At 62.4% G+C, this 57,671-nt stretch carries 38 protein-coding genes (1 of these 38 running past the window's edge); 13 read left to right on the forward strand and 25 right to left on the reverse strand.

All coding sequences use genetic code 11. The features are described 5' to 3' along the window. Both ACFMO7_RS12985 and ACFMO7_RS12990 read left to right on the forward strand, forming a co-directional pair. On the forward strand, window positions 1–2,255 hold a 2,255-nt coding region (locus tag ACFMO7_RS12985), incomplete at its 5' end, for an ATP-dependent Clp protease ATP-binding subunit (protein WP_376795909.1). Between the two features lie 905 nt (window positions 2,256–3,160). Beyond that, window positions 3,161–3,331 (forward strand): hypothetical protein, encoded by a 171-nt coding sequence (locus ACFMO7_RS12990; RefSeq protein WP_297165242.1) that lies wholly within the window; start codon window positions 3,161–3,163, stop codon window positions 3,329–3,331. A 349-nt stretch (window positions 3,332–3,680) separates the two neighbouring features. On the opposite strand, the gene ACFMO7_RS12995 is transcribed toward ACFMO7_RS12990, so the two are convergent. From ACFMO7_RS12995 to ACFMO7_RS13020, 6 genes are all read right to left on the reverse strand, one after another. Continuing rightward, window positions 3,681–6,749, reverse strand: a complete 3,069-nt coding sequence (locus ACFMO7_RS12995) for an ATP-binding protein (RefSeq protein WP_376795910.1) — start codon at window positions 6,747–6,749, stop codon at window positions 3,681–3,683. 478 nt (window positions 6,750–7,227) lie between these two features. Next, window positions 7,228–7,656 carry an HIT family protein gene (locus ACFMO7_RS13000; protein WP_376795911.1) on the reverse strand — a complete coding sequence of 143 codons (429 nt, stop codon included), beginning with the start codon at window positions 7,654–7,656 and terminating at the stop codon, window positions 7,228–7,230. A gap of 274 nt (window positions 7,657–7,930) precedes the next feature. Continuing rightward, on the reverse strand, window positions 7,931–10,240 hold the full coding sequence (locus ACFMO7_RS13005) for an LUD domain-containing protein (protein ID WP_376795912.1): 2,310 nt from the start codon (window positions 10,238–10,240) through the stop codon (window positions 7,931–7,933). Next, window positions 10,221–10,850 carry a lactate utilization protein C gene (locus ACFMO7_RS13010; protein ID WP_376795913.1) on the reverse strand — a complete coding sequence of 210 codons (630 nt, stop codon included), beginning with the start codon at window positions 10,848–10,850 and terminating at the stop codon, window positions 10,221–10,223. The genes ACFMO7_RS13005 and ACFMO7_RS13010 overlap by 20 nt, the downstream gene beginning before the upstream one ends. 195 nt (window positions 10,851–11,045) lie before the next feature. Continuing rightward, window positions 11,046–13,076 (reverse strand): nitrilase-related carbon-nitrogen hydrolase, encoded by a 2,031-nt coding sequence (locus ACFMO7_RS13015; RefSeq protein WP_376795914.1) that lies wholly within the window; start codon window positions 13,074–13,076, stop codon window positions 11,046–11,048. Window positions 13,077–13,263: 187 nt separating this feature from the next. Further along, the gene (locus tag ACFMO7_RS13020) at window positions 13,264–14,010 is read right to left on the reverse strand and encodes a GntR family transcriptional regulator (protein ID WP_376795915.1); all 747 of its coding nucleotides are present in this window, start codon (window positions 14,008–14,010) and stop codon (window positions 13,264–13,266) included. 756 nt (window positions 14,011–14,766) lie between these two features. On the opposite strand from ACFMO7_RS13020, the gene ACFMO7_RS13025 reads away from it, so the two are divergent. Further along, window positions 14,767–17,241, forward strand: a complete 2,475-nt coding sequence (locus ACFMO7_RS13025; RefSeq protein ID WP_376795916.1) for an ATP-binding protein — start codon at window positions 14,767–14,769, stop codon at window positions 17,239–17,241. A 912-nt stretch (window positions 17,242–18,153) separates the two neighbouring features. On the opposite strand, the gene ACFMO7_RS13030 is transcribed toward ACFMO7_RS13025, so the two are convergent. From ACFMO7_RS13030 to ACFMO7_RS13040, 3 genes are all read right to left on the reverse strand, one after another. After that, complete coding sequence (locus ACFMO7_RS13030; RefSeq protein WP_376795917.1) at window positions 18,154–18,780, reverse strand: hypothetical protein; 627 nt, start codon at window positions 18,778–18,780, stop codon at window positions 18,154–18,156. Window positions 18,781–18,916: 136 nt separating this feature from the next. Beyond that, window positions 18,917–19,906, reverse strand: a complete 990-nt coding sequence (locus ACFMO7_RS13035; protein WP_376795918.1) for a hypothetical protein — start codon at window positions 19,904–19,906, stop codon at window positions 18,917–18,919. A 492-nt stretch (window positions 19,907–20,398) separates the two neighbouring features. Next, entirely contained in the window at window positions 20,399–22,057 is a 1,659-nt protein-coding gene (locus ACFMO7_RS13040; RefSeq protein WP_376795919.1) for an L-lactate permease, read from the reverse strand. Between the two features lie 799 nt (window positions 22,058–22,856). Between ACFMO7_RS13040 and secA the strand changes: the two genes are divergently transcribed. The 3 genes from secA to aceB all read left to right on the forward strand — a co-directional run bounded on the left by secA (window position 22,857) and on the right by aceB (window position 29,669). Then, window positions 22,857–26,294, forward strand: coding sequence for a preprotein translocase subunit SecA (gene secA, locus ACFMO7_RS13045; protein WP_376795920.1), 3,438 nt, complete (start codon window positions 22,857–22,859; stop codon window positions 26,292–26,294). Window positions 26,295–26,563: 269 nt separating this feature from the next. Continuing rightward, on the forward strand, window positions 26,564–27,877 hold the full coding sequence (gene aceA, locus ACFMO7_RS13050) for an isocitrate lyase (protein WP_376795972.1): 1,314 nt from the start codon (window positions 26,564–26,566) through the stop codon (window positions 27,875–27,877). 193 nt (window positions 27,878–28,070) lie between these two features. Then, window positions 28,071–29,669: a malate synthase A gene (aceB, locus tag ACFMO7_RS13055; RefSeq protein WP_376795921.1), complete on the forward strand. Its 1,599-nt coding sequence runs from the start codon at window positions 28,071–28,073 to the stop codon at window positions 29,667–29,669. 115 nt (window positions 29,670–29,784) lie between these two features. Here aceB and ACFMO7_RS13060 read toward each other — a convergent pair whose 3' ends face one another. The 3 genes from ACFMO7_RS13060 to thrS form a co-directional block, all read right to left on the reverse strand. Continuing rightward, window positions 29,785–30,312 (reverse strand): GrpB family protein, encoded by a 528-nt coding sequence (locus ACFMO7_RS13060; RefSeq protein ID WP_376795922.1) that lies wholly within the window; start codon window positions 30,310–30,312, stop codon window positions 29,785–29,787. Further along, a complete protein-coding gene (locus ACFMO7_RS13065; RefSeq protein WP_376795923.1) occupies window positions 30,309–30,986 on the reverse strand; it encodes a thymidylate kinase in 678 nt (225 codons plus the stop codon). Before ACFMO7_RS13065 ends, ACFMO7_RS13060 begins: the two co-directional genes overlap by 4 nt. 185 nt (window positions 30,987–31,171) lie before the next feature. Continuing rightward, complete coding sequence (gene thrS, locus ACFMO7_RS13070; RefSeq protein WP_376795924.1) at window positions 31,172–32,971, reverse strand: threonine--tRNA ligase; 1,800 nt, start codon at window positions 32,969–32,971, stop codon at window positions 31,172–31,174. Window positions 32,972–33,734: 763 nt separating this feature from the next. Here thrS and ACFMO7_RS13075 point away from each other — a divergent pair. Beyond that, window positions 33,735–33,896 carry a hypothetical protein gene (locus ACFMO7_RS13075; RefSeq protein ID WP_376795925.1) on the forward strand — a complete coding sequence of 54 codons (162 nt, stop codon included), beginning with the start codon at window positions 33,735–33,737 and terminating at the stop codon, window positions 33,894–33,896. Between the two features lie 271 nt (window positions 33,897–34,167). Further along, window positions 34,168–34,410, forward strand: a complete 243-nt coding sequence (locus ACFMO7_RS13080) for a hypothetical protein (protein ID WP_376795926.1) — start codon at window positions 34,168–34,170, stop codon at window positions 34,408–34,410. A 54-nt stretch (window positions 34,411–34,464) separates the two neighbouring features. Here ACFMO7_RS13080 and ACFMO7_RS13085 read toward each other — a convergent pair whose 3' ends face one another. The 5 genes from ACFMO7_RS13085 to ACFMO7_RS13105 all read right to left on the reverse strand — a co-directional run bounded on the left by ACFMO7_RS13085 (window position 34,465) and on the right by ACFMO7_RS13105 (window position 39,071). After that, window positions 34,465–35,340: a DMT family transporter gene (locus ACFMO7_RS13085; RefSeq protein WP_376795927.1), complete on the reverse strand. Its 876-nt coding sequence runs from the start codon at window positions 35,338–35,340 to the stop codon at window positions 34,465–34,467. Between the two features lie 430 nt (window positions 35,341–35,770). Then, window positions 35,771–37,036: a TIGR00300 family protein gene (locus ACFMO7_RS13090; protein ID WP_376795928.1), complete on the reverse strand. Its 1,266-nt coding sequence runs from the start codon at window positions 37,034–37,036 to the stop codon at window positions 35,771–35,773. Window positions 37,037–37,274: 238 nt separating this feature from the next. Continuing rightward, the gene (gene cas4 / locus ACFMO7_RS13095) at window positions 37,275–37,838 is read right to left on the reverse strand and encodes a CRISPR-associated protein Cas4 (RefSeq protein WP_376795929.1); all 564 of its coding nucleotides are present in this window, start codon (window positions 37,836–37,838) and stop codon (window positions 37,275–37,277) included. A gap of 113 nt (window positions 37,839–37,951) precedes the next feature. Continuing rightward, on the reverse strand, window positions 37,952–38,368 hold the full coding sequence (locus tag ACFMO7_RS13100; protein ID WP_376795930.1) for a hypothetical protein: 417 nt from the start codon (window positions 38,366–38,368) through the stop codon (window positions 37,952–37,954). 61 nt (window positions 38,369–38,429) lie between these two features. Further along, a complete protein-coding gene (locus ACFMO7_RS13105; RefSeq protein WP_376795931.1) occupies window positions 38,430–39,071 on the reverse strand; it encodes an HD domain-containing protein in 642 nt (213 codons plus the stop codon). 1,173 nt (window positions 39,072–40,244) lie between these two features. Between ACFMO7_RS13105 and rpsU the strand changes: the two genes are divergently transcribed. Then, window positions 40,245–40,433, forward strand: a complete 189-nt coding sequence (gene rpsU, locus ACFMO7_RS13110; protein ID WP_052890055.1) for a 30S ribosomal protein S21 — start codon at window positions 40,245–40,247, stop codon at window positions 40,431–40,433. Between the two features lie 318 nt (window positions 40,434–40,751). On the opposite strand, the gene ACFMO7_RS13115 is transcribed toward rpsU, so the two are convergent. Beyond that, on the reverse strand, window positions 40,752–41,765 hold the full coding sequence (locus ACFMO7_RS13115; RefSeq protein ID WP_376795932.1) for a dipeptide epimerase: 1,014 nt from the start codon (window positions 41,763–41,765) through the stop codon (window positions 40,752–40,754). Window positions 41,766–42,206: 441 nt separating this feature from the next. On the opposite strand from ACFMO7_RS13115, the gene ACFMO7_RS13120 reads away from it, so the two are divergent. The 4 genes from ACFMO7_RS13120 (at window position 42,207) to ACFMO7_RS13135 (ending at window position 47,653) form a co-directional block, all read left to right on the forward strand. After that, window positions 42,207–42,722: an NUDIX domain-containing protein gene (locus ACFMO7_RS13120; RefSeq protein WP_376795933.1), complete on the forward strand. Its 516-nt coding sequence runs from the start codon at window positions 42,207–42,209 to the stop codon at window positions 42,720–42,722. Between the two features lie 687 nt (window positions 42,723–43,409). Beyond that, on the forward strand, window positions 43,410–45,113 hold the full coding sequence (locus tag ACFMO7_RS13125; protein WP_376795934.1) for an ABC transporter substrate-binding protein: 1,704 nt from the start codon (window positions 43,410–43,412) through the stop codon (window positions 45,111–45,113). A gap of 95 nt (window positions 45,114–45,208) precedes the next feature. Continuing rightward, entirely contained in the window at window positions 45,209–46,498 is a 1,290-nt protein-coding gene (locus tag ACFMO7_RS13130; protein WP_376795935.1) for an ABC transporter permease, read from the forward strand. A 24-nt stretch (window positions 46,499–46,522) separates the two neighbouring features. Further along, the gene (locus ACFMO7_RS13135; protein WP_376795936.1) at window positions 46,523–47,653 is read left to right on the forward strand and encodes an ABC transporter permease; all 1,131 of its coding nucleotides are present in this window, start codon (window positions 46,523–46,525) and stop codon (window positions 47,651–47,653) included. Between the two features lie 132 nt (window positions 47,654–47,785). Here ACFMO7_RS13135 and ACFMO7_RS13140 read toward each other — a convergent pair whose 3' ends face one another. The 7 genes from ACFMO7_RS13140 to ACFMO7_RS13170 form a co-directional block, all read right to left on the reverse strand. Beyond that, a complete protein-coding gene (locus ACFMO7_RS13140) occupies window positions 47,786–49,372 on the reverse strand; it encodes an APC family permease (RefSeq protein ID WP_376795937.1) in 1,587 nt (528 codons plus the stop codon). A gap of 217 nt (window positions 49,373–49,589) precedes the next feature. Next, complete coding sequence (locus ACFMO7_RS13145) at window positions 49,590–50,729, reverse strand: hypothetical protein (protein WP_376795938.1); 1,140 nt, start codon at window positions 50,727–50,729, stop codon at window positions 49,590–49,592. Continuing rightward, window positions 50,722–52,266, reverse strand: coding sequence for a hypothetical protein (locus ACFMO7_RS13150; RefSeq protein WP_376795939.1), 1,545 nt, complete (start codon window positions 52,264–52,266; stop codon window positions 50,722–50,724). Before ACFMO7_RS13150 ends, ACFMO7_RS13145 begins: the two co-directional genes overlap by 8 nt. Before the next feature lie 93 nt (window positions 52,267–52,359). After that, on the reverse strand, window positions 52,360–53,661 hold the full coding sequence (locus tag ACFMO7_RS13155; RefSeq protein ID WP_376795940.1) for a gamma-glutamyl-gamma-aminobutyrate hydrolase family protein: 1,302 nt from the start codon (window positions 53,659–53,661) through the stop codon (window positions 52,360–52,362). Between the two features lie 102 nt (window positions 53,662–53,763). Beyond that, window positions 53,764–55,146, reverse strand: coding sequence for a hypothetical protein (locus ACFMO7_RS13160; protein WP_376795941.1), 1,383 nt, complete (start codon window positions 55,144–55,146; stop codon window positions 53,764–53,766). A 411-nt stretch (window positions 55,147–55,557) separates the two neighbouring features. Then, the gene (gene lpdA, locus ACFMO7_RS13165) at window positions 55,558–56,994 is read right to left on the reverse strand and encodes a dihydrolipoyl dehydrogenase (protein WP_376795942.1); all 1,437 of its coding nucleotides are present in this window, start codon (window positions 56,992–56,994) and stop codon (window positions 55,558–55,560) included. A gap of 237 nt (window positions 56,995–57,231) precedes the next feature. Then, a protein-coding gene (locus ACFMO7_RS13170) for a serine/threonine protein kinase (protein ID WP_376795943.1) crosses the window boundary here: on the reverse strand, window positions 57,232–57,671 show its final stretch. Its footprint extends 685 nt past the window's final position; 440 of the gene's 1,125 nt are visible here — the last part of the coding sequence; its start codon lies beyond the right edge, outside the window — the gene reads right to left on this strand; its stop codon occupies window positions 57,232–57,234.

Here is a 57,671-nt window from a genome sequence, read left to right on the forward strand (position 1 = left end):
TGCGCGATGTCATTCGCAGCGCTCTGGGCAGCGGCAAGGCCACCAGCGACACGCCGATCCTGCCGACCAGGCGCTGCAAGGAGATTCTCTTGACCGCCGAGCGCAATGCCCTCAGCGCCGGGGCCACCATGATCGACGAGCGGGCCATCGCACGGGCCGTGCTCAGCGAGGGCGACGGCGTGACCCACAACCTTCTAACGCAGATCGGCATCAATCCCGAACAGCTCATCGAGCTGATCATGGCCAGCGAGGCCCACGCCCTGCTCGAGCTGGCCCCCTCGGCGGAGCCGCACCAGCCCCCGGCGGTGGAGATGCCTGCGGGCTTCAGCCTTGCCGAGCCAATGCCACGGGCCAGCAACTCGCTTCTGGAACGCCTCGGGCGCGACCTGACGCGCCAGGCCAGCCTGAAGCAGTTGCCCCCTCTCATTGGGCGTGAGAAGGAGCTGCGCCTGCTGATGCAGACCATGATGCTCAAGGATCGCAACAATCCGATCCTGATCGGCGACTCCGGCGTTGGCAAGACAACCATCGTCGGTGGCCTGGCCCAGCGCATCGTCGAGGGCCGCGTGCCGCCGGAGCTGCGCGGCAAGCGGCTGATCGAGCTGTCGGCCAGCTCGCTGGTGGCCGGTACCAAGTACCGCGGCGAGTTTGAGGAGCGGCTGCTCAAGGTGCTGGAGGAGGCAGAGAACAGCGGCAATATCATTCTCTTTATCGATGAGATGCACCTGCTGATCGGCACCGGGCGCGCCGCCGATGGCAGCATCGACGCTGCCGGCATTCTCAAGCCGGCGCTGGCCGGCGGCCGGCTGCGCTGTATCGGGGCCACAACGCCGCAGGAGTACCGCATGATCGAGAAGGACGCCGCTATGGAGCGTCGCCTGCGCCCGATCATCATCGAAGAGCCTGCTCCCGAGGAAGCGCTGCAGGTCCTGCGTGGAATGCGCGAGCTATACGAACAGCATCACCACGTCAGCATCACAGAAGAGGCCCTTCAGGCCGCAGTGCACCTCTCGGTTCAGTATCTGCCCAACTTGCGCCTGCCAGACAAGGCCTGCAGCGTCCTCGACGAGGCGTGCTCGCAGGCGCGCGTCTTCTGGGTAGAGGACGAATCGGTCGAGCAGGATAACCGTGACGAGCTGGGCGAGGAGCCGGTCATCACGGCGGCCACGGTGGCCGAAGTGATCTCGGCGCGCACCGGCATCCCCGTCAATGCCCCCGGGCGCGAGGAGCGCGACCGTCTGCTCAACCTCGAGAGCCGTCTGAAGGCCCGCGTGATCGGCCAGGACGAGGCCATTCGGCGCGTCACCCAGGCTATTCAGGTGGCGCGGGCTGGCTTGAAGCCGCGCAATCGCCCAGCGGGGGTGTTCCTCTTCCTGGGACCGACGGGGGTGGGGAAAACCGAGCTGGCGCGGGCCCTGGCTGCCGAGGTCTTTGGCTCCGACGAATATCTTATCCGCGTGGATATGTCGGAGTACATGGAGAAGCACGCCGTCTCGCGCATGGTCGGCGCTCCGCCGGGCTATATCGGCTATGATCAGGAGGGCCAGCTTACCGGCAAGCTGCGCCGCCGTCCGCACTGCGTGGTCCTGCTCGACGAGGTCGAGAAGGCCCACCACGAGGTCTTCGATCTCTTCCTGCAGGTCTTCGATGCCGGGCGCCTGACGGATGCTCAGGGCCACACGGTGGACGCCCAGCACGCCATCTGGATTATGACCTCCAACGTGGGCACCGACATGCTGGGACGCTCGCTGCCCAGCGGCTTCCGCGCCGCCAGCAAGACCTCGCTGGAGGAGATGCAGCGCGAACAGCTGATGGAGCGCCTGCGCCAGACCTTCCGCCCCGAGTTTCTCAGTCGCATCGACGAGGTGGTGATCTTCCATCCGTTGACGCAGGAGCATGCGCGGGCGATTACGCGCCTGCAGATGAGCGAGCTGGCTTCACGTTTGCTGGAGCAAGGATTGACCTTGCAGGCCGATGAGAGCGCCATCGATCTGCTCTGCAAAGAGGGCTTCAGCCGCACGCAAGGGGCGCGCCCCCTGCGCCGGGCTATCGAGCGCTTGCTGACCGTTCCGCTCAGTTTGCGTATTCTGATGGGCAACATTCCGAAGCCCGGGGTTGTCCATGTGACGGCGGTCGATGGCCGCCTGGAGATTAGCGTCCACGAGCCGGGCGAGGCGCCGACCGCCGTCCCAACGCCCTCCACGTCCGCTTCAGCTTCAGAAGAGGTGGGGATAGAGGCCGATGCGGCCTCCTGATCAGGCGGCCCGTCCGTCCTGGCTGGGAGAAGTGGCCTGTGGAGGCCGCGCTGCTCGGTCTGGCGTGGTGGGCTGAGAGAGCGCTGGCTGCGCTTTGCACCTGGTCATGAGGGTGACGAGGCAGGAGGGTGAGCAAACAGGCAGGCAGGCAGAGACAGGCGCGACCAGGGCCTGGCCGTGGTGGTGTGTGGTGATCGTCGCACGGCTCGGAGCCAGTCGGCGTGGCTTGCAGGGCTGTGCCCGGCTCAACGGGCCGAGACCGGAACTCTGCGCTGCTACCTCGGCAGGGCCAGGCTCAACGGACTCCCTGCTGTGGCACGCAACAGAGCGCAACCGGAGCCTGTCCTGGGCTCCCCGGGCACCGCGGCGCGGCGCGGCTCAACGGCCTCCGGTTCGGAGCACACGGGCACGCTGTCCTGAAGGCGCCCGGCTCAACGAGCGCGCTGGCACCCAGACGATCACCACAGGTGACCCGACACCACTATCTTTAGTTTACTCCTGCCCACTTCATGCGCGCTTTCCTCTGGCTATCGGCCGGGCCTGCCCGGCAGATCGCTCTCCGATGGCCTTCTTCCACGTTTTGGAAGCCGCTGTTGCCCAAGCTGCTCGCTGTGCACCTCTATGCTTCTCGCTGCAGCGTCCTTCCGCAACCGGTTGAGCTAGAGAAGATGGGAAGGCTCTTACATAAGACAAGATTCGAGGCAGGCTGAGGGTCAGACAGGCTGGCTGGCCGGGCGTCCTGCCCCCGGGCGAAGGGTGCCCTGATGTGATATCATATAGGATGGCGAATCCTCTCTGAGATCGGTGCACGTCGGCCCTCCTCGCTCGCGCTGAGATGGGGCGGCGAGTGGCGCCTGTACTGTACCTGCCATGAGACCGCGGTAAGGAGGTTCTCTTTTTTTGTTATGAAAGCAGTCAAAACGCATGTGGGCCGCTGCGACACCTGCGGCGAGCCGGCTGCCTACGCTCAGCTGCTCTCTGGGGGGCGGACCTTCCGCTTCTGCGAGCAGCATGTGCCGCCTCTGGTGAAGAAGCAGGCGGAGGCGACGGCTGCCAAGGAAGAGCAGAAAAAGTAAATGGGCGCGTGAGGCTGGCGCGGGCGGGTGGGGCACAGAAGCGCAAAGAGCGCCGGCTCGACTAGTTGAGACAAGGCAGAAAGGAAGGGAATGTTCCAGGATCCTTCTGCGCTCGCTCGCTGGCCTGTCTGCTCTGCGCTGCCTGCCCAGGCCTCCCAAGGCCCACGACTCTGGCCCGCTTTGGCTGGCCGGGCTTCGGTGCGTCAGGCCCGAGCAGGCGAGGCGCCTCCCCTCTGATCTCGCCCTTGCCAGACAAGCGAACAAACGGATCAGCAGGATGAGAGACGGGGCGGGGGGCAGGAGAAGACAGGGGCAGGCTGTCAGGAGAGCCTGCATGCTCCTGAGCTGGCTAGTTCAGTCCATTGCTTGTCAGTGGCAGCTCAATCGTGAAGGTCGCTCCCTCGCCCGGCACGCCGCTACTTTCCACCCAGATTTTCCCCTTCATCGCCTCTACCAGACGGCGCGAGATGTAGAGGCCCAGGCCCGAGCCGCGTACCGGGCTATTAACGTCGCTCTCCAGGCGCACAAAGCGCTGAAATAGCTTCGGCTGATCTTCTGGGCGGATCCCCTTGCCACGATCGCTGACGCTGATCAAGACGCAGGGCCGCAGCGAACTGCTATCCAGCGAGGCGCGGGCGCGAAAAGTAATCGGTGTCGCGGGCGGCGAATACTTGAGCGCGTTCATGGCCAGGTTGCGCAAGATCTGGCGCAGGCGCACCGGATCGGCCTGCACGGCCAGATCGGGAGGGATATCCAGGTAGACGAGGCGCTCCTCCTGGGTCAGCTGCGGCTCCATCATATCGACCACGCTTTGCACGATGTCTTCAACAGCCACCGTCTCAATATGGGCCGGACGAATGCCTGCATCAACCTCCAGACGGCTGGCATCCATCACGTTGTTGAGCAGAAGGACCAGCTCATCGCAGGCCAGGCGCGTCTTATGCAGAAACTCGTGACGCTGCTCAGGCGAGAGAGCCTCATCGTACTGGGCCAGCAGCTCCAGGTAGCCCTGGACAGCCGTCAAAGGAGTGCGCAACTCGTGGGAAGCGGTGATCATGAACTGGTCCTTGAGCTGATCCAGCTCTTGCAGCTGCTGGTGCGCGGTGCGTAGCTGCTGGTACAGGGTGGCGTTGGTATAAGCCACTGCGGCCTGCTCGGCAAAGCCCTGGGCCCGTGCCAGGTCGGGCAGGCCCAGAGGCTGACGCTCCTGGGTGCCTGGACGCAGGGAGCGGGCGAGTACCAGGAGACCAACGGCGACATTGCGCGAGAAGAGGGGAGCCAGAATGGCTGTTGGTACGTAGCGTCTGGCCAGCATCTCGCGCAGCGACAGGGCACGGTGCATGCGTTGGCGCCTCAGCGGATGCGTTGCCAGCGACATTGCGCCCACAGCGCCAACGCCGACCGGCAGGGCCGCTGGCACGGGCGCCAGCGGCGGATCAAGCTGGTAGCAATGGTTCAGCGGGATCAGCGTGGGCTGTGGCGAGGTCAGGGCCTGCGCCTCGTACTCATGTTCGTAGATCACCGGCCACTCGCTCAGCTCGCTGGAAGGCTCGCTGGCGCTGACCGCAAGGGCCTGGGGGAGCAGGCTGCCATGCTGATCGGGGGTGTAGAGAAGCACATAATCGGCATCGAGGGCGTTAGCCCCCTCGCGACAAATGATCTGGTGAATCTCGGTAGGCTCGACGATGGCCGAATTGAGGCGGGTGGCGATATTGGCCAGAGCCTGTGCGAAAGCCTCCTGCTCGCGAGCTTCCTGATAGAGAAAGGCGTGTTCGAGGGCCGTGGCGGCCTGCTCAGCGAAAGCGCGCGCCGTGGCCTTCTGGGCGGGCGAGAAAGAGCGTTCCGTCCGACTGCAGAAGAGCAGATTAGCCAGGTGCTTTTCCTGGTACATGAGAGGGATCACCAGGCTGGTTTGCACCTGCTCCTGAGCGTACCAGGCTGCCATCTCCGCGGGCAGGTACTCGGGAGTCAGGGCTGACCAGCGTACCTCTAGTTCGCGTGGCTGCAGAATCGCGCAGCAGTCGAAGCGCTGTCCCTCGAAGCGCCAGAGCATCACCTGCTCGCCAGAGGGCGAGGCCACATAGATCTTCAGGCTGGCCGGCATATCGGGAAAAGGAGCCTGCTCCTGGATCAGCAGCATAGCCGCCTCACAGCCCAGGGCCGTGGGGGCCAGGCTCACAATGCGCTCCAGCAAAGGATTCAGCTCCAGAATCTCGCTGAGCTGGGCCGTCAGCACGCGCAGGCGCTCCGCCTCCTGACGACGCTCCTCGCGCTCGCGCAGCAGCTCGCTGTTCTGGCGATCGGTCAACAGATAGCGCAGGAAGAGACAGATAGCCACTGCTGCCGTCAGCGTATCGAGAAAGGCGGCTCGGATGCTGTCGTGGATCAAGCTGGAATAGAGCGTCAGCACGATCTCGATAGTGAACGGCAGATAGATCAGCAGGCTCTGGAAGAAGAGCACCTGGTCGGAGGGGTAGTCGCTCACCAGAGACCCCTCGTCGCCCAGGCCCTGGCTGGTCTCCTCCAGAACATGGCCGATCTCAGGAACCTGGCGATGCTGGCGATCGGCTTGCTGGGCCAGGGCCCTGTATTGCCAGGAGGCGGTCAAGCCCAGCGAAGCAAAAAAGAGCAGCCAGCCGGTATCGACATAAGGCGTCCCCGAGACGTAGGCGTGGTGCAGCACCAGATAGCAGTACCAGCTATCGGCCCACAGTAAAGAGCAGGCGCCGATGATGAGCAGCAGAAGTGAGGAGCGCAAAGGCCGCTCTACGCGGGCCAGCGTTAGCAGCATGGCGCTGGCGAGAACAATCAGCAGATCGAGGATGGGGTAGCTCAAGCTGACTCCCAGAGTGGCCAGATCGAAGCCGCTCTGGCGCAAGGCTGTGTAAGACGGGCCGACCAGAAAGAACCAGACGGCCCCCAACAGACAGAGCGTCGTGATCAGCGAGTCCAACAGAATCAGCAGCACCGTGCGGTTCAGCTTGAAACCGCTCAGGATCAGAAGCTGGCTGCTGATGACCAGCAGATAGTTGAGCAAGAAGGCCAGATCGGCCAGGGAAGGAACGACGTTTGCCTGTCCCTGCCAGTCGCGATAGAAGTAGAGCAAGCCGCCGAGGGCGTCGAGCAGCATGGCAATGCTGACGAGCGACCAGGCGAACTGGTAGCGGACAGAGAGACGCAAGGGGCCATAACGGCTACGCCAGACGGTGAGAGCGGCCTGGGCGGCGGCACCCAGGGCGCAGAGGCTGTACATGGCATCGGAGAAAAGGGCGGTGACCTGGCTGCCTCCCAGTCGCAGGGCCATCCAGAGAAGGCTCAGAAAGACAGTCAGTGCGGCAGCTCCCGTTGCCAGGCTGCTTTCGCGAAAGAGCTGCTGAAGGTAGCTGGGCGTTAGACGCCTGGTGATGACCGTTCTCATCGCTTATCCCCGCCATCCTGGCTTACTAGGTCCTTTTTCTCCGGTCTTGCCCTCCGGCGCGCTCGCTGACTACCTGCCTGCCTGGCCGTCGGCTGGCCAGCCGATCTGCTGAGCGTGGCAGGCTTGAGCTTGCTCGTGGCAGGCCGGGGTAAAGAGTAGGGATGAACATAGTATATCATAGATAAATTTATGTGGAGCATTTCTCCGAAGGGAACGAGGGAGCATTGCGCCAGCAAAGGAGCAGCTGATAGAGTTCTTTGCGGCTTCGCCAGTTGACATCTAAAAAACACCCAATTATGGGAAGAAGATAATGGGAAGAAGAAAGGAGGAGGGCATGCACTTCACGGCCACGGAAGTCCTTGTAGAGCTATACAAGAAGGAGGGAGACGTGGTTGAGCCTGACCAGCTCCAGATCGACAGATAGCCGGGCTGGTGGGGGCTTGCTCCGCTTGCTCAGCCGCGGTTGCCAGGGGGGACGCTACTGAGGAGAGAGCTGGGCGTGGAGGTCTGCCGCCAGGCGCTCTAGCTCATCGCGCTCAGCCGGACAGCCCTCCCAGCGGAGAAAGACACGTCCCAGGGCGCTATCGTGAGGGAAGCGAGGCAGCAGGTGAAGGTGGAAATGGCGTACAAGCTGCTGAGCGGCATGGCCGTTGGCCTGAACCAGGCTCAGCCCGGGGCAGTTGCTGGCCCGGCGAATCGCGCGGGCTACGTGCACGGTAGCCTGAAAGATGCGAGCGGCAAGCTCGTCGTCTAGATCATAGATGGTCTCGATATGCTTGCGCGGCGCGACCACCACCTTGTAGGGATTCGGCTGCTCCTCGCTCAGAAAGGCCACCACCTCATCGCTCTGATAAACAAAGTTGGCCTCCACTTTCCCGCTGATCATCTCGCAGTAGATACAGCTCACGGCTGACCGCCTTTCCCACAACGCCAGTCTGGCCAGACGTTGCGCTCCAATTTCGCTGAAAAATAGTTGGGACGCCAGCGAGAGAAGAGCCGGCTTCCTGGCGGGAACAGCGCTCTCGTCCTGGCGCATTAACAGTATACTCTGCGGTTCGTTATAATGCAATTGTAGGCGGAGCGTCAGGCCAGGCCCACCGGCAGGAGGCGGATCCGTCTCTCCTGGGAAGGCTCTGGCCTGGCCTGGCTTAGCCTGGGTGACTTCCCTCTTGCCGGGGGGATCAGGGGAGGTACTCCGCTACCAGTTGGGCCAGATGCAGGACGCGCAGCGATTTGCCATGAGCGTCGACCCCGCCGCGCAGGTGCATCAGGCAGCCGGGATTATCGGAGACCAGCAGCCTTGCCCCGGTCTCCTCGGCGTGGCTCAGTTTGCGCGCCAGCAGGCGCTCCGCTACCTCCGGGTGCTCGATCGAGGTTGAGCCACCGAAGCCGCAGCAGACGTCGGAGTCCCTCATCTCGCGCAGCTCCAGGCCGAGCACGTCGCGAATAATCTGGCGGGCCTCCGTGCGCAGACCCAGGCAGTTGCACGACTGACAGGAATCATGGTAGGTCACGACGGGAACCGCGTCGGGCGCGGGACGGTGCAGTCTGGGCAAGCGCTCTTGGGCCACCAGCACCCGCAGCAGGAAGCTCGTAAAATCCATGATCCGCCCGGCCAAAGCCCTGGTGCGGTTGAGCCAGCTCTGGAGCTGCAGATCCTCAAAGAGGCGCTGATAGTCCTGGATGAGGGTGACGACGCAGCTTGTCGAGGCGCAGACAATATAGTCCGCCCCGCTCTCGTCGAGAGCGCGCTCCAGGGCACGCACGGTCTGCTTGGCCATGGCCAGGCCGTGAAGACGGTCGCCCGAATTGAGGGCTGGCAGGCCGCAGCAGTGCTGCGCGCGTGGAAAGACGACCCGCAGGCCGCTGCTCTCCAGAATGCGAATCACGGCCTGCCCCATCTCGGGGTAGAGGCGATCGGTCATGCAGCCTGCGAAGTAGCAGACGGTAATTTGGTCTGGACGACGCTGGTGGCGGGCAGCGGCCAGATCGGCGCGCTGGCCGACGCGATCGCGCAGAGGACGGAGCGCAAAGGCTGGCAGGCTACGCCAGCGCGTCAGCCTGGCCAGCGCACTCAGACCAGGCAGGCTGGAGAAGGGGCGCAGGTGGCGATAGCGCACGTAGGGAGTACCCAGCGTAGCCGGCCACTGACCGAGGGCGGCCAGGCGCGTCAGCAGATCGAAGAGGCGAGGGCGGGCCAATACCCCGAAGATCAGGCGCTTGAGCCAGGGCAGGCCCTCGCTGGCGACCACCCGGCTGCGTACGTCCAGGATGAGGGAAGGCAGAGGAATTTCCACGGGACAGACGGTCTCGCAGGCGTTGCAGCTCACACAGAGGCTCTGCGGACCAGCGGCGGCCTCCAGGCCATGATGGAAGGGCGTCACAACCAGACCAATGGCGCCGCTGTAGATGTAGCCAAAGGCATGGCCGCCCACCTGCTGATAGGGAGGGCAGATATTGGCGCAAGCGGCGCAACGGATGCAGCGCAGGGCCTCCTTAAAGCGGGGGTCGGCCCGCATGACGCTGCGCCCATTGTCCAGCAGAACAATGTGGACCTCCTTACCGGGCCGGTCCGGTCCCGTGATAAAGGTCGTGTAGCTGGTCATAGGCTGGCCCGTAGCGCTGCGGGCCAGCAGGCGGATCTGGGTGATTGCATCGGCAAAGGTGGGCAGCAACTTATCGTAGCCGGCCAGCACCACATGCACCGGCGGGAGCGAGGTGACCATGCGCCCATTGCCTTCGTTGGTATTGAGCATCACCGTGCCGCTCTCGGCGATCAGCGCATTGGCCCCGCTGATGCCCATACCGGCAGTCAAGAAGGCCTGACGGTGCTCGCGGCGGATCACGGCCACCTGTTCGGCCACATTCTCGCGCGAAATCTCGCGCCCGGTCGCCCGGCTGAGCACCTCGCCGACCTGTTGGCGAGTCTTGTGAATGATTGGCATCACCATATGCGAGGGTCGCTCATGAGCGAGCTGTGCCACCCATTCGCCCAGGTCGGTCTCGACCGCCTTAATGCCGCGCTCCTCCAAATAGTGGTTCAGCTCGATCTCCTCGCTGACCATCGTCTTCGATTTGACTACCAGCCTGATGCCCTTGCGCTGGCAAAGCTCGTACACATAGCGGCTGGCATCTTCGGCGGTGCGGGCCTCATAGACCACAGCGCCGGCGGCTGTAGCCCGCTCCTTGAAGAGGGCCACCAGCTCCTCCTGGCGAGCAATCGCCTCGTCCTTGGCGGCCCGCAGGCGTTGACGCAGATGGGCAAAGCTGTAGTCGGAGCCGTATTCCTCTGCCGCGACCTCGAAGAGCGCCTGACGCGACTGGCGCCAGCTCGGCGTGAAGCGCTCCAGTGCGCGGTGCATGTTCTCATCCTCCAGGCCCCGCTGAAGGCGTTCCGCGAAAGGAGGCATGTCGTGGACCACGGGGACAGCTCCTGCTCCGCTCGTCTGAGGGTCGAAGGTCTGCGCCTGTCTATGCTCCTGATGGCTCATCGTACTCGTCCTTTGCTTGCTGATGGGTAGAAGGAGAAAGCTCACTTGTGGGCGAAGCGACGACGATCACGCAGAGGTCTCGCGGCCCCTGAACGCCGATCGTCAGGGTACGTTCGATATCGGCGGTGCGGCTTGGACCGGTGACCAGAGAAATATAGTGCTCCTGCTGAGGACCGGCACGGGTCAATCGCTGGAGCAGAGCAGCTGCCTCGTCGAGCCGCGGAACCAACTGTCCGGCGGAGACGAGGACGAAATGGGTCAGCGTCAGCATACCCACAATGCGCGCCGCCAGGGCATTGTCGGCCAGCAAGACCGAGCCGGTCTCGGCGATCGCCAACGCGGCGCTGGAGAGGCCGGCGGGGGCATCGGCGACCTCCTCGGGCCTGCCGGCCTCTTCCAGATGGATGCCGCGCTCCCGCAAGAGCGACAGGATGGTTCCCCAGGGCTGGCGGGCTGCGAAGGCGGGCGGAATAATCAGGCGCTGTTCAGAGAGCGCGGGATGGGTTGCGATGAACTCAGCGGCCTGGGCCAGATCCTCGGCCCACTGGGCCACGCCGCCAGCGGCGCTCAGACGGCGCTGAAACTGAGCGAACAAAGCTAGATTATTCATCACGTGTAACCGGAGAATCAAGCAGATACAGGTAGCAGCGATTACTCAGATCGATGCCTGCAAGCGAAACGGCACGCCAGCAGTGAGGCGCGGCTGGCTAGTATCCGACCGAACTGCTGGACGCGCCGCAGAGCGAACAAAAAGGCAGAATCGCCCAGGGACCGAAGATGCCCGGCCTCACTGGCTCGCGTGGTCTCAGCGCGCGGCTGGCGTGGCGGGCGAGTGAGCCGGGGCAGAAGAGACCACGCCAGAAGAGGGCCGGACCAGGTCCAGGTACCACAGAGGCTGGCGCTTGCGCAACAATGGTTTGGCCCGGACCACGTTGCCCGGGATCGTCTCGCGGATATCGTAGGCTAGCTCGCCGGTCAGGGAGCCGGCTACATCGCCGGGCGCGTAGGTCGGCGAGAGCGTTGTCGAGCGCCGGCCAGTGCGTTGCTCGCGGGTGTCGATCGTCATCAGCATCAGGGTCGACTCGCCTTCCTCGGCGATCACCTCGCGCCAGGGATAGCTGGCGCAAGAAGGCGAGAAGATGCCGCTGAAGCCATTGGCGCGCACCCCGTTGGCCTCGCCGCTCCAGTTAGCAATTGTCAGGTAGACATGATGCTCAGCGGCTCGGATGCGCCAGGGCAGGTAGTGCAAGGGATCGTAGCCCTCGGGCGCCACGTGGGGGCCAAAGGGGACCGCCGTCGGACCTAAGCCGATGGGGTGGGGGAAATTGAGCAGCGTCGGAGCGCAGACCAGGTCGCAGCCCTTGCCGGCCAGCACGCGCAGCGTCTCCGGGAAGAGCACATCATAGCCCGTCGCCAGACCAATGCGCCCCACCGGGCTATCGAAGGTCGGCAGGCCGAGATCGCCCGGCGTGGCCCAACGCCGGTCGGCGCGCGTCAGGTGCAGCTTGCGATAGACCCCGTGAACTCCCTCGGGATCGAGCAGCAGCACCGTATTGTAATATGCCGGCTCGGCCTTTCCATCAATATATGTGCATTCAGCGACCCCCAGGACAATGCTAAGCTGGAACTCGGTAGCCAGGGCCACCAGAGCCTCGGTCTCGGGACCGGGCACGCGGATGGCGCCGGCCCGCATGCGGGCGGCAAAATCGGGATGAGTGGGATCGGATGGCCCCGGCAATGTCAGCTCCGGCAGAACCAGCACATCGGGATAAGCAGGCTCGTGGACGCGCAGGAGCGAGCGCACCACCGACCTCAGACGCTCCAGGCGCGCCTCGCTTGCGCTTGAGGGGGCGGTAGTTCCTGGCTGCTCGTCGGGCGGAGAGAGCAGCTCGCGCAGTTCAAACTGCACAAAAGCGGCGCAGGAGAGCTGACCGGGGGGCAGCTCATGGGTGTGATAGAGGCCGTGGAAGCGCAGCGGCTCCCAGAGGTAGGTATTATGCACCAGCGAGACGTACTCGCGCGGGCGGCGGTCCGCCAGCCGATCGCCCAACGGCTCTTCGCCGGCGGGCCCCCAGCTCTTCGTGCGGCAGCGCTCCAGATCGACCTCGCCGTAGACGATCCCCTCGCCATCGTCGCGGTAAGCCTGGATCGAGCCATCGGGGTTCAAGATGCAGCTCCCGCCACTGAACTGCACCCCGCGCTCACGCCCGTAGCGGTTAGCGGCGATCAGATAGAGGCCGTTTTCGAAAGCGCGCAGCATCCACCAACTGCTGGGGCACTTTTCATCCAGCCAGCCGCAGGGGAAGAGAAGGACCTCGGCCCCGCGCAGCGCGGCCAGACGCGCGGCCTCGAAATACATCGCATCCATGCATACCAGGATCGCCAGGCGTCCAAAGGGGGTCTCCCAGACCGGCAGGCCCAGATCGCCATCGCGGGCCCAACGAGGCTCGGCGATGTACGAATGCAGCTTGCGGTACTTGCCGAGCAGGCCCTGGGGTCCAAGGAGAGCCGTCGTATTATAGTAGACATCGGTTTCGGGATCGACTTCGGCCAGGCTGAGGGCGATGTAGCAGCCATAGGCGGCGGCCAGCTCGGCGAAGCGCGTGCAGGTGGGACCGGGGACAGGCTCGACGTAGGGGGCGATTTCCTCGCGCGACTCCCAGCAGTAGCCGGTCGTGGCCAGCTCGGGCAACACGATCAGGCGCGCGTCGTGACGGGCGGCCTCCTCGACGAGACGCAACAGGTCGCCGATATTCTGCTCCTTCTGGCCCGGCTGTGGTGCATACTGGATAGCGGCGACCCGGTACCTGGTAAAGGAGGACGCGGATGTACTCATGCTTGCAAGCTCCAGGCGTGATCGAGCAAGCGGCGCTGCTCGCGCCGCGCTCACAACCCCTATTATATACCATTGTGGCGAGGGAACGAGTCGGTGGGAACATGGGGTCACCCTCGTCAGCCTGGGATCCCTCGCGGCCCCTCCCCCGTTCGGCGCCCGGGCCAGGACTTAGGCCGGGCCATTTTGATCAGCGCTCGCCTGGTCCTCGGCGGTAGACGATAAACTCCAGGGCATCGGCGACGTGGTAGGCTTGCGAGAAGAGCACGGGCCGCTGTTCCAGCGTGTAGTCGACTTGCTCCAGATAGAGCAGAGGGGTACCCGAGGAGAGATCGAGCTTCTGCGCCAACCAGCTTTCGGCCAACAAGGGCCGAAGCTGGGCGATACCGTGGTGGACGGTCAGGCCGAGCCGCTGGGCGAGAAAGGCGTGGAGCGAGTCGCCATAGAGATCGGTCAATTCATAGTTGGCCTCTGCCAGGAGGATCGCCGGTAGACAATCCACCGAGAAGGCCACAGGCCGCTGATCGGCCAGGAAGACGCGCTCGATCACCAGCACCTCGTCCTCGGGCAGCAGGGAGAGCCGTGTCGCCACATAGGACTGGGCTGGCCTTGTCTGAATGACGATATCGCGCGTGGTGGACCTATGTCCCCCCGCGCGGATCAGGTCGCCGATGCTGAAGTTGCGATCAAAGCTGGTTGTCAGTTGCTGCGGATACTGGTTGACAAAGGTTCCATGACCATGCCGGCGCAGAATTAGCCCTTCTTCGGCCAGTCCCTGCAACGCCTCGCGCAACGTTGTGCGGCTGACGCCCAGGGCCTCGGCCAGCTCTCCTTCGTTCGGGAGGCGGGAGCCAGGGGGATAGATGCCCGTGCTGATCAGGATGCGCAGCCGCTGACGCACCTGGCTGGCCAGCGCTCTCCTTGCTTTGAGCGCCATGTAACCCCCTCCCTGCTCATGCTTGATTGTTGAGAGCAGAGCAGGTAGACTAGAGATATGGCACAGAGGCAGTCACGAGTGTTTGAGGTTGAGTTTACACACTCGATGCAGAGATGTCAAGTGGTTTATATGATTGGCGGTTCCTGCTGTAAAAAAGGTGATTGCTTTGAGAATCGGTGCGACCGCTGCAGGCCGGAGGCCTCCGGCCTGGAGGGCTAAAACGTCGGCTCCCGACGAAAACCGGCGCACTCGCCCCCCGCTTGAGCGACCGTTGCCCGGAGCTGGCCCTATCCTTCTCCCTCTGTGCCTCGCTTTCCGTGACCGGTAACCGGTTGAACGTTAGTTAGTTTATCGCCTGCTTGATCGGTCGATCTGTTCCCTGCTGGGCGGTCGACGGATCGCTAAAAAAGCTGACGAGATTACTTGCTGGTTGGGCCTTTCTCTCGAGAGGGTGGCCAGCAAGCTGATGGATAGAAGTGAGGCCGAGAGGAACCTGTTGCAAAGCAGACGCCACCCTGCAAGCCTCACTCCGTCTGATTGCCAGGGCTGAGGCCGAGGCTGAGCGGATGGCGTGCGGGGAGGCTGGCGAGGTTGCGATGCTTTCCACATTTGTTCCTCGACTTGTATCCCTCTACTATAGTGAGAAAGAACGGGAAGGCCGGCGGCCTGGCCTTCTCGCTGTCAGATCTGCGCCATCCGCTACGTTGGTGATCCATGCAGAGCAGCGAATCGTTTAGCAGTGCAAGCACGGACTCATTGAAGTTGCTCCCTCCCTATCTGGCCGCTGCCCAGGCTGACCCGGTGCAGTTCCAGCAGCTCAGGCAGCAAGAGCAGGCTATGAGCGCCACCAGTCTTTTGCCCGCGCCCTTTCGCGCCCGGCTCTTTACGCTTCTGACCTACCAGCGGCCTGTGCCCCACTGTCTGCACTATCTTCTGGCCTGGCTCCTTCATCAGGGGCAGAGGGTCACGACCATCGCTGCGCTCTTGCGAGAGCCTGTCAGCGATGAGGAGCGCGCGGCCCAGCTTGCGCTGCTGGCTGCTCAGCCCGAGCCATTGCAGCACTGGCCCGAGCCGGCCACTGCCCTGGAGCAGGCCCTGCTCTGGGCCGCCGCGGCTTTGCTCTTGCCGGGCGAGCAGAGCGAGCAGGCCCGGCAGGAACTGCGGCGTCTGCTGGTACCCGGCGCCTATGCCTCACTGCAGGCTTTTCTGGCCTTTGTGGAGACCTGTCATCTCTGGATCGCGGCCTATCCAGAGCAGGCCCGCGCTGCTGATGAGCAGGCGCGGCAGCATCTCCTGCGCCACCTGCCGGACTATGAGCCGGAGGAGCGGGAGCATCTACGTTCGCTGCTTGCTCGGCTCGACTCGTGCACGGACGAAGCCGTCTTGCGGCATGAGCTTGAGCTTTATCGTCGTCGGCTGCGGGCTGTCTTAGAGGCCAGTGGCGACAGTGTACTGCTCTACGATCATCGCGGGCGTCTGGTCTATCTCAACGCTGTGGCCCGTCGGCTGCTGCCCCTCTTGCAGCCTGATCATGCCCGACTGGCGGCTCTGAGCGCGGCCGGCGAGGAAGGCCAGCCTCGGGTAGGGGAGACAGTTGAGGCGGTCGAGGAGCTGCTACTCAGCGAGGCCCCCACCTCTGCGCCGCTCAAGCGCATTCTCCAGGAGGGGCAGGCCATCGCTGGGGAGCAGGCGGTTGATATCAAGATCAAGCTTGCTGGAGGTGAAGAAGCCATCTTCAGCTTCAGCGGCGCACCCGTGCGCGGCAGTCGCGGCCAGATCATTGGGGCGGTCATCATCGGACGTGAGGTTACTGCGCGGCGGCGGCTGGAGCAGCGCGCTCACAGGGCTCTGGAAGCTTTGCTGGCCATGGCTGAGGCCCTCGTCCAGCCCGGCGAAGAGCCGCTGCCCCTCCAGGCCCAGGGGGAACAGCAGAGCGGTGAAGGCCAGACACGTCTGGTCATGCTGCGTCTGGGGGAGCTAACGCGCCAGGTGCTTGGCTGTCGGCGGGTGGCCATGCTCGGACTGGAGCGTGGAACCGAGCGCATCCAGCACGTCGCCGTCACAGGGGTCACTCCCCAGCAAGAGCGACTCTGGCAAGAGATCGTGCTTGGGGTGCCGCTGGGCGCCTTTCTGAGCGCCCCCCTGCTGGAACGGCTGCGTGCCGGGGAAAGCCTGCTCATCGACCTCGCAGCCCCTGAATTTGAGCACCTGCGCCGCCAGGTCCGCAGCTACCCTCTGCGGGCCTTACTCGTCATCCCCATGTGCCTGCGAGAGCGGCTCATAGGTCTCCTGAGCGTCGACTACGGGCCTGAAGAGCACAGCTACAGCCCTGACGAGCTGGCCCTGGCGGCAGCCGTGGCCCGGATGGCCACCCTCGTCCTCGAACGCGAGCATTTGCTAGAAGAGCGAGCCGAGGCGCGAGCCAGTGTGCTGGCCCTGCGCGAGGCCAACCGCCGCATGGATGAATTCATCAGCTTCGCCAGCCATGAGCTGCGGGCCCCGCTGACCGTCCTTAAGGCCAATGCCCAACTGATCAAGCGGCTCCTGCAAAAAGCCAGCGTCCTTGGTCGCGATCTGGGCGGCGCGGCTGGCAGCGGCCCGACCAGGCAGTCCCCGCTCCAGGTGCAGCCTGTGCTCCAGCGCCTGGCCAGCATTCCCGAGCTGCTTGACCGCTCGATCGCCCAGGTCGATCTGCTGGATCGTCTCGTTGGGGACCTCCTGGATTTCTCGCGCATCCAGTCAGAGACCTTACAGTTGGTCCGTCGGCGCTGTGATCTGGCGGCGATCGTACGTGAGGTGGTACAGAGTCAGCAACAGGTGCACCCTGGACGCGACCTCCGCCTCAGTATCGAGAGCGCCGGGGAGGTCGTGGTCGAGGTCGATGCCGTCCGCATCGGTCAGGTGCTGACTAATTATCTGCTCAACGCCATTCGCTATGCGCCTCCTGAGCGCCCCATTGAGGTGCGCCTCCTCGTGGAAGGCCAGCAGGCTCGGGTGTTGGTACGTGACGAGGGGCCGGGCGTGCCGCCTGAGCTGCAGCAGCGCATCTGGGAGCGCTTCTATCGCGCGCCCGGTATCCCCGTTCAGGAAGGCTCGCCCGTTGGGCTAGGGCTGGGCCTGCACATCTGTCGGACCATCATCCAGCTTCACGGCGGGCAGGTGGGGTTGGAGAGCAAACCTGGCCAGGGAGCGACCTTCTGGTTCGCTTTGCCCCTGGCTTACTCCGACTAGGTGGGCAGCGCAAAGCTGGCCAGGCCCGATTGGACCGCCCTGGCGGCTTTCGGCTCTCGCTGGCCTTCACCCGGGCCAGATCTGCCTTGCTGCTGAGTGAAGGACATACCAGCGGCCACCTGGAATTGTAGGCTGAGCCGCTCAGACCAGCTTTTCCCTGCCCAGTCAGGGAGGAGTCTGCGATCCATTGCCTGGCGATCTTGCCTGCGCCAGCTACGCCTGCTCTCTGGCAAGCGGAACGCCCCACGGAGTGGAGAGAGGCCCTCTCAGCAGCATGCTTCTCATGTGCTCCAAAGACGTGATCCTGCATCCCAAGCCTGCTTATGACAGCCTCTTCCGCTGTGTGCAGGGCGGTGAACGGCCGGGCTATCCCGGCCTTCAGGGAGGGGAAAACCGTCCCTGCGCCACAGCAGCGAAGGTACGGTTAAAACCCTGACTATGAACAAAGCAGGGCGGAAACAAGTCGGTTCCCGATGCCGAAAAGGGTACGTTCACAGCGATGGTCGGCCTCAAGGCCGCATGGCCGGGCGCCCCTTCGTCTTCGTAGATCCGAAAGGCGCATCACAGACCTGTTCCAATGGCGGGACTGGGCGCGAGAGGATCTGAGAAGGACGAAGGCATTCTCGCGGATGCGGGGGGAACTGGATTGGAATATGGCATCGGCAAAGGTCAGCAGAGGTCTGGGAGGCAAGCAGCTTTCGGTCGGGACGCGGCCAGGGTCGGCAACGACGTCGAAGCCTCCGGCTGGCTAGTAGCCGGAGCTACGTTCACGAACCCGGTCAGGACTCTGTAGCGAGCGCCAGCCACAAAGGCTAGAGCAGGCGCGAGAGCCAGGTGAGAGGGAGGGACTCCCCCACTCTCCCTGGCTCATCTTCGGCTCGCTGGCTGCCAGGCAACCCGACACACCCTCACTCAGCTTCCCAGGACAGCCAGCAGCATTGCCACCAACCCGATGATACGTAGGCCGTCGCCGATGTTATCGACCAGCAGAGAATCCACGAAGAAATACTTCTGGAAGATCATCAGATAGCCCAGGCCCAGGAAGAGGAAGGCCGTCCCCATCAGAAAAGCGAAGCGAGTCGGCTTCTTGAGCAGGGCCGTGGTATACAAATAGAAAATGCCCAGGCACAGAAGCGAGCGAGAGCCGCTTAGGGTCGCGCGGAGGCCAACATTCGGCAGATCGGGCAGGATCGGGGAGAGCAGGCCGATACAGAAGGCCGCCAGCGAGCAAATAATCTGCAGGCGCAGCAGGGCGTTTAGATACTCGTCCGAATTATTGAGCAGACTCAGCAAAATAAAGAGATAGGCGCAAGCCTGGCCCAGGTAAAGGAACCAGTCGGTATGGAGCGTCACGCTCGTCACCAGCATCGACAGCAAATCGGCCAGGCCAGTAAGCGCGATCATCCCCATCGAGATTCCCAACATCAGCAGGCGTGTGCTGCGCACCTGGGGATAGGCGACCGCCACGCGCAGGGTCACAAAGAGCGTAATTGCGATCAGAATAATTGCCAGCACGATGGGCATCCAACTGAAACCCACGTTTGCCTCCTTCCTAGCGAGCGAGAGCTAGAAGAAACCAGGAAATAGCCAGAACCAGAAAGAGTGCAGTCGGACCAGGCGAGGACCGTCTCTGCGCGGCAGCGGAGTGGGCGTCGCGATTGATTCGCCGGTCGACTCAAGGCTCGAAGAGCCGTTCAGCGCTAACAGGGCGCCCGTTGGGATCAACCAGTTCCACACGCCGCATTTTCACCAGGACCTGCAGGGCAGCCAGGACATCGGCCAGCTCCATCCCCGTGCTCTGGGCCAGCTCGGCGATGCTCTGGATCCCATCGATGGCGGCATGAAGGCGGCGGGCCCGCTTGTCGCCGATAGCTGCCGAGCGCGCGAAAGGATTCTCAGAAGTCAACAATTCGGCATCCTCCTTCCGCCGGGGAATCAGGGCTGTCAGAGGCACCGGCTGCGATTGGCGGCCTGGGCCTGGAGTGCGGGCAAAAGCTGGAGATCCTGCCATACCTGGCACCATCGTCGCCGGTCCCGGCCCAGGTCCAGGAGCGGCTGAGGTCCCCGTCGGCAGGGGGAGAAGCAGGCCGCGCTGAGTGGCCAGGCCGATGGTCTGGCGCAGCAAGGTCGTGATGGCCTGTTGCAGGTCAGCCTGGGGCGGGTAGCCCACGAAGAACAGATAGGTCAGGGCGAAAGGCAGCGGCTCCTGGGGTCCTGGAGTGGCAGGCGGAGGAGGGAGCAAGACAGGGCTGCTCATGAAACCGCCGAGACAGTAATGGCAGGCATACTGATGCAGCAAGCTCACCTGCGGCGGAGGAAAGAGGGCCTCAATAGCAAAGGTCTGAATGGGCCGCTGCTCAAAGGCGAAGCGCTGAGCGATCAGCAGCATCTGCTCATTATAGGTAATCTGCTCTGGCAGAGAGGGATCGCGGGGAAGCATCGTGCGCAGATGGAGCACGGACGTGCGGGCCGGTGTCAGGAGCGGTGTCCAAAACTCGATCAACTCCGTCTGAAAGTGCTCGATAAAGGCATAACAGAGCCACTGGAAGAGTTCATCGATTGTATACATAGCGGCAACAGCGCGCAAGAGGAGGTTCATCACCACAAACTGTTGCCTGCGCGCATCTGGAGAACCGGCTCTGCCTTGAGGGTACTGGCTGCTCATGAGCAAAAAAACCTCTGCGTTCAGGTGACGATCTAACCCAGTTAACCAGCTCCGGCGGTTGTAGCTAGCTGCTTCCGCCTCTTCTTCATAACGTCAGGGAAGGGGAGAATTTGCTCTTTGGACCAACTCTATGCTCTGAAGAAAGCGGCTGCCAGCCTTTGGGCGGTGGGTGCGGCGGGACCCCGTTGCTCGCACAAGGCCCAAAACTGCCAGCTTACCATAGCAGGTAGCTACATATAGTGTCAATAAAAATCGTATTAAAGTCAAGTTGAGATATTGACACATTCTGGTCAACAATTGGTTATCAGCCGATCGGTGCTCGGGGAGTGGGCCTCGTCCTGGAACTCTCCCTGAGAGCTGAGAGTAGGGGTAGGAGGAGGAACAGAAAGCGGGGGACGTGAGCACACCCCTTGAAGAAAGACAGGTGCGGGCACGTCCCTCCGCGCAGCCAGCCGCTCGACCTGGATTGTGAGTTGAAGAAAGCGGGAAAGCCTACTGGGGAATGATGCCAGGCACCAGGTACTGCTGAGCCATGACGATCGCTCCCAGGAGGCAGGCCAGAATAATGCTGTGCCAGAACGTTCGGCGCACTACCAGGCCCTCCTTGCCTGTCAGGCCGATGGTCGAAGCGCCCGTCGTCAGATTCTGGGGGGAAATCATCTTTGACATCACCGCCCCGCTGGAGTTTGTGGCCGCCATCAGGATCGGACTCAGCTTTAATTGCTGCGCCGCCACCACCTGCAGATTGCCAAAGAGCGCGTTCGATGACGTATCGCTCCCGCTGAGGAAGCAGGCGATCCAGCCCAGGAAGACGGAGAAGAAGGGGAAGACCACGCCCAGCGAGGAAATGGCCAGGCCGATGGTGTAGGACATCCCCGAGTAGTTAAAGAGATAGGCCAGGCCCACGATGAACATCACCGTGAGGATGGCGTAGCGCAACTGGCGCCAGGTATCGGCCAGGGCCTGCCAGAGAATCGCGGGGCGAGCCCCGGAGGCGATCATGACCGCTGCCGTCAGCAACATGGCCAGCAGAATGGCTGTGCCCGTACCCAGTGGCTGGAAGGTGTAGATGGCGGCGTAGGGCTTCTTATAGAGCGTCAGATAGATGGCATTGTGCAGATTGGGCCAGGCCACATTCACCTGACCGATCTTGGCCACGCCGGCGAAGGTCCAGATAATCACCACGGCGCTTACCAGCAGCCAGGGCAGCCAGGCCAGCAGCGTCTGTCCCAGCGTTGGGCGCTCGGCGTCAGCCTGGCTGGCCGTCTCGCTCCCAGTGCTGCTACCGGCGTTGGGGTTGGCACTGGCGAAGGCCGCCATATACTCCGCCGTATCGCGGGGCCGCCAGACCTGGACGAAGAGGATCACGCAGAGCAGCGAGACCAGGGAGGCCAGCACATCCGGCAGCTCCGGGCCAATAAAATTCGAGACGGCAAACTGTGTCAGGGCGAACGAGAGGCCGGCCACCAGGGCCGCCGGCCAGCAGGTGCGCAGGCTACGCACGCCAGCGTAGACCACCAGGGCATAAAACGGCAACAGGAGACTGAAGATAGGGAGCTGGCGTCCCACCATCGCCGAGAGCGCCAGCGTCGGCAGATTCGTCACTCCGTGCAGGGTCGTAATCGGCACTCCCAGCGCCCCGAAAGCCACCGGCGTGGTATTGAAAATCAGCGTCATCACAATGGCGTCCAGCGGTTCAAAGCCAAGGCCGATCAGGAGCGCGCTACAGATCGCCACCGGAGTTCCGAAACCCGAGATGCCTTCCATCAGCGCCCCAAAGCTAAAGCCGATGATCAGCAGCAAGATGCGGCGGTCCGCCGGCACATTATGAACCATCCAGCGGCGAAATAGCTCGAATTTCCCCGAGCGCACCGCCACGTTGTAGAGCCACATAGCGTTCCAGACAATCCACATGACGGGCCAGAGGGCAAAGGTCATGCCGTTGATGGTGGAGCTGGCCGCCAACTGGAAGGGCATCTGCCAGACGAAGACGGCAATGAGCAGGCCAACGATCAGCCCGGCCAGGGCCGAGAGCCAGGCTGGCAGGCGAATCACGCCCAGCAGGATCAAGACGACGGCGATGGGGATGATCCCTACAAGAAAGGAGAGCAAGAGGTTATTAGCAACGGGAGTCAGTAACTGGTGAAACATCGCTGTTTGCTCCTTGCGTCCAGACTACGGTATCCTGGTTGCGCCCTCCTGACTGCACTGGGCTGACAACGTGGCGTTCGCCTCAGCGCGAACGCTGGCTCGCTGGAGGGAGCGGTCAGGAACAGAGAGGGCGCGCCTCACGTTGCTCAAGGAAGCCGGGTAGCGACCTTGCTTGTGGCCAGAGCGACGGCGAGCGTGAGCAGTGTTGTAGCATGAGTAGCCAGCGTACTGGCCGGGCCATCGCCTCCTTTCGTTGGGGGCTTCGCCGCCTTGTCGCAGCTCACCAGGGAGCGGGGCCAGAGCGGCGCGCCAGCTACTGGAGATGTCTTTGGGGTAAGCCTGGCAGACAACGGGAGGAGGAAGCTACAGGGGCAGGTGCTAACAGCCAGCCGGGCTAATGCCGGTTAGCCAGCCAGGAACCGGAAAGCCATCAGTGGCCCGTCTGAGAGGATTGCCGGTCAGCCGCCTGGCACTTCTCCTGGAACTGCTGAAGCCGCTTTATCCTTAAACAAAGCGCGGAGCGGCTGAGCTTTACAAGAGAGCTGAGAGCGGCTCACTCTGGCTGTTCCTCCCCTCCCTGTCATAAAGCCTGATTACTATAAAGTGTGGCATTACATGCCTTCAACTGTCAAGGTGTGCCGTGCTGTCCGCTCTCGTCGTCTGAGGGAGACGGGGTGTGATATAATGAATGAGAACACGGGCCGATCAACTGGCGTCATCGCCCCAAGAAGGCACTCACCAGCAACCAGCCAGGGATGCGGACGACCATGCCAGCCGGGCTGCAGGAGAAGAGAGCGACATGCAACTGCTAACCAAGATTCTGGGAGATCCCAATCAGCGCGAACTGAAACGCATCCAGCCCATCATCGATCGCATCAACGCGCTTGAACCTGAGATTCAGAAGCTGAGCGACGAAGAACTAGCCTCCAAAACAGCGGAATTTCGTGAGCAGCTCGCCCTTCACCTTAAGGGGGGAAGAGTCCTGGAGGAAGAGCTACTCAAGCTCTTCCGTGAGGCGGTGACCAGCGTTGATCGTCTGGCCGAGCGCTGCAGCGACGAGCAACTGCGGGCGGCCATCAGCGACTACCGCCAGAAGCTTGACCGGCGGCGAGACCAGGAGGAGGTCCTGCGCGACCGACTGGCTGACATCCTGGATGAGCTGTTTGCTGTTGGCTACGAGCAGCTCAATCCCACCCTCAACGCCCTGCGTGTCGAAGCCGTTATGGACCTGGTTGAGGAGCGCCAGGTCTGGCCTGAGGAGGCGCCCAACCCTGAAGAAGCCATCATGGGTCTGCTCCAGGAAGTGGAGCCGGATCTGGCGCAGCTCGGTCAGCAAGAGCGCCGGCGCGCCTTTGCCAAAGCCTGGGCCCTCTTCGAGGACGAGCGCCGCCAGGCCTCTAATCCCGATGAAGAGGCCGACGAGCGTCTAGAGCGGCTCCTGAGCCGCATTCTCACCCATCTGCAGCCGGAGCTGGTTGCCTACAAAGCCGAGGCCATGCAGGCTTTGAGCGAGGATATGGCCCGGCGCTACCGCCAGAAAGGCAAGACCCTGGACGACCTCCTGCCAGAGGCCTTTGCCGTTGTCCGCGAAGTGGCGCGGCGGGTCCTCAACATGCGCCATTTCGACGTTCAGCTCATCGGTGGTGTGGTGCTCCACCAGGGCAAGATCGCCGAGATGAAGACTGGCGAAGGCAAGACCCTGGTAGCCACCCTGCCCGTCTACCTGAACGCCCTCACCGGCAAAGGCGTCCACGTCGTGACCGTCAACGACTACCTGGCGCGCCGTGACGCCGAGTGGATGGGGAAGATCTACCGTTTCCTGGGCATGAGCGTGGGAGTCATCGTCAACGCCGTTGAGCCGCAGAGTCCCGAGCGGCGGGCCGCTTATGCTGCCGACATCACCTATGGCACCAACAACGAATTCGGCTTTGACTACCTGCGCGACAACATGGTCACCGACCTCAGCCAGATGGTTCAGCGCGAGCTGAACTATGCCATCGTCGATGAGGTCGACAACATCCTGATCGATGAGGCGCGCACACCGCTCATCATCTCCGGTCCCGGCCCTGAGTCGACCGATCTCTACGTCAAATTTGCGCGCCTGGTCCCGCGGCTCAAGCCCGAAGTCGACTATACCGTCGACGAGAAGTCGCGCACGGTCATGCTGACCGATGAGGGCATCGAAAAGATGGAGCGCATGCTCGGCACGCAGAACCTCTATGCCGAGGAGCACCTTGACCTGACGCGCTACATGGAGAATGCCCTCAAGGCTCACGTCCTCTTTAAGCGTGATCGAGACTACATCGTCAAGGATGGTCAGGTCATCATCGTCGACGAATTCACCGGGCGCCTGCTGCCGGGTCGGCGCTACAGCGAAGGGCTACACCAGGCCATCGAAGCCAAGGAAGGGGTCCAGGTCCAGCGCGAGAACCACACCTACGCCACCATCACCTTCCAGAACTACTTCCGCCTCTACCGCAAGCTGGCCGGCATGACCGGTACGGCCATTACCGAGGCGGAGGAGTTTCACAAGATCTACAAACTGGATGTGGTCGTCATTCCGCCCAACAAGCCGATGATTCGCCAGGACCTGCCGGACCTCATCTATCGCACCGAGGAAGCCAAGTGGCGAGCGGTGGTCAGGGATATCAAAGAATGCTATGAGCGTGGGCAGCCGGTGCTGGTAGGCACCACCTCGGTCGAGAAATCTGAGCATCTCTCGCACCTGCTCTCGCTCGAAGGCATTCCTCACAACGTCCTGAATGCCAAGCACCACGAGCGCGAGGCTCAGATCATTGCCCAGGCCGGGCGGAGCGGGGCCGTGACCATCGCCACCAACATGGCCGGGCGCGGCACCGATATTCTCCTGGGCGGCAATCCGGCCAGCTACTTCGACGTTGTCCTGCGCAAGCATGCCGAGAAGGTCAGCTACATCCGCGAAATGCCCGAGAATACCCCGGAGGAGCGCGAAGAGAAAGAAGAGGCCATCCGACAGTATATCGAGGGCATGACCGAGGAAGAGAAAGACGAGATTCTCCAGGACCTGATCCGCCAGTGCGAAGAGGACCACCGGCGGGTGGTAGAGCTGGGGGGCCTGCACGTCATCGGCACCGAGCGGCACGAGTCGCGGCGCATCGACAACCAGCTCCGTGGCCGCGCCGGACGCCAGGGCGATCCCGGCTCCTCGCGCTTCTATCTCTCGCTGGAGGATGATCTCCTGCGCCGCTTCGGGGCCGACCGCGCCTCAAAGTTCATGGAGATTGCCGGCATGGACGAGGACATGGCCCTGGAAAGTGGCCTCGTCACGCGCTTCATCGAACAGACCCAGGCGCGCGTCGAAGGTTACAACTTCGACATCCGCAAGCACGTCGTCGAATACGACGACGTCATTGCCAAACAGCGCGAAGTCATCTATGCCGACCGGCGGGCCGTCCTGGAACGGGCCGACATGCACGAGCGCGTGCTGGAGATGATCCGCAACGAGATCGCCGCTCTCGTTGAGCGCTGTATACCCGGGCATGCCATCAACGATGAAGGCGAGCTGGAGCTGCTCTTCACTCAGATCGAGCGCTGGGTCCATGTGCCCGAGGACTTCCTGCCGGAGAACCTGCATGCTCTGCGCAAAGACGAGCTGAAAGAGCGCCTGAGCGAGCTGGTCATCGAGCACTACGAGGCCCAGGGGCGCCGCCTCGATGAGCTGGCGGCAGAGCATCCAGGCCAGGGTCTGCCTGGCCTGCGCGATCTGGAACGCGCCATCACCCTCCAGGTCGTCGATCGTCTCTGGATGGATCACATCGATGCCCTCGACGTCATGCGCTCCGGCATCCAGTTCCGCGCCGTTGGCCAGCGCGACCCGCTGACAGAGTTCAAGAACGAAGCCTACCGCATGTTTGAGGAGCTGAAGCGCGCTATCCAGCACTACATCGTCGACGAGCTGCTCAAGATGTTGCGCGGCGAAATCACTGTGACCGTGCAGCGCCCGCAGCCGAAGCCGCGCCAGTTGCCGCGCAACCTGCGCACCAACGTCGATGAGATCGCACGCCTCAGCGGCCAGGCCAAGAGCGACAGCAACGGATCCCGCCCGCGCAGCGGCGGCGGACGACGTCCGGCCCGTGGTGCTACAGCCGTCGCCAGCGCGCCCGCCGCGCAGCCAGCGGGGCCACCGCGCAAGATCGGGCGCAACGACCTCTGCTACTGTGGCAGCGGCAAGAAGTACAAGAAATGCCACGGCGCCTAGACGACGCCGCCACTCAGGCCCCGATGGGGAGCCGGTTCAACCCCCCTGCGCAAAGCGAGGGCGGACCGGCTCCCCGTCTTTTGCTCTCCTATGTATAAGCCTTTGGTTATCGAAAGGCTCACCAGCTTTTAACTTATTTCGTAGCAACTTCGCCTGTTCGTGTGTTATCCTTGTTATGGAGCGAGCAGGCCCCCTAGATCTATAGGTCAAAACTTATCGAAGCGCTTCTGGAGAGAGGAGCAGAGATCATAATGAGCAGTCAATATACTATGAATGGCAATGGGGCACATGGAAAGCGGCAGACGCCATACAGTGGGCCTAGCGCCGAAGAGCTGGAGCGTGCCTGGCGCGAAGACCCGCGCTGGCAGGGCATCAAGCGGCCCTATAGCGGCCAGGACGTCGTGCGTCTGCGCGGCTCCATTCAGATAGAGCATACCCTGGCGCGTATGGGAGCCGAACGGCTTTGGGAGCTGCTCCACAGCGAGCCATACGTGGCGGCTCTCGGCGCTCTGACGGGCAACCAGGCAGTGCAGCAAGTCAAAGCTGGTCTCAAAGCCATCTATCTGAGCGGCTGGCAGGTAGCGGCCGATGCCAATCTGGCGGGGCAGATGTATCCCGACCAGAGTCTCTATCCCTCCAACAGCGTGCCGCACGTTGTCAAGCGCATCAACCAGGCGTTGCAGCGAGCTGACCAGATCCAGCAGGCCGAAGGGAAAGGAGACACCTACTGGTTTGCCCCGATCGTGGCCGATGGAGAGGCGGGCTTTGGCGGGCCGCTCAACGTCTTTGAGCTAACCAAAGCCATGATCGAGGCTGGGGCGGCGGGCGTGCACTTCGAGGACCAGCTTGCCTCCGAGAAGAAATGTGGCCACCTGGGCGGCAAGGTTCTGATCCCCACGCGCCTGGCCATTCGCAACCTGATCGCTGCTCGTTTAGCGGCGGACGTCATGGGGGTGCCGACCATACTGATTGCGCGCACCGACGCCAACGCGGCCACCCTGATCACCAGCGACGTCGATCCCGCCGATCATCCCTTCCTTACCGGTGAGCGCACCCCCGAGGGCTACTTCCGCACGCGCCCGGGGCTGGAGTCGGCCATTGCCCGTGGGCTGGCCTATGCCCCCTATGCCGATCTGATCTGGTGCGAGACCTCCGAGCCGAATCTGGACGAGGCGCGGCGCTTTGCCGAAGCCATTCACGAGCGCTATCCCGGCAAGCTGCTGGCCTACAACTGCTCGCCTTCGTTCAACTGGAAAAAGAAGCTGGATGCCCAGACCATTGCCACCTTCCAGGAGGAGCTGGGCAAGATGGGCTACAAATTCCAGTTTGTGACCCTGGCCGGCTTCCATGCCCTCAATCAGAGCATGTTCAAACTGGCCCTGGGCTATCGTCAGCGCGGCATGGCGGCCTATGCCGACCTGCAAGAAGAAGAGTTTGCTCTGGAGCGCGAGGGCTACACCGCCACGCGCCATCAGCGCGAAGTGGGCACCGGCTACTTTGACGAGGTGGCGATGGTCATCTCCGGCGGTCAGGCTTCGACCGTGGCCCTGGCCGGTTCGACCGAGGCAGAACAATTTCACTGATTATCCTTCCATCCATCCATCTTCTGGTCACTCCTGACGGGTAGCGGCGATACGCCGACGCGCTTGAGCGTGCCTGCTCCGATGTCGTACAATGGGGGGGAAAACGACGGAGGCTGGTGGGCGCGTTCAGGCGCGTCAGGCGTATCAGGCGTGCCCCCATTTGTTTGTCAGGCAGAAAGGCGAAGCGAAGCAGATGACGAAGCAGAGCTATCCAGACGGGCTTGAGATCAAAGCACCGGTTCCGCCCGAATACGCAGAGATTCTGACGCCAGAGGCATTGCACTTTGTGGTGACGCTGGTGCGCGAATTCGGGGGGCGTCGCGAGGAGCTGCTGCGCAAGCGTGTCGAGCGGCAGGCGGAGATCGATGCCGGCCGGCTCCCCGACTTCCTGCCAGAGACGGCCCACATTCGTGAAGGCGACTGGACGATCAATCCCGTCCCTGCCGACCTGCAAGACCGGCGCGTGGAGATCACCGGTCCCGCTGAGCGCAAGATGATCATCAACGCTCTCAACTCGGGGGCCAGGGTCTACATGGCCGACTTTGAGGATGCCCTCAGCCCGACCTGGGCGAACCTGGTCCAGGGGCAGATCAACCTGCGCGATGCCGTCCGACGCACCATCAGCTATGTCAGCCCTGAGGGCAAGCACTACCGCCTCAACGAGCAGACCGCCACCCTGGTGGTGCGTCCCCGCGGCTGGCACCTGCCGGAGAAGCATGTCCTGCTCGATGGCAAGCCCATTTCCGGCAGCCTCTTCGACTTTGGACTCTATTTCTTCCACAACGCGCGCGCCTTGCTGGAGCGTGGCACTGGCCCCTACTTCTACCTGCCAAAGCTGGAGAGCCACCTCGAGGCGCGCCTGTGGAACGATGTTTTCCTGCTCGCCCAGGAGCAGCTTGGCATTCCGCGCGGCACCATCAAGGCCACAGTGCTGATCGAGACGATCCTGGCGGCCTTCGAAATGGATGAGATCCTCTACGAGCTGCGTGAGCACTCGGCGGGCCTCAACTGCGGACGCTGGGACTATATCTTCAGCGCTATCAAGAAGTTCCGCAACCACGAGCAGTTCCTCTACCCCGATCGGGCCCAGGTCACGATGACCACGCCCTTTATGCGGGCCTATACCCTGCTCACTATCAAAACCTGTCATCGCCGCAATGCCCATGCCATTGGCGGCATGGCGGCCCAAATCCCCATCAAGAATAATCCGGCGGCCAACGAAGAGGCTATGGAGCGCGTGCGCGCCGATAAGCGGCGTGAGGCGACCGACGGGCACGATGGTACCTGGGTAGCGCACCCCGGACTGGTGCAGGTGGCGCAAGAGGAATTCGATCGCGTCATGCCCCAGCCGAACCAGATCGATCGCAAGCGCGAGGATGTCCAGGTGACGGCCGCGGATCTGCTGCGCGTGCCCGAGGGGACCATCACCGAGGGCGGCCTGCGCACCAACATTAGTGTAGGCACGCAGTATCTGGAAGCCTGGCTTGGTGGCCTGGGGTGTGTCCCGATCTACAACCTGATGGAAGATGCCGCCACGGTCGAAATCTCCCGCTCCCAGATCTGGCAATGGGTCCATCACCCGCGCGGCGTTTTGGAGGATGGACGCAAGGTCACCCTGGATCTGGTACGGCAGTTGGCCCGCGAGGAGCTGGAGAAGATCAAGGCGGCCATTGGCGAGCAGACCTATCAGGCGCGCCGCTACGAACAGGCTTATGGCCTGCTCGATCGCATTATCGCCAACCGCGAGTTTACCGAGTTTCTGACGCTGCCGGCGTACGAGCTCATCGATTGATGAGCCTGCCGATAGATGCGGGGGGAGGGAGAAGATCCCTCCTCTCGCTCGATTTTTGGGGATGAACGCAACCCTTTCTGGCCTTTGCCTGGGATTCGGCGACTGGCGCTGCTGGTCACCCGTGCGCTGACCAGTGAGCGGCCTCGGCCTCCACACGCCTGATAAAAGCCGTCTTGGCCTCAGTGTAGGCGGCGACATCCTCTGGGAAGCGCACGGCCAGCTCCCGCTTCAGGCGAGCATACTCCTGGGCTGTAGCTGGATGGGAGCGCAAGTAATCGCGGAAGAGGAGGTGGCGCCGCCAAAAAGGGCTGTCGTACTCCACCAGGTGCAGATGGTGGGTCTCTTGCTCGCCGCGAAGCTTACGAAAGTAGCGCCGCTCCGGAATGAAGCGCTCAACCTCCGGCTGGTAGGCGTAGCCGAGCGTGTGCAGCGGCTCGATGCAGTGAGCGGCCTGCGACAGAGCGCCCACGGCCACCATAATGTCGATAATCGGCTTGGCCGCCAGACCGGGCACCGAAGTGCTGCCAATGTGCTCGATAGCCACCAACCAGGGACTGAGGGCCTCCGCGAGACGTTGGCGCTCGGCGGCGTACTCCAGTGGCCAGCCTGGATCGTAATCGACCAGAATAACGCGGCGACTCATGATGAGCGATACCTTTCCAGGAGCGACCAAACTCGGCTCTGGATCTCCTCGCGCGGGCACAAACGTCCCTGCTCATCGACGCAAGAAATGGTCTCCCAGGGGCTGTCGACCTGAGAGCTGGCCAGCTCTTCATAGACCTCGGCGCAGCGTGCCAGGTAGCTGGCATCCTCCTCATGAATGTCACGTCCACCGCTGGCACTCTGCTGCTGCGCGCGCTCCGCGAGTAGCCTGCTGGCGACCGCCGGTGGCAGTCTCAGGTAAAGCGTTAGGGTTGGGCGCGGCAGCCCGAAGACCTCGTACTCCAGGTGAGCCAGCCAGGTCAGGAACATCTCGCGCTCTCTGCCAGCGAGGCGTGCGCCCTGGTGAGCCAGGTTCGAAGCCACGTAGCGATCGAGCAGGAGGAGGTCGCTTTCCGTCGCCAGGTGAGAAAGCAACTCCAGACTTTCCAACCGATCGCCGGCAAAAAGCAAGGCGGCTGAGCGCGCTGGCACCGCCGTCAGAGGACCAAACTCGCCGCGCAGATAAGCGGCCACACAGCGCCCAAAGACCGTCTCAGTGTAGCGAGGGAACGAGAGGCTGGCCACCCGCAGCCCCTGGCGACGCGCCCGCTCCTCCAGCAGGCGCAGTTGCGTTGTCTTACCCGCCCCGTCGATTCCCTCAAAGGCTACTAACATCAAGCGACCCACTCCTTTCCCGCTATTCTGCCGCTCCGCTCTGTGACTGACCAGCAACAGCCGGCTGGCCGGCCGGGCGGGCTGACCCAGGTCCAGACCAGGAGCCAGGCCCAGGGCGCGGTTCCCCGGTTCTGGCTGGCGGGCTGGTCCGGACCCAGGCAGCGTATCAGTTGCGCCAGTCATCCCTAGAGATCGCGGCTACGCGTGCGGATAATCTTCGTGATATGGGCCACAAAGTCGGCCAGCGGCATGGCACCGCGATTCTCATTCGTGCGCAGGCGCACAGCCACGCTTTCGCTAGCCGCCTCCTTGTCGCCGACCACAAGCATATAGGGAATCTTCTGGAGCTGAGCATCGCGGATCTTGGCGTTCATGCGCTCGTTGCGAGCATCAAGCTCGGCGCGCACGCCCACCTCCTTAAGGGCGGCAAGAACCTTGCTGGCGTACTCCAGATGGCGGTCGGCGATGGGAATGACCACCGCCTGCACGGGCGAGAGCCAGACCGGGAAAGCGCCGGCGAAGTGCTCGATGAGCATGGCCATAAAGCGCTCCGTCGAACCCGTGACGGCGCGATGAATGATCACCGGACGGTGCGGCTGGCCGTCCTCGCCGATATACTCCAGCTCGAAGTTCTCCGGCTGCACAAAATCAAGCTGGATCGTCGCGCATTGCCACTCGCGCCCCAGAGCATCGCGCACCATAAAGTCCATCTTTGGACCATAGAAAGCGGCCTCGCCGATCCCCTCGCGATAGGCGATGCCACGGTGCTCCAGAGCGGCCCGCAGCGAACTTTCCGCCAGCTCCCAGACCTCGTCGCTGCCGACATAGTCCTCTTTCTTCTGCGGATCGCGCAGAGAGAGACGAATCCAGTAGTCGTTGAGACCGTAGGTATTGAAGACCTCCAGCGTCAGATCGACGGCGCGGTCGAACTCCTCCTGAATCTGGTCAGGGCGCAGAAAGACATGCGCATCGTCCTGCGTCAGGCTGCGCACGCGGGCCAGGCCCGTCAGCACGCCGGGCTTCTCATAGCGATAGAGCGTCGCGAACTCGGCGTAGCGGATCGGCAGCTCACGATAGCTGTGCAACTGCGACTTATAGAGCAGGATGTGATGAGGACAGTTCATCGGCTTCAGCACATAGGCGTCATCCTCTGAATGCTCATCTTCGCTCTGCATCATCGGAAACATCGTGTCGCGATACGTATACCAGTGTTTGGAGATCTTATAGAGGCGCACCTTCCCTAGATGGCCCGTCCAGACATGCTGATATCCGTAACGCTCCTGCGCCTCGCGCACATAGGACTCCATCAGGTGGCGCAGCATCTCGCCGTAGGGCAAGAAGAGCGGCACCCCGGCGGGGACATCCTCGCTCATCATGAAGAGCTTCAGCTCGCGACCGAGCTTGCGATGATCGCGCTTCTGAGCCTCTTCGAGGCGCCAGAGGTACTGATCGAGTTCCTCCTGCGTGAACCAGGCCGTGCCGTAGAGACGCTGGAGCATAGGACGATGCTCATCGCCGCGCCAGTAGGCCCCGGCGACCCGCATCAGCTTGAAAGGCCCGATCTGGCCCGTGTGCTCCACGTGAGGGCCGCGGCAGAGGTCGAGGAAGTTCCCCTGCTTATAGATCCCGACCTCCTCGTCGGGGAGGTTCTCGATAATCTCGACCTTATAGACCTGGCCCTTATTGCGGAAGTACTCCAGGGCCTTCTCGCGAGGCCAGCGCTCGTGAATAAAGGGGTGCCTGGCCTCGATGATGCGGCGCATGCGGCGCTCAATCTCGGGAAAATCTTCGGGCGTGAGCGGGCGCGGCAGCTCAAAGTCGTAGTAGAAGCCGTCCTCGATAGCCGGCCCGATGGCAAAACGAGCCTCGGGGAACAGCTCCTGTACGGCCTCGGCCATGACGTGGGCCGCCGAATGGCGCATGCGCTGGAGCGGCGTATAATTGACCGTTTCTTGAATTTCGGCTTCCACCGATTCTGCGCACATAACTGACATTCCCTTTCTTGTTACTACTGAAGGACAACAGACTCTTGTTACTACTACTGAAGGACGACAGACCGGATATGGCCCTGAGTTTGGGCCTACCAACAAAAATGCCTTTCGCCCCACAGGGACGAAAGGCAAAAGATGCTTTCGTGGTTCCACCCATCTTCCGCAGGTCGCTTGCGTCCAACCTTTCTGGCTTTCGGTATCCACAAGCAAGCGGTTTGTGGTCTCTGGCGGACAACAAGCAGGGAGCAGATACACAAGCATGCGCGCTTGTAATATACATGCCCGTAATGACCTGCGCTCGTGCGACCGCTAACGGGGTCGAAGCGTGTACCTTACTGGCTCGGTACAGGCTGGCGAGGGGTATCCCAAAACCCACAGTGCTCCTCTCGCTGGGTCGGCCTGCTCTTGTCTTCTAACCGGCTCGATGGTCCACCGCCTGGCTCGCTGGCGAGCAGAACGACCAGAAACGACGAGAGGAGGAGGTGAGTCTCCTTTGGGCAGGCACGCTTGCAGCCGCTGGCGTTGCCTCTCTGGGTACCCTACGGAGGGGACATGTCTCGCGTGATCGCCGCTGTTGGTGATGTTCTCTTGTCTTTGGTGGTGTTGACGGTGTTCTGCTATCGTTGCAGTTCGTAACACTCGGGTCAGGAGAAGCATAACATATCTGTTGTCCGCTGTCAAGGGTGGATGTCAGAGCGCAGGGCTGGACCCCTCTACCCGGTCGCCAGCGTGAGTATTCCTCTGCGCTGCGCCCCTCATGCCCTACCAGCGTGATTTGCCTGGCCGGAAGAAGGTACGCGAGTTCCACCTCAACGTCTTGAAACGCTGGGACAGGCCGGCGGAAGAGCTGCTGCGCTCGGGCCGTCGTGGCACGCCGCCCCTATTGCCGTTGACGCGCGCGGGCTACGTCGCGAGCTGATTGTGGAGATGCAGCGGCGTCCAGGGGGATCAGGGTGCTATGCTTGGCTGACTATCGGCTTTTTAAGCGCTGCCCTGGCCTGCCCTGGTCTGGGCCGAGGCTCCTGATAACGAGCGTCTGTGGCTAAAGGAGCAGTTCGCTATGCTGACAGGTTGCTTTCAGGAGCTGAAACAAACAGACATTGACCAGATGATTCTGGCCGAGGGTTGTAGAGGAGAGAGAGAAGGGGCGCCGGAAGGAGCGCATAGAACGGCTCAATGAGCTGCGGCCCATGCTGGTAGTCCTGGTCTGTGCCCGCTTCCCTGAGCTGAGCGAGCTGGCCAGAAAGGTTGCTGCCTCCATCAGCGACCCTGTCCTCTTACCCGACCTGGTGATGAGCGTCGACCTGACTTGGGAGAGCCTCGCCCTGCGCCGACAGCTCCTGGAGCAGGCCGATGGGCGTCACCAGTCCCTCGATGCTAGGCGTGATCAAGGCGATCAGTCGGAGCGATACGGTAGCTTCCAGCTCTCTTGACGTGACTGCCCCTCTGCCGCGCTGCCGGCGACGGAGCGGGGGGAAGCTCCCTGGTTAGGCGGAGCGGCGCCAGCCCTTCAGCAGCGCGGCCAGGCGCACCTCGCCCATCACCATTCCCAAACAGATGCAGGCGCCGCCCACCCAGGCCAGGCCGCTTAAGGTTTGTCCTGCCAGCGTTCCAAAGATCCCCGCCCACACTGGTTCACAGGCGTAGATCAGCGCCGCATGTGTGCTGCTGATATGCTGCTGGGCCCAATTCATCGCTCCCATGCAGAAGCCGATATCTATCACCCCCATAAAAAGGACTGCCCCCCAGATCGGGAAGCTGGCCGGTAGCAACAGCCCCTCATGGGTGAACACAGCCGTCGTAAGGCTCAGCAGCGAGGTGGTAGCCAACTGGACGACTGCCAGGTTGAGCGCCTCGGCTCCCACCACAAACTTGCTAATGCAGACGATATGCAGGGCGAAAGCGACAGCGCAGCCCAGAATCAGCGCTTCCCCGAGACCGAAACTCAGGTTGAAGTCCTTGTTCACCGAGAGCAGTGTCAGGCCCAGCAGCGAAAAGACGAAGCCAAGCCCTGCCTCTAACGAAGGGCGCTGGCGCAGTAGCAGGACGGAGAAGAGAGGTACCAGAGGAATGTAAAGGCCCGTAATAAAGCCAGCCTTGCTCGTGATAGTATACTGCAGCCCCAGGGTCTGCAGCGCGTAGCCGCTGAAGAGCAGCAGACCGAGCACTATCCCGCTACGCAGCTCTGCTCCCGTCAGATGGCGTAAGCGCCGGCGAAAGAGCAAGGCCAGCGTCAGGGCACCGATGCCGAAGTTGTAGCCGAGATAGGTAAAGAGGCCGACGAAATGGATAGCATACTTCGTTACCAGGAACGTACTTCCCCAAACCATCGTCACCACCAGAAGCAACCCATCGATGCGCAAGCGCCACCAGAGTCCTCTGGAGGGTAGCGATGGCGTGGAGAGAGAGGAGAGCACTTCCGCAGACTGTTCTTGACGATCTGTGAGCTTCTCTTGTGGGGTCATTGTTGTGAGACAGGCCCTTTCCAGGGAGACATCAGCCTAAAGGGATGGTTCCCGCCGTCGTTCGTCGCCTGGCCACTGGCCCGCGGTTCCTGCAGTTGGTTCTTGCCTGGCTTCCCCCCAGCCCGATAATGGCGAGCCGGGCCAGGCACAGCCCTGTCGGCAGGAGAGCTGTCGGAGCGAAAAGACAGGTTGCCGCCTGACCAGGCAACCAGCCATCAGTCTAGCACAAAAACCCCTACCCCGTCAGCCTGTGCGTGACGTAACGTAAGGCCAAGAGGCAGGGGCAAACTGGACCAGGCTGCTGCTGACAGCAAGAGGGTAGCCTTCGCTAAGCGTGGGCGGCACCGGCCTCCAGGGTTGCCAGGTCGCTGAGAACGTCCTCGCGTCGCAAGGCTTCGACCAGCTCGCGCAGGAAAAGCTCGGCATCCGTCACCAGGCCAGCAGCCTGGAAACTGCCGCGATCGGCCAGCTTGGTCACTACCGCCGGATTGATGTCCACCACCACGGTCCGCACCGTGGCCGGCAGCAGGTTCCCGGTAGCGATGGCGTGCAGCATCGAGGCCACCATGATGGCCATCTCCACGCCTTGCAAAGCCTGGCGCATCTGGCGCTGCGCTTCCTGCATATCGGTAATCACACCCGGCATTGGGCCGTCATCGCGAATCGAGCCAGCCAGCACCATCGGCACCTTATGCCTGATCGCCTCATAGGTCAGGCCCTCGCGGAGCAGGCCCACCTCAACCGCCTTCTCCAGGGAACCGACCGCTCGGATAGCGTTGATCGCGCGCAGGTGATTGCGGTGGCCGCCCTCGACCTGTTCGCCGGTGCGCAGATCGACGCCGAGCGAGGTACCGAAGAGGGCCGACTCCACGTCGTGGGTCACAATAGCGTTCCCCCCAAAAATCACCTGCACGTAGCCGCGCCGGATCAGCTCCGCCACATAGCGGCCTGCCCCCGTATGGATGACCGCCGGGCCGAGCACAAAGAGAATCTTGCCCCCACGGACCCGGGTCTCCTTCATCTGGCGCGCGATATGCTGAATCATCAGGATCTTGGCCTTCTCTGAGGAGACATCGCTCTGCATAAAGGCGAAGATCTCGCGCTCGCGGGCCCGCTCGAAAGAGTGGACGCGGATGCCCTCATGGCCGACCACTACCTCGTCGCCGACCTCGACCTCGTGCATTGGCTTGCAGTAGGCGCGGCGGTGCTCGCGATCGATGACGATCGCGACGTCCATTTCGATGCGCTCAACGTCGATCCACTGTCCGTTCAATCGCACCTGGGTTGGCAGGTTGGTTGTTGAATAGAAGCCCTCGGGGAGGACTCCCCGCTGTTCCACGCGCGCGGTGCGCACGTCGTGGCCATTGACGAGCATCGCCCCAAGCTGCTGCAGTTCCGAGATAATCAGATCGAGGGTCTGCTCGTCGTTGGCCTTGATCTCCATGCGCACGTAGCTCGGCTCGCTCTTGTGCTTGCCGACCTGAATCTCCTGAATCAGGAAGTCACCGCCGCGGTCCATGATGATGTCCCAGGCGCGCGGCAACGTCCAGGAGTCGATGATATGTCCGCTGAGTTCTATGATTTCGCTCGCCATGAGAATGACTTTTCTCCCAGACCAAACAAGATGCAGTCAGTGTTTTCAAGCCATGCTGCTTGCTGGTGGCTTGTGCTGTTCTCTCTATCAACAGGGCAAGGACGGAACAGAGAGGAGAAGGGGTGACTCCGTTGCCCACCTGCGGCCCCGCGCGCTGTCCTTGTTCTTGGCTTCAGTTTAGTCCCCCCGGGCATGGCTGTCAACTCCCGGCTCCAGTCTGGGACTCCGGCCGCGCTGGCTACCAGCGCCGCCCGATGGGACAGATACTTTGGAAGGGACAGGAGCGACATTTAGAGGCTTTTTGGCGGGCGAGGGCTGGCGGTTGCTCGGCGCTGCAGCGCTGCATCTCTTCCAGCAGACGAATCACTTTGCGTCGCAGGGCCGGAGTGTATTCGACAGTAAACTCGTTGTCGGCGTAGCGCAAGATGCCGTGCGTTGGAGGAACCGGAAAGTAGTCCTCCAGGATCAGGCAGTAGGCGCCGATCTGAACGATGTGGTTGCTGTAGGGGGCGGTGGCATTGTGGACCTGCAGCTTCAGCTCGATGGGAACAGGCCGCCCATCCGGTAACTCGACTATGTAGTCGGGCTTACCAACAAGCGGGTAGCTGCTGGCGACCAATGGCTCCCCCTGGCCATCGGCGTCCTCATAAACCAGTGTCCCCTCGGGCAGTCCCAGAGCACGCTGGCGCTCGGCCAGCAAGCGGGCGCGCTGGGCGGCGCGCTCGTTGCGCAGCAGGAGCAAGAGCGCAATGGCGATGAGCAGTACAGCCAGGCCAAGCGAAAGCAGGATGCTATTGAGCATGGTTCATCCATCTGCTCTCTGTTGCTCATGGCGCGCTACTCGCTCGTGCCTGACAGGATTCTCCTGCTCCGGGCGGCCTTGAGCGAGGCGAGCGCGCGACCCCAGCCGACCGGTCAGCGTAAGAAAACGGCGGCGGCGATCAGTACGATGGCACAGATCAGGAGCGCCACGGCGGCCAGCGTCAGCCGGCGACTACAGCCCGAGAAGGGCTGCGCTCGCCCCTCGTCGTGCACGTCTTCGACTGCCTGCGCGTGCTCCCGGTGCTGTTCCTGTCCGGTGTCGAAGGCCCCTCGCCGCAGCAGAAGGCGCTCGTGAAGCTGGTACTCCGGCAGCGCTGTGGCCTGGGGACCATGCTCGTGCTCCAGTTCGACCATGCGCGCAAACAGCTCCTCGCTGTCCGCCTGCGCTGCCGGCTCGTATTGCTCGTGCCACCAGGCCAGTGGACAGTACTCGAAGGCTGCCACCTCGCTGGCGGTAAAGTAGCGCTTGGATTTCTCTTTTCCTCGCGGCTGGCGGTGCCCTGGCAGCATGGAAACTCCTTCCCTGACCGTGGCCCTCTGACGGCGCGCTTGCTTTCCCGACAAGGCGGGACTATTCGCTGCGCGCCGGCTGGTTCGCCTGACTTACTTGACGCCCAGGGCTGGGCGTGGCGCCATTCTCGGAACTCGTGCCGGCCAGCCCCAGCTCGTCGGCGATCGTCGACATGGCTGTGATGACGTTGGCAATGTGCTCATCAAGGTCGACGCCCAGCTCGGCAGCCCCGCGAATAATATCGTCGCGGTTAACACCTGCGGCGAAGCCCTTCGTTTTCATCTTTTTCCGCACCGACGAGACCTCTAGCCCAAGAATGCTCTTGTTGGGCCGCACCAGGGCGGTTGCTGTCACGAGGCCAGTGATCTCGTCGCAGGCATAAAGGGCCTTGGAGAGCAGATCGTTGCGTGGATGGGTCTCGGCGTTGAGATCGTTGTGGGCCAGAATGGCGTAGATAATGCGCTCGTCGTAGCCGGCCTCCCGCAGCCAGCCGGCCAGCACGCGGGTGTGCTGCTGTAGGTCGGGATATTCCTCATAGTCGCAGTCGTGCAGCAGGCCGGTAATGCCCCACAGCTCTTCGTCTTCTCCATATTTGCGAGCATAGAAACGCATGGCGGCCTCAACGGCCAGCATGTGACGCTGCAGATTCAAATTTTTTACGTGCTCAGTCACCAGACGGTAGGCATCATCGCGCGTTGGCATATGCTCTTCTTCTCCAGTCGCTTGTGTTTCTCTCGGGTGGCTCCCGCGAATCTTCCTGAGGATTGGCCGCCGGAGACCCCAGGACCCACTCAGGGGAGGAAGATGGCCTTCCTTCCTCCTTCCGTCAGCGTGGGATTGAGACGCCCCTCCAGAGCGCTCCTATCGAACGGGGAGAGGATAGGGACCCTGCAAGCCCTCCTCAAGCGTTGCGGCTCTTCTGGCTCAAGGTAGCCCTGGCTGCTCTCCCCCTATCGGGGCGTCGCCCTTGCGTGGGCTGACATTCCTAAATAAATAATATCTTGCTGAGGGCGCACAAGACTCCAATATGCTGTGCAGAAGTTGGGCGGGCGGCTCCGGATCTCTCTCCACGCCGCCAGTCTTTCTTGAGGAGTTGCGCCAACGGCCGGGTGCTGCTTCCTGCCTGAAGGCTCCCCTGTGCCAGCGGGAGCTTCCTGTGGAAGTACCTCCCGCCTTCTGGACCAGATCCCCTGTGTGAGGACTGCGGTTTCTCTCGGCTCTCTCGGGGCGACCTCTGCTGGCCCTTGCCCTTGCAATGATAGCTCAGTATACCGAGATGAACTTTCTCTGTAAAGTGCCCTACTCTCTCCTTGACTTTCTGGCGATTCTGGTTCTTACTCTTCCTGAGAAGATGAACGCAGTCCAATCTATGATTGATGGAAGAAAAAATACTATGCTCTCTTACAGCTAAGTGGGGCGGAAATGCCCACCTGGAAACAGCCGGATCGTGGCCGCAGGAGGCCGACCGTAGCTGGCCGTCGGTCCTCACTCAGTATGCTGGGTTGCCAAAGGATCTCGGCCATCGTGGTCCTTGCTGGTCGGCCTGGCCGGTCGGCAGGGGAGCGGGTGCCTGCGAAAGGCTGAGCTGACGCTGGGGTCTCTGGCCATGCTCTGGCTGGGCATCGCTGTAGTCTGTGGGAAAAGCAGAGAAAAGATAGCATCCCGCCTGCAAAGTATGCTATACTGGGAGCAATCGAGATGGGCGTGGCCCGCTCAGCCTCTTCGTAGCGGGGCGCTGGCTTGCGCTCCTTCCTCGTTGATGTTGTGAATCATTGCTGCCTTTCTCATCCTTCTATTTAATGCCTGTTACCGACGGCGGGCTGCATGCGGGCCGCTGCGGGTAGCGGCAGATCTAGATAGGGGCTGGTTTTCTCGATGAGCGAGATCAAGGTGAATCCGGGCGAGCCGTTTGATGTCGCCCTTAAGAAGTTTAACCGCCGCGTGCAGCAGGATGGCATTCTCTCGGAGGCCCGCCGTCGCGCGCGCTATGAGAGTCCGCAGGACCGCCGCAAACGCAAGGCGGCCAATCTGCGTCGCAAGCTCCGTCGCTCGCGCCGTGGGTGAGGCCGATCGCTGGCTCACCAGGTAATGGCGGCCGGCTGATGACCGCCGTTCGGCTGTTCCCCTGAGGGAGAGGGAAGGGCCGCGCCAAGAAGTGGAACCTGCCTGGGAGGCTCTCCCGTCAGGCCAGGGTCGTTCTATCCCTCTGCAACGCCTTTCAACGCCTTCCCATCTCCCTTTCTCTAGGGGTGCCTTCTCTCCTCTTGCGCTCGCCCCCACCCCCTCTTCTTGACCTTCTCCTCTCCCCTTCCTGCCTGCCTTCCTTCCTGGATTGAGCTTGCCTTCGGCTGAGCTGCCGCGTCCGGAGAGCGCTGGCTGACATCAGGGACGGGGGGTGACTCCCAGGCCAGGGGCCTCGGGCAGGACCAGCTTCCCCTCAACGACTCGTACTCCGCTGAAGGGGTCGTTGTTGATAAGGAGGTGGCCATCCAGGTCGGCGTAGTCGACAAGCGGTGTTAGATGAGCGGCGGCTGTGATGGCCAGCGAACTTTCGATCATACAGCCGAGCATGACCTGGAGATGATGGGCGCGGGCAGCGTGGATCAGCTTAAGGGCCCGGTTGATGCCGCCGCATTTCATGAGCTTGATGTTGATGCCATCAACACAGCCGGCCAGACGCGGGATATCCTCCAGAGAGACGCAGCTCTCGTCAACGATGATGGGGACTGGTACCTGCTGGCGGAGGAGGCGCAGGCCCTCCAGATCGCCGGGCGCAATGGGCTGCTCGACGAACTCGATGCCATATTCTGCCAGGGCGTTGATGGTGCGAATGGCTTCTTTGACGCTCCAGCCGGCGTTGGCGTCGACGCGCAGGATGGCTTGCGAGACGGCGCGGATGGCCCGCACGTTCTCGACGTCATGCCTGGTCCCAACTTTGATCTTGAGAATGGGGTAGTCGCGAGCGCTGGCTGCTTTCTCGGCCATGCGCTCGGGAGTGTCGAGGCCGATGGTGAAGGAGGTCAGGGCAGTGCGCTCAGGGTTGAGACCAAGCAGACGGTAAAGCGGCAGGTTCAGTTGCTTGCCAACGAGGTCGTAGAGAGCCATGTCAATGGCGGCTTTGGCGGCAGCGCTGTGCCCAATCGCCTGGTCGAGGCGCGCCAGAATGTCTTCAATGAGGAAAGGGTCGTCTCCCAGCTCCCCGGCAAAGCGCTCCAGACAGGCCCGCGTGGTGGCAAGCGTGTCTCCGTAGTAGGCTGAGGGCGCTGCTTCTCCATAGCCGTTGAGACCAGCGTGGCTGATGGTTACAAGCAGATTCTCGGCGACCTCTTCGACGCCGCGTGAGATGCGAAAGGGCGTGCTCAGTGTGAGCTGCAAAGGACGAGTCTCTAGCTGCATTGGTCGGCTACTCCTTGCTCTGCTCTCTGGTAAGACTGTTGCTGGTTGGCTCCCCTGGGGCGCCTTGCCTTGCCCTTCCCTTGTCTTCTCTTCTTCTTTCTCCTCCTCCTCCGGCCTTGCCCGGGCCTGTCGTGCTCTGGCTGGCCCCCAGCGATTCGCTCCTGGCCCGCCTGGCCTACAACGCCGAACCTTGGGGGAGCGTATCTTTTTCTGAGCATAGCATAAGCAGCCAAGGGCTGCCTGCCCCGGACCGCTCTGGTCCCTGGCCCGGCGATGACTTGATGATGAGATTGCGACAGGCTTGAGACAGGGCCTCGTGCCGATTGTGACAGGGCCGCAGTATGCTCTCTCCTGTACCACAACCGCTGTCGCCACTGCAGGCGGACGGGTGCTTGTGTGGTAACCAACCAGAAAGAACGATAGGACCTGGCTATGAGGACGATGAAAACGAGGCTTTATACATACCTGAAGCGTGTTGTCAGCTTTTGTTTTAATCTACTCAATATGCTGCTCGGCGGCAAGCTGCCGCCCCTTGGCAGCGCGGCAGTAGTGGTTGAAGAGCAGGGGCGCTACCTGGTGATGCTTCAGCCTAACGGACGAGTGGTCTTTCCTGGCGGCTTTCTGACCTGGCGGGAGCATCCGCGCGAAGCTGCAGAACGCGAGGGACGCGAGGAGACGGGGCTGCTGTTGGAGGCCGATGATCTGATTAATTTTTATTCCTTGGTGCCGACCGACTGGCGAGCTTTGAGCACGGTCAGCTTTGTTTATCGGGGGCGCGTGCGCGGTGGGCACCTGCGGACTGGGGTCGAGGGCCGTCCTTGCTGGCTCACGGAGGAGGAGCTGCGGCGGCGTATGGACCCTCATTCGCTGCGCGTCCTCGATGATTACCTGGGCTATTGCCAGCGGAGACGCCAGGAGCTGAGTCGCGTCAAGACGCTGGTACCCCTGGTGCGCTGAAAGCTGGAGGCCCCTGGCGGAGGAGAAACGGTCGCTCTGGCTCCGTTCCCAGAGCAGCCCTCTCCCTCCTCTCTGCCAGAAGTGGCAGGACCTATATATAACTATCGGATAGCTAACTACCGGAAAGTGGCTATTCCATCCTCCTCACCAAAGAAGGGCGTGACCTGTCTCAGAAGGCGGCCCGTACGGATCGTCGCCATCGGACTGGTCTGGCCCGCTCCAGACAGAGAATTATTCTTATAGTCTTTAAAATCGAGGCTGGAGGGAGAGAGGAGCTGATGCAGCCTGTCTAGCGGCTGCTGATCAGGGTTGCGGTGGAAGAGCGGGTTAGCCATGTGAGCGCAGTAAAGGCTATGCTGTGGCATCGTCGACGGGAGGGAACAGGAAGTCAAAATCGCTGGGGAGCCTGGCAATCAAGAGCGAGCGGGCAGGTGCCGATTGTTGAGAGATTCCTCCTGGAATGGACGTAATATCTATACAGCTCAGCCTGCTACAAGGAAGGGAGTCGAGCGGACGTTTCAGCGAGCGAAAGGAGGCAACGGTGCACAGGCAGAAACGTCGCGGTCCTTACGGGCGCGCGTAGCAGGAAGCGTCTTCTTTATTCTACCAGTCGGTGCCGGCTGGTAGAAGCCACTCATTACCATCTTCTCCGTCCCGACAGGACAGAAGCCAGAAGAGAGGTTACCCGTGCGTAAGAGCAGACCATTTCCTTTGGCCTTCATCCCGGCCTTGCTCTGCCTCATCGCGCTACTTGTTGCCTGTGGAGGCGGTCAGAGCGGCACCAGCAGCACACAAGTTGCGCCACCTGACAAGCAAGTGCTGCGCATTCCCATTGGGGCGACCGATTTTGGCACCCTTGACCCGGCGCTGGTGCAGCTAGCCGTGGACGCCAACACCATTCAGTCCATCTGGACTGGTCTGGTCGAGTGGGATCACAATGTGCAGCTCCGTGACCAGCTAGCCCAATCTCATGAGGTCTCCTCCGATGGGCTGACCTACACCTTCCACCTGCGGCCCAACCTGAAATTCAGTGACGGCACGCCGCTCACCTCGCAGGACGTTATTTACAGTATCAACCGCACCCTGGAGCCGGCCACCAAGTCTCAGGTTGCCTACTATCTGAACCTGATCAAGGATTACGACAAGATCACCAGCGGCAAGATCCCGACCCTGATCGGCGATAGCCTGCTGGCGCCTGACCCCAATACGGTCGTGATCAAGATCAGCAAGCCGGCGGCCTACTTCCTGCAGGCCCTGACCTACCCTTGCTCCTACGTTGTTGAGAAGAAGCTGATCGACAAATACGGCAGCAAGTGGACCGACCACCTGACTGAGGGTGGTGGTGCGGGGCCCTTCAAGGTCCAGAGCTACGATCACACCAAAGGAATTGTTCTGGTCCCCAATCCCAACTACTACGGTCCCCAGCCCAAGATCCAGAAGCTGGAGTACCTGATCTCCGGCGATCAGGACACGACCTTCCGCGCCTACCAGTCGCACCAGTTTGACTACACCGGCGTGATTGGCGTTCCGCCAGCTCAGATCGACTCTGTCCGCAGCTCGCCGGAGTTTCACGAGTACGTGAACTTCCGCATCCGCTACATCACCATGAACTACCTGGTGAAGCCCTTTGACAACATCCACATTCGCCAGGCGTTCGCCCTCGCTATCGACAAGACGCTGCTGCAGAAGACGGTCTTCAGGAACGCCGTCGAGGCCACCAACCACATTGTCCCCAAGGGCATGCCGGGCTACAATCCCAACCTGGTCGGCCCGGCGGGCGTCAGCAGCCTCTCCGGGGACAAGGCCAAGGCCAAGCAGCTCCTCCAGCAGGGCCTGCAGGAAGAGCACATGACCTCGCTGCCAACCATCACCTTTAACTACTACACCGATGTCCAGGCCATCGTCCAGGCCTCCCAGGCCATCGCCCAGATGTGGCAGAACGTCCTCGGAGCGAACGTGAAGCTGGTTGGCACGACTTACGAGAAACTCATCACTCTGGAGAACGCGACCGTCAACAATCCCAATGGCCTGCAGGTCTGGATCTCCGGCTGGCTGGCCGACTATCCTGACCCCCAGGACTTCCTGTCGGTCTTCTTCGACAAAGGCTCTGGCTACAACCAGATGAACTACGGTCAGAACAACTCGACCGACGCCGCGAAGCAGCAGCAGGTTCAGAAGCTGCTCGAAGAGGCCGACGTCAACCTGAATCAGACGCAGCGCATGCAGCAGTACAACCAGGCCGAGCAGCAGATCGTCGATGACGTGGGCTGGATTCCCATTTATCAGAACAAGATCCAGCTCATGCAGAGCACGAAGCTGCACGGCATTGTCTACAATGGCCTGTCGGTCATTCCACCCGACGACTGGGCCAACATCTACTTCACCGTCTGAGACTCTGCGCTGGTCGGCCCGCTCTGCCTCTGCCTCTGCCCCGGCAGTTCCTCGGCAGGCAGATAAACGGGCAAGGCAGGCGGCCAGCGCTCGCTGTGCTGGTGGGTAGAGCCTGGCATTCTGCACTCACTCACAGCTCGCAGGCGCTAGCCACGGGCGCGGGCCACGGAGTCCAGGATGCCAGGCTTTCCCTGTTACCAGGCCAGGCTGGACTGGACTGGCCTGGCCTTGGACCGATCTACCTGGTTGGCTATACTTATCCCTATGGACGAACCTGGCTGTGGACCATCCTGTGGACCATCGATCCGATCGCCCTGGCCTTTCCGCACCCGCGCTCCTGGCAACCGGTGAGGCGGGTGCCAGGGCGAGGTGAGGGAGCAAGCAAGGCAAGGGAACGCAACGCAACAGAGAGTGGGAGTCCATCGATGCTCCAATTTCTGGTCAAGCGCCTGATCGGGCTTATTTTTGTGATTGTGGGGATCACCTTCATCACCTTCATCATGGGCTATCTGGCCCCAGGTGACCCCATTCGGGCCCAGATGGGCGACCATTTTGACTATCACACCTGGCTGATGCTGCGTCACGCCTACGGGCTAGACCTGCCGTGGTATCAGCAGTACTACAACTACCTGGTGCACCTGGCCCATCTTGACTTTGGCATGTCCTTCAAGTACCAGAACCGGGCGGTCTGGGACATTCTCAAAGACGGCGTGCCGGTCTCGCTAGAGCTGGCTTTCTGGGGACTCGTCGTTGAGCTGCTGCTCGGCATCCCCGTGGGGATCCTCTCGGCCATCCGGGCCAATAGCTGGATCGATACCCTCAATATGGGTGTGGCCCTGATTATCTATGCCCTGCCGCCCTTTGTCATTGCCATTCTGGCCCAGGTGATTATCGTCTGGGTTGATAGCAAGACCGGGGCGAGCTGGCCCTCCTCGTCGTGGGGGACGCCCTGGCAATACGACTGGGCCGACCTGCAGCCAAAGATCGTTCCCATCATCGTCTACGGGGCGGCTGGCTACGCCTATTTTGCCCGCCTGGCCCGCACAACAATGCTGGAGGTGCTCCGTCAGGACTACGTGCGCACGGCCCGCGCTAAAGGGCTGCACGAGCGCATCGTCATCTACTGGCATGCTCTGCGCAACGCCCTCATTCCATTGGTGACCGTCCTGGGCGTGGCCATTGGCCTGCTGGTCGCGGGGACCTTCTTCATCGAGCAGATCTTCAATATTCCGGGCATCGGGCGCATCTCTCTGCAGTCCGTCATTGACCTCGACTATCCCGTCATTCAGGCCACAGTGGTCCTGTTGGCGGTCGGCGTCGTCATCGGCAATCTCATTTCCGATATTCTCTACACGATCGTTGATCCGCGCATCAGGCTCGAATAGGGGAGGCGAGGAAGGAGCAGACCTATGTCTATGGATGCACAGCGTAAACCATCTGAGGCTGCCGGCGAGAGCTTTATCAAGCCTGATGCGGGACTGCAACCGCCGCCGGCTGAGCTATTAGAATTGGCCGCCGGGGTCAGCGAGGCGCCGCCTCTCGCGACCCCGCTCGGAGAAGAAGAGGAGATGGAGCAGAAGCGGCGGGCGCCTTCGCCCTTGCGCGAATCCCTGCGCCGCCTTCGTCGTGACAAACGGGCGATGTTCAGCCTGGGATTGATCATCTTCTTTGTGCTGGTCGCCTTTTTTGGGCCCCCCATCTACCAGCACATCGGCGGCATCTATCAAAGTCCCCAGAATGGCCCGGTTCCCGCCAGCGTCTACCATAGCTACTACCATGAGGAACTGATTCGCCAGGACGAGGGTCCCTCGGCCCAGTACTGGCTGGGAACCGACGATCTGGGACGCGATATTCTGGCGCGGCTCATGCAGGGAATGCTGGTCTCGATCATTGTGGCCGCCCTTGTTGAGGTCGTCGACATCGTCTTGGGCCTGATCGTGGGCGTGCTGGCCGGCTACTTCGGTGGCTGGATCGATCAGCTGCTGGCGCGCTTCACCGACCTGATGTTTGCCTTCCCGGGCCTGCTCTTCGCCATTATGCTGACCGGCATCATTGGCCCGGGAGCCTCCGACGCTCTGGCCAAGCTGCCGATCATCGGCCCCAACGGCAACGGGCGCCTGCTCCTGGTCTCGCTGGCTCTGGCCATCACGGTCTGGCCACTGATGGCCCGCTACGTGCGCGGACAGACGCTACAGCTCAAAGAGCAGCAATTCATCGAAGCGGCGCGCACCTCTGGCAGCAGTGACCTGCGCATCATCTTTCGCCACATCATCCCGAATCTGATGAGTATCGTGGTAGTAGCCTCGACGCTCAACATCTCGAATACCATCATCGGCGAGGCCGGCATCAGCCTGCTTGGCCTGGGAGTCCAGGCCCCTGGCTCCAGCCTGGGCCTCATGATCTCCGATGCCACCCCCTACATCAATACTCACCCCTGGGAGATCCTGGTGCCCACAACCGTCCTCGCCCTCATCGTGGTCGCCTTCTCGTTCCTCGGCGACGGCCTGCGCGACGCCTTTGACCCGCGCTCCAAAGATTGAGGACCACGCTCTCCCCGTGGTCCCTCAATCGCTCGCGCGGCCAGGAGAGGTCTGACTTGCTGATCTTTGATGGCCTGGTGAAGGCGGGAGAGGGAGGCCCGCTCCGCCCCGGCCAGCAACGAACGGCTGCGGCTAGAGACGGGCGCTCTCCCAGTTGGCTTCACTGTTGGCAAACATACTCCCGATGGCGGCAATCACCAGGTAGGCGAAGGTCAGCACGCTGATGATGATGAACCACTGGGTGTTGCTGATCAGGCTGGTCCACGAGTAGAAGAGGGTGTCGAGAATAGCCAGGAAACAGGCCAGCGAGCCACAGAAGACGCAGCCCCACAGGATCGGCGCCGGCACGATGCGCCGCTCGCGGAGCAGGGGATGGCGCATGCCATGGAGCCGGATCAGGTTGAAGAAGAGGAAGCCCGCCGAGAAGGCCCAGACCAGGGTTGAGGAGGCCAGCATGATGTTGTAGACCTCTGTCGAAAGGTTGGCTGGGGTCGTTATCTGGACGGTGTAGGGCGCCAGCAGGAAGACAAAGGCCGTCACAACGATGGCTACCGCTGCCTGGAAGAGAATGGCGTTGGCTGGCACCCGCTGGCGATTCAGGCGAGCGACCTTCACCGGCAGGCGCTGATCGATGCCAGCTACCATCAGCAGGCGGGCATAGGCGTAGTTGTAGACGACCATTGCCATGACGAAGAAGCTCATCAGGCAGAAGGCCACGATATTGCCCGTGAACTTGCCAAGGGCTAGATCGACCACGTGGACCAGGGCGAAGGGCGCAGCCCCGTTCTGGGGACCGGCAATGACCAGCAGGGCGAAGGTGGCGATGCCATAGCCGGCAATGACCAGTAAAGCCCCCCAGAAGAGATGGCGCGTGATGACCCGCAGGCGAGCGACCTCTCCACCCATGTTGAGCGGCACCTCCGTTCCCAGGTAGGCCAGAGTGATCAGGCCGAAGAGGTAGAGGTTGCCGCTGTTCTTGTCTAGACGGATGCTCCAGTCGGAGAGATGGCCAAAGCTGGTGGCCGAAGGATGACCACTAAGCAGCCAGACCAGCCCCGACAGGCCGAGCAGGACCACCGCCAGTAAGGTCAGACCAGCCACAAGGTTCACCAGCTTCTGTACCGAGCTGTAACGCTGGATGGCCAGCGCGCTGGTCACAGCGATCAGGACGATGATAAAGAGGCCCTGCTGCCAGGGTTCGGTCAGCCAGCCTGGGTTGAGTCCCTGTAAATAGGAGACGATGACATCTCCGGCACTGATGATCACGAGGACACCGGGGAACCAGGCGCAGAAGGCGGCGAAGAAGCTCCAGTAGCCGCCAAAGGCTTTGTGGGTCCAGTTGTAAAGCGAACCTTCGTGCGGGAAAATTACGCCGAGCTGGGCTGTGGCGATGACGCCTGGGATAAAGAAGGCCAGAGCGCCCAGGACCCAATAGGTAAAGGCCGCTGCGCCGCCAGCAACGGCGGTGGTGGCGTTGGTGATGAAGAAGACAATCATGAGAAAGGTGGCGACCATGTCCCCCGTGCTCAGCAGGCGGGGCATCACCCGCGGTACGTAGCTTTCGGATGGTAAAGCCGCTTTCCAGGCTTCGCGCTCATCCTCCGGCTGCTCAACCTCGCCCTCTCCCAGCAAGCCATTGACCCGGAGCGTCGGTTCGCTGGGGAGGCCGCTCCTGCCCCGGCTGGCTTCAAATCCGCCTCGCTCCTGTTGCATAGGCATAGCCCTTCTCCTCCTTCTTGCCTGCTCTCTTGCTGATACTGACTATACCGCCGCTCATTCTCTATGATCGCAAGAGAGGGGTTCTTCTGCAATCTCGGGACGCTCAGTGAGCATCGATTGCATCGGCACTGGCTCCTTCTGCCCATGATATTACTCAGTGCGGCGGGAAAGCCGGGAGGCGACGTGCTGGCTGAGCGGGCTTGAGTACTGGGGCGCGTCAGCAGGGGAGGCGGGCTGCGTAGCAAAAAAGTACTTGCGGAGTGACTCGCGAGGGGTAGCTGTTGGCGGAGCCGGAGGTGGGCGATGAGGCGGTCAGGGCCAGCTCCTGAAAGGCGCTGATGGTGATGGTGGTGGTCGAGGTTACGACCAGGCGTAGCCCTCCGAAGCCGCTCTGAAAGGTCTCATCGCGCGCGCTCACCTGCCACTGGCTCGGCTCGGCGGTACCCACCGGCCAGGCCCGGGCCGCTAGCCTATCGCCCTGGACGCGGAAGCGCAGGTTGTAGAAGCGGTTGGCCTGAGCTGCAAAGGGCACGGCGGCCAGGCGCGTCTGCATGCCACCGCTGCTCTTGAGAAGCACAAGCTGGCTGCCGTCAAGGTAGGCTTTATACCAGTTATTGGTGTCCATCCAGCGCGCTACCGAGCCGAGATTGGCTTGTTGGAAGCTGCTGATAGCCCCTGTGAAGAAAATTTCCCCGTCGCTGAAGGTGGGGCCAAGGATGGCGTTGTAGGCCCCCTGGCCGTTGCTGAGCTGGCCCTGCTGGTGCCTGATCGCAAAGATAGCTCCCTGACGGGCATCGGCCTGCCAGGAATGACCGTCGCTGGTGGTCCCCCAGCCGCGTTGGTCGGGTCGCTGGAAGTTGTCCGTGGCCAGATAGCTCATGCCTGCCGGTAAGGCTGTGGGGGTCGCCTGCTGCCTACCGGACGAGACAGCGGGCGGAGGGGTCGCTGTCCCGCCCGTTGGTTTGGGGAGCCGCTCGGAGAGGGCGGTCTCGCCAAGTGACGTGAGCGCCGCCTCGATCGGGGGCAACACGATCAGGGCGTAGAGCAGGGTGGCGATGAGCAGTCCGGCCAGCAGAAGGCCGCCGCCTTCGATCGACACGCTGGCCGTCATCCGCTCTGCTGCTTGATCGCTGGCTGTTCCATTGCTCGCCAAAGTCCCAGGGGCGGACCGTCTTGGCCCGTTCCTGCTCTGAGTCGCTTCTTCCTGGAAACGGTCCCCTTTCCCTCCCCGACGCTGACGGCTCAGGAGCAGCGGTTGTGGCTCTGTGGTTGCCTGGCTGAGACAGGCGCTCCCCTGACGCTCGTCGTCCACGGCAGCGGTTGGAATAAACCACTCTTGGCGTTCTCCGTTATTCATAGTGCCTCTTTTGTAAGAATTGCTCTATCTCCTCGATGAGGGAGGCGTGTTCCTGTCGAGCGGAGGCCGCTCCTGATGGCGAAGGCTGGCCTTGCGGGTATCGCACTCGCTCCCACGGCGTGGGGCGCCAGACAGCAGGTTGGCTCTCTTTTGTTCTATACCTGATCATCTGCCAGGATCCAACCAGGCTTACTAAGAGTACCAGTGTGATCAGAAGCCCTCTTCCGGAGATGATCAGCAGGCCGTCGACGGTCCAGCGTTCGGTCAGCCAGCCGGCCAGCGGGGTCAGCAGCAAGGTCAGCAGTCCCTCGACCACAAAGAGGAAGCGATTGACATGTTCCTCCTGGGCACGCTCGTAGGCGAGCTGACCCTGATCGAGGGAGAGGCCGGGCGGCAGCAGGTGGCGCTGGGAGAAGATCACCGTGCTCAGGCTCGGTCTCAAGCGGGGGAGCAGGATGCCCCAGACCGTAGCGGCGAGGGTATAGAGGCTGAGGCTGATGGTCAGCCAGGCTGGCGTCTGGAGGTTGGGCAGGCCGAGAGCTAGCAGGCAGATCGCCATCAGGAAGGGCTGACAGAGGGCAACCGCCTGGCACCAGGGGCGCCATTGTTCGGGAATCAGGCGGTCGGGAGGCCCGAGGATGCCGCGCAGAGGAACCTGCAGGGCAAAGGCCAGTCCCAGGGCCAGCGCCTGCCCGAGCAGCAGCCAGAACAAGGTTGGCAATGTGCCCTGCTCTTGCAGGATAGAGGCAAAGGGTGTTGGCACGGCGTTCCAGATGCTGCCGAGCGCAATCGCCAGAGGACTGGCCAGCAGAACCAGCCCGAGTTGTCCACGGCGCAGCAGATAGCGCCACCAGCCTCCCTGGAGTAGCCAGTCAAACGTGAGCTGCAGGCGCCAGCGCCGCGCCCCCTCGGTCAGGTCGAACCAGTTATCGACCATGCGCCCTGGTGTCGGCAGGGGGGCGCTGGCCTCGGGCCAGTAGTCGAGGGCCAGCAGGGGGAGCAGGCCCATGATGGAGAGCAGGCCCGACCAGGCCGGCAGCAGCCAGACTACGCTTAGCCCGAACATGGTCCCCAGGGCAGCGCGCGTCAGGGCGATCCGTTCATCAACCGCCGGCCAGGGGCGACGCTGCAGCAGCCAGGCGTTGCCAAGTAAAGAGGAGAAGCCGGCGAGCAGTCCCAGCTCAGCCGTGGCTGGCCACAGTGAAACAGGCAGAGGTTGCAGCACGGGCAGGGCCAACTGCACGAAGGCGCAGAGCAGGAGGCCCGTCCCCCAGTGGCGGGCTGACCCGCGTCGGCTTCCGCTCAGCAGGGTAGTGGCCAGCAGTGAGCCGGCCAGCCAGGCGCTGGCTACCAGCGCGCTTGCCAGGGCCTCTCGACCCTGGACCCAGCTCTGGGCCAGAAGGCGCATCTGCAGGACGCTCAAGCCCAGGCTGCTACAGAGCCAGCCGGCATTTAAGAGGCGACCACCGATCACCGCGTCCAGGCGTTGCTCGCTCAGGAAAGCCGCTTTTTTCAGTTTTGGCGAATGAGATAGCATCGCTCCCTCTGGCAGTTGCTCTGCGTTGTCTTTACTTATTGCTCAGGTTACCTGTAAGAGCTGTGACCAGCCGCGAGCCAGGGCGAGCGGGGATCAGAGGGCTGAGGAAGGGAAGACCTCTGCCTCCGGCACTGGCTGCAGGCGGGTCCGCAGACGCTTGTTGAGGCTATCGGGCGAGGCCATCTCTGACTCCTCGCTGGTCACCGTTGTGATCAGCAGGGGAGGTTCCTGGTGATAGAGCAGGGCCTGATCGCACTCACGCAGCCAGGTGCGGATCTCGGGCAGGAACTGATCCAGCTCCTCCAGGCGCAGCGAGGCGTAGCGGTAGCTGGCATCTACATGGGCGGCGAAGAGGCTGTGGGCCCAGCCCAGATAGACGACCCACTCGGGGTGGAACTGCACGGCCAGCCAGAAGCGGCGCGGATCGCAGTCCTCGATGGCCTCGATGACGCCGTCGGGGGCGGTCGCTGCCACAATCTGGCCTGGTGCCAGGTAGCCAATCAGCTCCCCATCGGGGGTCACGTAGCCCACGATCTGGTGATGCATCGACAGCACGGCGTCGATGTAGTTCCGCTGCGGTCCCCGAGCCTCGGGTCCGCGCAAGATGCGGGCCAGGTGGCTGCGTGGATTGACGGCAATGGGATGCTCGACCCAGTTGTCGGCAGTGATGCGTCCCCGTGCCCGGTGGGGAACCAGGGGCGGCATACCGCGCGGCCACTGCGTGCGAATGTCTTGATAGAGACCACCGCCGCGTACCACGTTCATGACCTGCATGCCGCGGCAGATGCCCAGTGTGGGGATGCAGAGTAACCAGGCCAGCAGGGCGCAATAGCGCTCCCAGATGTCGCGCCACAGCTCGGGTGTCTGGGTCTGAGGATGCATCGCATCGCCGTAGAGGCAGGAGTAGAAATCGCCGCCACCCGCGAAGATCAGCCCGTCGACGTTGCGCACCACGGGCCAGATGATGCGGAAGACCTCCTCGAAAAGATCCTCGTTCCTCAGGATGTCGAAGGGGTCGCAGCTTGGCAGCATGGGCAGGGTCGGTAAGATCAACGGCTCCCCGCCGCTCTCGAAGATGGCGCTGACCGTGGCGGCGTCTCCGGCGTAGACGGGCCAGCCGCCGTCTCGCAGGCAGCCGCTGGACGAGAGCACCCCGATGCGGGGCCGATAGTGAGAGGGGAGCGGTATCCGCTGTCGGCTGCTGACGAAGCGAGCGAGACGCTCGGCCAGGGACGGGCCACCGTTCAGTGGTCCGCTTAGCTCCTCGGTGCGGCGCCGGCTGAGCGCGCCGCTCTGCCCCCGTTCCGCGTTCTGGCTCTGTCCCTGAAGGGCTGTGCGCGCCTCGCGTACCCCCCGCGTAATCATCTGCACATAGTAGTCAGGCTCGCGCGCCATAGCTGCTCTCTGCTCCTCTCTTGTATTCTTTTTATTTCTTTCTTTCTACCGGCTTTTATGGATCATGTGGGCATTCGCCTCAATCTGGCCCCACATGGGCGCTTAGTGGCTTGCTGGGCTTGAGCTGTTGTTGAGAGGGGTTACGTTAAGGGTCGCCAGACGCTCGATAGCGTAGTGGATCTGGGTGACGCCGTCCTGCAGCTCGCCGGTCTGCGGATCGAATTGGCCCACGAAGGCATCCTGGGCCTGTTTGACCAACGTATCCAGCAGGGCCAGGGCGGCGGGCTGGCGGAGCTGGTTGCCGCTCATGTGAACGAGCTGGATGGCCTCCTGGCGAATCTGCTGGTAGAGGGCCTGAACCTTGTTGAGCGCCTCGTTGATCTGCTGGGCCAGCTCGGCTTGCTCGCGTGTCGAGCCGGGCGATTGTACTACTCCTTCCAGGTGGATGCCGATGTGGTGAAGGTAGCCTGGCGGCTGCTGGTTGGCGTCGAACTGTAGCAGGCCCACCCGCCCAATGTGGGGATCCACCAATACCGGCGAGCCGGCAGGCACATCGTTGCCCAGAAACTCGATGCCATCGAGATAGTCAAGGATACGGATGAACTGGCGGTGCATCAGATCGGTGCTGCCATGGTTCCAGTCATCGCGGGCAGCTCCAGCCCATTCGAGAATCTTCTGCCCGTTTCGGAAAAGCCAGATATCGAGGCCGCCGGGTAGCCCCAGCTTTTGCAGGGTGGGATCAAGCGCTAATAGATGGCGAAGGTGGTCCAGGAGGCTATAGTGATGCTCGCTGTCCTGGGGATCGGGGATGTCGGGAATCGCCGCCTGGTAGCGCCAGGTGCTGCGGTCGAGGGAGGGGACCGTTGGTGTGAAGGCCGCGTCTTCCTCGGTCACCAGAAAGCGGCTGGCAATGGCCAACAGATTGGTATGCTGCTGGTCGCCCTTGTAAAGGAGGTGGGCGGTGCCGTTGCTCAGGGTCAGCTTACCCAGAAGGATAGACTGACTCTCAACGCTGTCATCGCTCCGTAGCCAGGCATAGTAAGCTTTGCCGGGCGCTGGGGGCGGAACCTTGCTCAGATCGACCTGCACCTGATCGGCGATACCTTGACTGGTACTCACGTTGACTTGACCACTGCTCAAGAAGAAGACATGACCGACAACCGCGCTGGCCGCCCCGGCCCCCGTTGATTGTGGAGAGGTCGTGCTGCTGCGAGCGAAGGGAAGCAAGTTGAGGGCCCCGCTGACCAGCAGGACCACCAGCGAGGCCACCAGGGCCAGGCCGACAACGATGGTTGGCAGCCAGGACCGGCGCCTCGAGGCGCTGCCGCCGAACTGGCCGAGCGGGCGGGTCGTCGGCAGTGTGCCAAGTGGCTGCAGACCGCTGCCGCTGGGGCTGCCACTGGGGCTGCCACTGGTGTGGCTGTTGCTGCCGCTGCCGGTCACTGGACCGGAGCGCGCTGGCTGCTCAAAACGAAAAGGCTTCACGGTGCATCCTCCAGTCTCTCTGGCCGCGCTTAAGCAAGTGAAACGAGAGATAGAGGCAGCGGATACCATCAACATCAACAAGTAGAAGCCACTTGATTGCTGAGCGAGATAGTCTATATGTGCAGCTCGCTGCCTCTGCTGCAAGTGTATGCGCCGTCTGAGGCAGCGGGCGCTCTTTTTGAAAAGGCTTTAAAGGACAGGCTCCCCGAAAATTTTGGACAAAGTGCCTTGCTTACCGGTCTCACCTATCGTCATATCTGGCAATTGCTGTTACGCTTGCTGGGGGCCTGCTTTGAGGTTGGGGGAATCTCTGGCCAGCAAGAGAGGACCGGAAGAAAAAGCAGCCTGCCGGACCGAAGTCGGCAGGCCATCGATGGGGTTGGGGATGAGCGAGAGAGGCTAAGAGCCTGGCTAACGGCTATGGGCGGCAGCCCTGGGCGCCTTGGGCGGGATGTGGAGCGGGCGCCCCTCTGCTGCCAGGATGGCCTCGCGTAGTCCCTCGCTGAGGGTCGGATGGGGATGGATGGTCTCAATGATTTCGTCGCCGGTCAGTTCGCCGCGCATCGCTACCGAGTACTCGCTGATCAGATTGGTTGCGTCGGGACCGATGATATGGGCGCCGAGAATCTCGTTGTACTTGCCCAGAATGACCTTGGTGAAGCCGTCGGTCTCGCCAATGGCCACCGCCTTGCCGATGGCGCTCCAGGGGAAGCGCTCCACGCGCACCTCCTGGCCGTACTGCTCGCGGGCCTGGGCTTCGGTCAGGCCGACGAAGGCCACCTCGGGGAAAGTATAGATCGGATTGGGCACCACGCTATAGTCCATGCGAGCGGAGTGGCCGAGAGCGTTTTCCGCTGCCACCTCGCCCTCCATCGAGGCCACGTGCGCCAGCCCTGCCCCATGCACCAGATCCCCGATCGCGTAGATGCCTGGCAGGTTCGTCTCCATCTGCTCGTTGACGCGGACCCGACCGCGATCATGATCGAGGCCCTGCTCAAACAGCTGCTCCAGGCCACTGGTATTGGGCCGGCGGCTGACGGCCACCAGCACATAAACGCCGTGGAAGACCTGCTCGCCCTGCTCGCCGCGGGCGATGACCTTCTTTTGCTCGCCGTCGTCCTCGATCGCCTCGACCCTGGCCCCGGTGGCGATCGTGATGCCGCGTCGGCTCAGAATGCGCACGAGCAGGCGACGCACCTCCTCATCGACAGGCGCCAAAATATCGGGCAGCATCTCGACGATGGTCACGCGTGAGCCGAGGGCCTGGAACATGCAGGCCAGCTCGACGCCAACCACGCCGCCGCCCACGCAGACCAGGCTCTCAGGCACCTCCGTCAGGCTCCAGCACGTATCGCTGTTGATGACGTTGCGCCCATCGATTCCGGGAAAGGGTGGCATCAGGGGGACCGAGCCATTGGCCAGAATCACTTTCTCGGCCCTGAACTGCTCGCGGCTGCCATCGCTCTTCGTCACCGTGACCGTGCGATTGGCCTCGACGCTGCCCAGTCCCTCGTAGATTGTCACATGGTTGCCCTTCAACAGGGCGCCCACGCCGTTGGTCATGCGCTTGACAACCTTATCCCTGAAAGCCGCGGCGCGCTGCATGTCGAAGCTGGGCGGCTGCGGCAGAGTGATCCCCAGCTCGTCCAGGGAGGCGAGGCGGTGCAGGCTCTCTGCGACGTGCAGCATGGCCTTGGAGGGGATGCAGCCCACATTGAGACAGGTCCCTCCAAGATACTGCTTCTCGACAATAGCAACGCGGGCACCAAGCTGAGCTGCCCGAATGGCCGCCACATAGCCGCCCGGGCCGGCACCAATCACAGCTACATCATACTGGCTACTGGTCATGGAACTTCTCTCCTGCAACCCATTTGCGTTGTGGGTACCTCAGTCAGTATAGCACGTTCCAGAGAGCGCGACCAGCAGCCCGCTTTCTTCTGTCTCCCGCCGCCTCTCTCCAGAGTGCAGAGCGCAAAAGAGCGCCCGCCCGGCCCACTTCGGGCCAGGCCAGACCTGGCCCGACTCGGCCAGGCTTAGCCACTCCTGGCCAGGGAGAGACCTGGCGCCGCGCCGCCCTCTCGCTTGCTAGGGACGCAGGAGAACCAGCAGGACGCCCAGGAGCAGCAGCACGCCGATGGCGGCAAAAACGCCGGCATTGAGGAGCATGTTGCTGCGGGCCTGCTCGCGGAACTGCTCTGACGGCAGGTGCAGCGGATCGGCTGATGAGGCGCTGACCGCCGCCTCGCCTTCTTGCCCTTCCAGGTAGCGCTCCAGCAGAGCTTCCAGGTCCCGCTGCATGGCGCTCGGATGGGGATAACGCTGGGCCCGCGACAGGCTGAGCTGACGCACAAGGATCATCTCCATCTGCGGGCTGACGGCGGGATTGAGGCGGCGCGCCGGCGGATGGAAGAAGACCAGGCGCTCGTTGGGATCGTAGCCGGTAACGGCGTGGTGAAGGGTGGCCGCCAGACTGTAGAGGTCGGCAGATGGATCAAGCTCGCCGCGCACCTCCTCCGGGGCGTAGT

The organism is Thermogemmatispora sp., assembly GCF_042408735.1.
GTDB lineage: Bacteria > Chloroflexota > Ktedonobacteria > Ktedonobacterales > Ktedonobacteraceae > Thermogemmatispora.

Bases quoted from the DNA above. Each gene is read 5' to 3' on its own strand.
- ACFMO7_RS12990 (WP_297165242.1), top strand. From the start codon at position 3,161: ATGAAAGCAGTCAAAACGCATGTGGGCCGCTGCGACACCTGCGGCGAG.
- ACFMO7_RS12995 (WP_376795910.1), bottom strand. From the start codon at position 6,749: ATGAGAACGGTCATCACCAGGCGTCTAACGCCCAGCTACCTTCAGCAG.
- ACFMO7_RS13005 (WP_376795912.1), bottom strand. From the start codon at position 10,240: ATGAGCCATCAGGAGCATAGACAGGCGCAGACCTTCGACCCTCAGACG.
- ACFMO7_RS13010 (WP_376795913.1), bottom strand. From the start codon at position 10,850: ATGAATAATCTAGCTTTGTTCGCTCAGTTTCAGCGCCGTCTGAGCGCC.
- ACFMO7_RS13015 (WP_376795914.1), bottom strand. From the start codon at position 13,076: ATGAGTACATCCGCGTCCTCCTTTACCAGGTACCGGGTCGCCGCTATC.
- ACFMO7_RS13020 (WP_376795915.1), bottom strand. From the start codon at position 14,010: ATGGCGCTCAAAGCAAGGAGAGCGCTGGCCAGCCAGGTGCGTCAGCGG.
- ACFMO7_RS13035 (WP_376795918.1), bottom strand. From the start codon at position 19,906: ATGAGCAGCCAGTACCCTCAAGGCAGAGCCGGTTCTCCAGATGCGCGC.
- ACFMO7_RS13040 (WP_376795919.1), bottom strand. From the start codon at position 22,057: ATGTTTCACCAGTTACTGACTCCCGTTGCTAATAACCTCTTGCTCTCC.
- secA (WP_376795920.1), top strand. From the start codon at position 22,857: ATGCAACTGCTAACCAAGATTCTGGGAGATCCCAATCAGCGCGAACTG.
- aceA (WP_376795972.1), top strand. From the start codon at position 26,564: ATGAATGGCAATGGGGCACATGGAAAGCGGCAGACGCCATACAGTGGG.
- aceB (WP_376795921.1), top strand. From the start codon at position 28,071: ATGACGAAGCAGAGCTATCCAGACGGGCTTGAGATCAAAGCACCGGTT.
- ACFMO7_RS13060 (WP_376795922.1), bottom strand. From the start codon at position 30,312: ATGAGTCGCCGCGTTATTCTGGTCGATTACGATCCAGGCTGGCCACTG.
- ACFMO7_RS13065 (WP_376795923.1), bottom strand. From the start codon at position 30,986: ATGTTAGTAGCCTTTGAGGGAATCGACGGGGCGGGTAAGACAACGCAA.
- thrS (WP_376795924.1), bottom strand. From the start codon at position 32,971: ATGTGCGCAGAATCGGTGGAAGCCGAAATTCAAGAAACGGTCAATTAT.
- ACFMO7_RS13075 (WP_376795925.1), top strand. From the start codon at position 33,735: ATGCCCTACCAGCGTGATTTGCCTGGCCGGAAGAAGGTACGCGAGTTC.
- ACFMO7_RS13080 (WP_376795926.1), top strand. From the start codon at position 34,168: ATGCTGGTAGTCCTGGTCTGTGCCCGCTTCCCTGAGCTGAGCGAGCTG.
- ACFMO7_RS13090 (WP_376795928.1), bottom strand. From the start codon at position 37,036: ATGGCGAGCGAAATCATAGAACTCAGCGGACATATCATCGACTCCTGG.
- cas4 (WP_376795929.1), bottom strand. From the start codon at position 37,838: ATGCTCAATAGCATCCTGCTTTCGCTTGGCCTGGCTGTACTGCTCATC.
- ACFMO7_RS13100 (WP_376795930.1), bottom strand. From the start codon at position 38,368: ATGCTGCCAGGGCACCGCCAGCCGCGAGGAAAAGAGAAATCCAAGCGC.
- ACFMO7_RS13105 (WP_376795931.1), bottom strand. From the start codon at position 39,071: ATGCCAACGCGCGATGATGCCTACCGTCTGGTGACTGAGCACGTAAAA.
- rpsU (WP_052890055.1), top strand. From the start codon at position 40,245: ATGAGCGAGATCAAGGTGAATCCGGGCGAGCCGTTTGATGTCGCCCTT.
- ACFMO7_RS13115 (WP_376795932.1), bottom strand. From the start codon at position 41,765: ATGCAGCTAGAGACTCGTCCTTTGCAGCTCACACTGAGCACGCCCTTT.
- ACFMO7_RS13120 (WP_376795933.1), top strand. From the start codon at position 42,207: ATGAAAACGAGGCTTTATACATACCTGAAGCGTGTTGTCAGCTTTTGT.
- ACFMO7_RS13135 (WP_376795936.1), top strand. From the start codon at position 46,523: ATGTCTATGGATGCACAGCGTAAACCATCTGAGGCTGCCGGCGAGAGC.
- ACFMO7_RS13140 (WP_376795937.1), bottom strand. From the start codon at position 49,372: ATGCCTATGCAACAGGAGCGAGGCGGATTTGAAGCCAGCCGGGGCAGG.
- ACFMO7_RS13145 (WP_376795938.1), bottom strand. From the start codon at position 50,729: ATGAATAACGGAGAACGCCAAGAGTGGTTTATTCCAACCGCTGCCGTG.
- ACFMO7_RS13150 (WP_376795939.1), bottom strand. From the start codon at position 52,266: ATGCTATCTCATTCGCCAAAACTGAAAAAAGCGGCTTTCCTGAGCGAG.
- ACFMO7_RS13155 (WP_376795940.1), bottom strand. From the start codon at position 53,661: ATGGCGCGCGAGCCTGACTACTATGTGCAGATGATTACGCGGGGGGTA.
- lpdA (WP_376795942.1), bottom strand. From the start codon at position 56,994: ATGACCAGTAGCCAGTATGATGTAGCTGTGATTGGTGCCGGCCCGGGC.